This window comes from Streptosporangium sp. NPDC002524 (assembly GCF_040295985.1).
Lineage (GTDB): Bacteria > Actinomycetota > Actinomycetes > Streptosporangiales > Streptosporangiaceae > Streptosporangium.
In genome coordinates this window covers 57672-113884 of record NZ_JBEOWK010000010.1, presented here as the reverse complement: position 1 = coordinate 113884, position 56213 = coordinate 57672, and the positions used below count along the sequence as shown (strand labels likewise).

General features: G+C 72.2%; 54 protein-coding genes and 1 riboswitch (2 of these 55 cut by a window edge). Of the genes, 31 read left to right on the top strand and 23 right to left on the bottom strand.

The genetic code is table 11. The annotated features are described in order from the left end of the window. From ABT053_RS19100 to ABT053_RS19090, 3 genes are all read left to right on the top strand, one after another. Positions 1-419, top strand: the end of a protein-coding gene (locus ABT053_RS19100) for a pyridoxal phosphate-dependent aminotransferase (RefSeq protein ID WP_350970414.1). The gene continues 766 nt to the left of window position 1, outside the view; 419 of the gene's 1185 nt are visible here — the last part of the coding sequence; the start codon falls outside the window, past its left edge; it ends in the stop codon at positions 417-419. A gap of 143 nt (positions 420-562) precedes the next feature. Further along, positions 563-645: riboswitch (ZMP/ZTP riboswitch) on the top strand. Between the two features lie 14 nt (positions 646-659). Further along, complete coding sequence (locus ABT053_RS19095) at positions 660-1583, top strand: bifunctional 5,10-methylenetetrahydrofolate dehydrogenase/5,10-methenyltetrahydrofolate cyclohydrolase (RefSeq protein WP_350970577.1); 924 nt, start codon at positions 660-662, stop codon at positions 1581-1583. Positions 1584-1860: 277 nt separating this feature from the next. Next, positions 1861-2364 (top strand): ricin-type beta-trefoil lectin domain protein, encoded by a 504-nt coding sequence (locus tag ABT053_RS19090; RefSeq protein WP_344749122.1) that lies wholly within the window; start codon positions 1861-1863, stop codon positions 2362-2364. A 235-nt stretch (positions 2365-2599) separates the two neighbouring features. On the opposite strand, the gene ABT053_RS19085 is transcribed toward ABT053_RS19090, so the two are convergent. Then, positions 2600-4381 (bottom strand): MDR family MFS transporter, encoded by a 1782-nt coding sequence (locus tag ABT053_RS19085; protein WP_350970413.1) that lies wholly within the window; start codon positions 4379-4381, stop codon positions 2600-2602. A gap of 80 nt (positions 4382-4461) precedes the next feature. On the opposite strand from ABT053_RS19085, the gene ABT053_RS19080 reads away from it, so the two are divergent. From ABT053_RS19080 to ABT053_RS19060, 5 genes are all read left to right on the top strand, one after another. After that, positions 4462-5022, top strand: coding sequence for a TetR/AcrR family transcriptional regulator (locus ABT053_RS19080; protein WP_350970412.1), 561 nt, complete (start codon positions 4462-4464; stop codon positions 5020-5022). A gap of 229 nt (positions 5023-5251) precedes the next feature. Then, the gene (locus ABT053_RS19075) at positions 5252-5980 is read left to right on the top strand and encodes a thioesterase II family protein (protein WP_350970411.1); all 729 of its coding nucleotides are present in this window, start codon (positions 5252-5254) and stop codon (positions 5978-5980) included. A 206-nt stretch (positions 5981-6186) separates the two neighbouring features. Then, positions 6187-7095: a carbamate kinase gene (locus ABT053_RS19070; protein WP_350970410.1), complete on the top strand. Its 909-nt coding sequence runs from the start codon at positions 6187-6189 to the stop codon at positions 7093-7095. Between the two features lie 27 nt (positions 7096-7122). After that, positions 7123-8214 carry a barbiturase gene (gene bar / locus ABT053_RS19065; protein WP_350970409.1) on the top strand — a complete coding sequence of 364 codons (1092 nt, stop codon included), beginning with the start codon at positions 7123-7125 and terminating at the stop codon, positions 8212-8214. Positions 8215-8547: 333 nt separating this feature from the next. After that, positions 8548-9111: an SseB family protein gene (locus tag ABT053_RS19060; protein WP_350970408.1), complete on the top strand. Its 564-nt coding sequence runs from the start codon at positions 8548-8550 to the stop codon at positions 9109-9111. On the opposite strand, the gene ABT053_RS19055 is transcribed toward ABT053_RS19060, so the two are convergent. Continuing rightward, on the bottom strand, positions 9032-10051 hold the full coding sequence (locus ABT053_RS19055) for a cation:proton antiporter (RefSeq protein ID WP_350970407.1): 1020 nt from the start codon (positions 10049-10051) through the stop codon (positions 9032-9034). The genes ABT053_RS19060 and ABT053_RS19055 overlap by 80 nt on opposite strands. Then, on the bottom strand, positions 10030-11022 hold the full coding sequence (locus ABT053_RS19050; protein ID WP_350970406.1) for a hypothetical protein: 993 nt from the start codon (positions 11020-11022) through the stop codon (positions 10030-10032). The genes ABT053_RS19055 and ABT053_RS19050 overlap by 22 nt, the downstream gene beginning before the upstream one ends. Before the next feature lie 159 nt (positions 11023-11181). Between ABT053_RS19050 and ABT053_RS19045 the strand changes: the two genes are divergently transcribed. The 5 genes from ABT053_RS19045 (at position 11182) to aroQ (ending at position 15872) form a co-directional block, all read left to right on the top strand. Continuing rightward, positions 11182-12054, top strand: coding sequence for a prepilin peptidase (locus ABT053_RS19045; protein ID WP_350970405.1), 873 nt, complete (start codon positions 11182-11184; stop codon positions 12052-12054). A gap of 379 nt (positions 12055-12433) precedes the next feature. Continuing rightward, positions 12434-13612 (top strand): chorismate synthase, encoded by a 1179-nt coding sequence (aroC, locus tag ABT053_RS19040; protein WP_350970404.1) that lies wholly within the window; start codon positions 12434-12436, stop codon positions 13610-13612. 64 nt (positions 13613-13676) lie between these two features. After that, a complete protein-coding gene (locus ABT053_RS19035; RefSeq protein ID WP_350970403.1) occupies positions 13677-14180 on the top strand; it encodes a shikimate kinase in 504 nt (167 codons plus the stop codon). After that, positions 14177-15271, top strand: coding sequence for a 3-dehydroquinate synthase (gene aroB, locus ABT053_RS19030; protein WP_350970402.1), 1095 nt, complete (start codon positions 14177-14179; stop codon positions 15269-15271). The genes ABT053_RS19035 and aroB overlap by 4 nt, the downstream gene beginning before the upstream one ends. 166 nt (positions 15272-15437) lie before the next feature. Continuing rightward, positions 15438-15872: a type II 3-dehydroquinate dehydratase gene (gene aroQ / locus ABT053_RS19025; protein ID WP_350970576.1), complete on the top strand. Its 435-nt coding sequence runs from the start codon at positions 15438-15440 to the stop codon at positions 15870-15872. Between the two features lie 52 nt (positions 15873-15924). On the opposite strand, the gene ABT053_RS19020 is transcribed toward aroQ, so the two are convergent. After that, positions 15925-18027: an ATP-dependent DNA helicase gene (locus tag ABT053_RS19020; protein ID WP_350970401.1), complete on the bottom strand. Its 2103-nt coding sequence runs from the start codon at positions 18025-18027 to the stop codon at positions 15925-15927. A gap of 266 nt (positions 18028-18293) precedes the next feature. Here ABT053_RS19020 and ABT053_RS19015 point away from each other — a divergent pair, with 266 nt between their 5' ends. Then, positions 18294-19811 (top strand): hypothetical protein, encoded by a 1518-nt coding sequence (locus ABT053_RS19015; RefSeq protein WP_350970400.1) that lies wholly within the window; start codon positions 18294-18296, stop codon positions 19809-19811. 259 nt (positions 19812-20070) lie between these two features. Beyond that, a complete protein-coding gene (locus ABT053_RS19010) occupies positions 20071-21654 on the top strand; it encodes a Na+/H+ antiporter (RefSeq protein WP_350970399.1) in 1584 nt (527 codons plus the stop codon). Here the strand turns inward: ABT053_RS19010 and ABT053_RS19005 are convergent. Further along, positions 21651-21908, bottom strand: coding sequence for a ubiquitin carboxyl-terminal hydrolase 14 (locus ABT053_RS19005; RefSeq protein WP_350970398.1), 258 nt, complete (start codon positions 21906-21908; stop codon positions 21651-21653). The two genes, ABT053_RS19010 and ABT053_RS19005, sit on opposite strands and share 4 nt — an antisense overlap. 477 nt (positions 21909-22385) lie before the next feature. Here ABT053_RS19005 and ABT053_RS19000 point away from each other — a divergent pair, with 477 nt between their 5' ends. The 4 genes from ABT053_RS19000 (at position 22386) to ABT053_RS18985 (ending at position 24365) form a co-directional block, all read left to right on the top strand. Next, entirely contained in the window at positions 22386-22787 is a 402-nt protein-coding gene (locus tag ABT053_RS19000; protein WP_350970397.1) for a DUF8711 family protein, read from the top strand. Between the two features lie 146 nt (positions 22788-22933). Next, positions 22934-23275 carry a YidH family protein gene (locus ABT053_RS18995; protein ID WP_350970396.1) on the top strand — a complete coding sequence of 114 codons (342 nt, stop codon included), beginning with the start codon at positions 22934-22936 and terminating at the stop codon, positions 23273-23275. A 7-nt stretch (positions 23276-23282) separates the two neighbouring features. Next, positions 23283-23615: a DUF202 domain-containing protein gene (locus ABT053_RS18990; RefSeq protein WP_350970395.1), complete on the top strand. Its 333-nt coding sequence runs from the start codon at positions 23283-23285 to the stop codon at positions 23613-23615. A 24-nt stretch (positions 23616-23639) separates the two neighbouring features. Next, positions 23640-24365, top strand: a complete 726-nt coding sequence (locus tag ABT053_RS18985; protein WP_350970394.1) for a hypothetical protein — start codon at positions 23640-23642, stop codon at positions 24363-24365. 276 nt (positions 24366-24641) lie between these two features. Here the strand turns inward: ABT053_RS18985 and ABT053_RS18980 are convergent, their stop codons facing one another. Beyond that, positions 24642-25136: an aggregation-promoting factor C-terminal-like domain-containing protein gene (locus ABT053_RS18980; RefSeq protein WP_350970393.1), complete on the bottom strand. Its 495-nt coding sequence runs from the start codon at positions 25134-25136 to the stop codon at positions 24642-24644. A gap of 339 nt (positions 25137-25475) precedes the next feature. Further along, positions 25476-25865 carry an aggregation-promoting factor C-terminal-like domain-containing protein gene (locus ABT053_RS18975; protein WP_350970392.1) on the bottom strand — a complete coding sequence of 130 codons (390 nt, stop codon included), beginning with the start codon at positions 25863-25865 and terminating at the stop codon, positions 25476-25478. 220 nt (positions 25866-26085) lie between these two features. Here ABT053_RS18975 and ABT053_RS18970 point away from each other — a divergent pair, with 220 nt between their 5' ends. Next, a complete protein-coding gene (locus ABT053_RS18970; protein WP_350970391.1) occupies positions 26086-26571 on the top strand; it encodes a glutathione peroxidase in 486 nt (161 codons plus the stop codon). On the opposite strand, the gene ABT053_RS18965 is transcribed toward ABT053_RS18970, so the two are convergent. Beyond that, the gene (locus tag ABT053_RS18965) at positions 26543-27541 is read right to left on the bottom strand and encodes a LacI family DNA-binding transcriptional regulator (protein ID WP_350970390.1); all 999 of its coding nucleotides are present in this window, start codon (positions 27539-27541) and stop codon (positions 26543-26545) included. The genes ABT053_RS18970 and ABT053_RS18965 overlap by 29 nt on opposite strands. Positions 27542-27718: 177 nt before the next feature. Here ABT053_RS18965 and ABT053_RS18960 point away from each other — a divergent pair, with 177 nt between their 5' ends. After that, positions 27719-28939 (top strand): ABC transporter ATP-binding protein, encoded by a 1221-nt coding sequence (locus ABT053_RS18960; protein ID WP_350970389.1) that lies wholly within the window; start codon positions 27719-27721, stop codon positions 28937-28939. Between the two features lie 284 nt (positions 28940-29223). Here the strand turns inward: ABT053_RS18960 and ABT053_RS18955 are convergent, their stop codons facing one another. From ABT053_RS18955 to ABT053_RS18935, 5 genes are all read right to left on the bottom strand, one after another. Next, positions 29224-29976 carry an SDR family NAD(P)-dependent oxidoreductase gene (locus ABT053_RS18955; RefSeq protein WP_350970388.1) on the bottom strand — a complete coding sequence of 251 codons (753 nt, stop codon included), beginning with the start codon at positions 29974-29976 and terminating at the stop codon, positions 29224-29226. Between the two features lie 200 nt (positions 29977-30176). Then, on the bottom strand, positions 30177-30371 hold the full coding sequence (locus tag ABT053_RS18950) for a helix-turn-helix transcriptional regulator (protein ID WP_350970387.1): 195 nt from the start codon (positions 30369-30371) through the stop codon (positions 30177-30179). After that, a complete protein-coding gene (locus tag ABT053_RS18945; RefSeq protein ID WP_350970386.1) occupies positions 30368-30787 on the bottom strand; it encodes a hypothetical protein in 420 nt (139 codons plus the stop codon). The genes ABT053_RS18950 and ABT053_RS18945 overlap by 4 nt, the downstream gene beginning before the upstream one ends. Before the next feature lie 122 nt (positions 30788-30909). Then, positions 30910-31548: a hypothetical protein gene (locus ABT053_RS18940; protein WP_350970385.1), complete on the bottom strand. Its 639-nt coding sequence runs from the start codon at positions 31546-31548 to the stop codon at positions 30910-30912. Next, positions 31545-31886, bottom strand: coding sequence for a hypothetical protein (locus ABT053_RS18935; protein WP_350970384.1), 342 nt, complete (start codon positions 31884-31886; stop codon positions 31545-31547). Before ABT053_RS18935 ends, ABT053_RS18940 begins: the two co-directional genes overlap by 4 nt. A gap of 362 nt (positions 31887-32248) precedes the next feature. On the opposite strand from ABT053_RS18935, the gene ABT053_RS18930 reads away from it, so the two are divergent. The 3 genes from ABT053_RS18930 to tgmC all read left to right on the top strand — a co-directional run bounded on the left by ABT053_RS18930 (position 32249) and on the right by tgmC (position 34643). After that, positions 32249-33079: a helix-turn-helix domain-containing protein gene (locus ABT053_RS18930; RefSeq protein ID WP_350970383.1), complete on the top strand. Its 831-nt coding sequence runs from the start codon at positions 32249-32251 to the stop codon at positions 33077-33079. After that, a complete protein-coding gene (locus tag ABT053_RS18925) occupies positions 33058-33270 on the top strand; it encodes a DUF397 domain-containing protein (protein ID WP_350970382.1) in 213 nt (70 codons plus the stop codon). The genes ABT053_RS18930 and ABT053_RS18925 overlap by 22 nt, the downstream gene beginning before the upstream one ends. A 239-nt stretch (positions 33271-33509) precedes the next feature. Further along, entirely contained in the window at positions 33510-34643 is a 1134-nt protein-coding gene (gene tgmC / locus ABT053_RS18920) for an ATP-grasp peptide maturase system methyltransferase (protein ID WP_350970381.1), read from the top strand. Between the two features lie 229 nt (positions 34644-34872). Here the strand turns inward: tgmC and ABT053_RS18915 are convergent, their stop codons facing one another. After that, positions 34873-35397, bottom strand: coding sequence for a CGNR zinc finger domain-containing protein (locus tag ABT053_RS18915; protein ID WP_350970380.1), 525 nt, complete (start codon positions 35395-35397; stop codon positions 34873-34875). Between the two features lie 26 nt (positions 35398-35423). Between ABT053_RS18915 and ABT053_RS18910 the strand changes: the two genes are divergently transcribed. The 6 genes from ABT053_RS18910 to ABT053_RS18875 all read left to right on the top strand — a co-directional run bounded on the left by ABT053_RS18910 (position 35424) and on the right by ABT053_RS18875 (position 42862). Next, positions 35424-35903 carry a GNAT family N-acetyltransferase gene (locus tag ABT053_RS18910; RefSeq protein ID WP_350970379.1) on the top strand — a complete coding sequence of 160 codons (480 nt, stop codon included), beginning with the start codon at positions 35424-35426 and terminating at the stop codon, positions 35901-35903. Between the two features lie 115 nt (positions 35904-36018). Then, positions 36019-37332, top strand: coding sequence for an MFS transporter (locus tag ABT053_RS18905; RefSeq protein ID WP_350970378.1), 1314 nt, complete (start codon positions 36019-36021; stop codon positions 37330-37332). Positions 37333-37392: 60 nt separating this feature from the next. Then, positions 37393-38640, top strand: coding sequence for a PQQ-dependent sugar dehydrogenase (locus tag ABT053_RS18900; protein WP_350970377.1), 1248 nt, complete (start codon positions 37393-37395; stop codon positions 38638-38640). 194 nt (positions 38641-38834) lie between these two features. After that, entirely contained in the window at positions 38835-39971 is a 1137-nt protein-coding gene (locus tag ABT053_RS18895; protein ID WP_350970376.1) for a hypothetical protein, read from the top strand. Positions 39972-39978: 7 nt separating this feature from the next. Further along, positions 39979-41925 (top strand): DUF4012 domain-containing protein, encoded by a 1947-nt coding sequence (locus ABT053_RS43475; protein WP_502991798.1) that lies wholly within the window; start codon positions 39979-39981, stop codon positions 41923-41925. Between the two features lie 211 nt (positions 41926-42136). Beyond that, positions 42137-42862: an arsenate reductase/protein-tyrosine-phosphatase family protein gene (locus ABT053_RS18875; protein WP_350970375.1), complete on the top strand. Its 726-nt coding sequence runs from the start codon at positions 42137-42139 to the stop codon at positions 42860-42862. Positions 42863-42944: 82 nt separating this feature from the next. On the opposite strand, the gene ABT053_RS18870 is transcribed toward ABT053_RS18875, so the two are convergent. The 8 genes from ABT053_RS18870 to ABT053_RS18835 all read right to left on the bottom strand — a co-directional run bounded on the left by ABT053_RS18870 (position 42945) and on the right by ABT053_RS18835 (position 52481). Then, positions 42945-44315, bottom strand: coding sequence for a tyrosine-protein kinase domain-containing protein (locus ABT053_RS18870; protein WP_350970573.1), 1371 nt, complete (start codon positions 44313-44315; stop codon positions 42945-42947). Positions 44316-44325: 10 nt separating this feature from the next. Further along, positions 44326-45372, bottom strand: a complete 1047-nt coding sequence (locus ABT053_RS18865; protein ID WP_350970374.1) for a glycosyltransferase family 4 protein — start codon at positions 45370-45372, stop codon at positions 44326-44328. After that, positions 45369-46355, bottom strand: a complete 987-nt coding sequence (locus ABT053_RS18860) for an NAD-dependent epimerase/dehydratase family protein (protein WP_350970373.1) — start codon at positions 46353-46355, stop codon at positions 45369-45371. Before ABT053_RS18860 ends, ABT053_RS18865 begins: the two co-directional genes overlap by 4 nt. 54 nt (positions 46356-46409) lie before the next feature. Further along, a complete protein-coding gene (locus ABT053_RS18855) occupies positions 46410-47375 on the bottom strand; it encodes an NAD-dependent epimerase/dehydratase family protein (protein WP_350970372.1) in 966 nt (321 codons plus the stop codon). Continuing rightward, positions 47372-48529, bottom strand: a complete 1158-nt coding sequence (locus tag ABT053_RS18850) for a glycosyltransferase (protein ID WP_350970371.1) — start codon at positions 48527-48529, stop codon at positions 47372-47374. Before ABT053_RS18850 ends, ABT053_RS18855 begins: the two co-directional genes overlap by 4 nt. A gap of 146 nt (positions 48530-48675) precedes the next feature. Further along, on the bottom strand, positions 48676-50109 hold the full coding sequence (locus ABT053_RS18845; RefSeq protein ID WP_350970370.1) for a lipopolysaccharide biosynthesis protein: 1434 nt from the start codon (positions 50107-50109) through the stop codon (positions 48676-48678). Positions 50110-50112: 3 nt separating this feature from the next. Further along, entirely contained in the window at positions 50113-51177 is a 1065-nt protein-coding gene (locus ABT053_RS18840) for a glycosyltransferase (protein ID WP_350970369.1), read from the bottom strand. Between the two features lie 185 nt (positions 51178-51362). After that, a complete protein-coding gene (locus ABT053_RS18835) occupies positions 51363-52481 on the bottom strand; it encodes a glycosyltransferase family 4 protein (RefSeq protein WP_350970368.1) in 1119 nt (372 codons plus the stop codon). A 722-nt stretch (positions 52482-53203) separates the two neighbouring features. Here ABT053_RS18835 and ABT053_RS18830 point away from each other — a divergent pair. Continuing rightward, on the top strand, positions 53204-54568 hold the full coding sequence (locus tag ABT053_RS18830; RefSeq protein WP_350970367.1) for a hypothetical protein: 1365 nt from the start codon (positions 53204-53206) through the stop codon (positions 54566-54568). On the opposite strand, the gene ABT053_RS18825 is transcribed toward ABT053_RS18830, so the two are convergent. Next, positions 54512-56213 carry the 3' portion of a hypothetical protein gene (locus ABT053_RS18825; RefSeq protein WP_350970366.1) on the bottom strand. It continues 611 nt past the right edge of the window, so the window shows 1702 of its 2313 coding nt (coding positions 612-2313); its start codon lies beyond the right edge, outside the window; its stop codon occupies positions 54512-54514. The genes ABT053_RS18830 and ABT053_RS18825 overlap by 57 nt on opposite strands.

Sequence of the window (56213 nt, the reverse complement as noted above, 5' to 3'; positions counted from 1 at the left end):
CCGCGCAGACCGTCAAGCAGTTCCTCACCTTCACCGCCGCCGCGCCCTGGCAGCTCGCCGTCGCCCACGGCCTGCGCCACGAGCTCGACTGGGTCTCCTCGCTGCGGGCGGACCTGGAGTCCAAGCGCGACCGCCTGACGGCGGGGCTGTCCGCGGCGGGCTTCGAGGTCTACCGCCCCGCGGGCACGTACTTCGTGCAGACCGACATCCGTCCCCTGGGCTTCACCGACGGCCTCGCCCTGACCCGCGAGCTGCCGTCGCTGGCGGGCGTGGTCGCCATCCCGACCCAGGTCTTCTACGCCCGCCCCGAGCGCGGGAGCCACTTCGTCCGTTTCGCCTTCTGCAAGCGGGACGAGGTCATCGACGAGGCCGTGAGCCGCCTGGCCGGTCTCGGCGCGGCCGGAGGCCCCGCCTCCTGACGAGGCTTGCCCTTCCCCGGCTCGCGGTCCTCTCCCTCCACCGGACACACGACGGGAATCAGGGGCGTACGAGACGGGGCGCGGAGGTCGTATGGGCGCGCCGACCGGGGCGGTTCGACCGGGCGGGGGGTGATCGGGCATCCTGGGAGGGACGCGACTGGCGGCTAGGGGATGGCATCAACCATCGGGGAGCTCGTCGTGGGAGTCGACCGCCTGGGCGCCCACGCCGAGAGGACGCGCATGTCCCAGCCCGTACCGAACGGTTCCGAGTCCGAGAGCGCGCCGTCCGCCAGGCTTCTCCCCGGCGGCCCGGTGGCCGAGCGGATCCTCGCCGACGTGGCCGAGCGAGTGGCCGCCCTGACCCGCCGGGGCGTCACCCCGAGCCTGGCGACGGTCCTGGTCGGCGACGACGACGCCAGCGCCGGATACATCCGCATCAAGCAGCGGCAGGCCGCCGAGCTCGGCTTCGCCTCGCCGCACGAGCACCTGCCCGCGAGCGCCACCCAGGCGGACCTGCACGCGGTCATCACCGCCTTCAACGACGACCCGGCGGTGCACGGGCTGCTCGTGCAGCACCCCGTACCCAAGCACCTCGACTACGACCGGGCCCTGCAGGTCATGGATCCGGACAAGGACGTCGACGGCATGCACCCGCTCAACATCGGGCGGCTGGCGCTGGAGCTGCCCGGCCCGCTGCCGTGCACGCCCGCCGGGATCGAGGCGCTGCTCGCGTTCCACGACATCCCGGTGTCGGGCCGGGAGGTGGTCGTCCTCGGGCGCGGGGCCACCCTGGGCCGTCCCCTGTCGATCCTCCTCGCGCAGAAGCGCCCGACGGCGAACGCCGCCGTCACCGTCGTGCACACCGGCGTGGCCGACTGGCCCCGCTACACGCTGCGCGCCGACGTCCTGGTCGCCGCCGCGGGGGTGCCGGGGATCGTCCAGCCCGAGCACGTCAAGCCCGGCGCCGTCGTCATCGGCGGCGGGGTGCGCTACGAGGGCAGGCGCCTGCTGCCCGACGTCGACGAGTCCTGCGCCCGGGTGGCCGGGGCCATCACCCCCAGGGTCGGCGGGGTCGGGCCCACCACGGTCGCGATGCTGTTCCGCAACGCGATCACGGCGGCCGAGCGCGCCACGGGCCCCCTCGCGGGGGAGGGGCCCCGGTAGCCGCCGGGCCGGACGCCCGGAAGCCACCCGGAGGAAGCCCGGAGGAAGCCCGGAGGACACCCCGCCCCGCGAAACGCCGCTGGCCGTGTCGTCGTGTCGTCGTGTCGCCGACCCGGAATCGATCTCGCTGCGTGTACCTTCTGCTGCGGAGAGTGATGGCCGGGCGTGCTCGCGGGAGCGGTACGCGCGGTGCGGGGTGGATCGGGCCGGGCGGATTCCTCCCGGTGGCGTGCGCCGCTCTCCACTGCCGTGATCCGCAGGAAGGAGAGCATCGACGATGCGACGGAGATTCAGGGTGCTGGCGTCGGCGGCGGCGGTCGCGCTCGGTTGCGCGGGGTTCGTCCCCGGCGCGGCGACCGCCTCGGGGTCGGAGTCCGCGGCCTGGGGCCCCATTCGCAGCCACCAGAACTGGCGCTGTCTGGACGCCGACCTCGGCACCATCGGCCCGAACGGGACGAAGGTACAACTGTGGGGCTGCAACGGCTGGGACAACCAGTCGTGGAGCTACGACGTGTCCAGTCACACGATCCACAGCAAGGAGAACGGCCGCTGTCTGGACGCCGATCTCGGGACCATCAACGCGAACGGGACCAAGGTGCAGCTCTGGGACTGCAACGGCTGGGCCAACCAGAAATGGATCTACGACGCGACGAGCCGCACGATCTACAGCATGTACAACGGGCGCTGCCTGGACGCGGACCTGGGGACCATCAACGCGAACGGGACCAAGGTACAGCTGTGGAACTGCAACGGCTGGGCCAACCAGAAGTGGACCCTCTGACGGCCGCCGCCCGCGGGAGACGGTACGGGCCGTGCCCGCCGCTTCCCCGCGCCGTGGCCTGACCCCGGATGGGGAAGGGGGGCGATCCTCGCGGCACCGCCGGAGGGATCCGGAGGGATCCGGAGGGATCCGCCGGGAGGATCGCCCCCGCCGGGGCGGGCGGCTCGCGCGGGGCGGGCGTGAGAGGGCCCGGGGCCGGCCGGAGAGCGGGCCGGCCCCGGGCGGCGCGGGGGTGTTACGGCCTTCCCGCGCCGACCGGCGGAGTGGCCGGATCGGCCGTGACGGCCGACGGGGTGACCGTGCCGGTCGTGACGGCCGATGGGGCGGACGTCGGGGTGACCGTGCCGGTCGTGACGGCCGATGGGGCGGACGCCGGGGTGGCCGCGCCGGTCGGAGCGACGGGCGAGGTGGCCGTACCGGACGGGACGACGGGGTCGGCCGCGGCGACCGGCGGGAGGGCCGGGTCGGCGGTGGCCACCGGGGTGGCGGACCGCGCCGAGCGCAGGGGGATCTCCTTGATCATCAGGACGGCCACCGAGGCCAGGACGGCGATCGGGACGCCGACCACGAAGACCGCGCTCATCGCCCGGGTGAAGGCCTCCAGGATGATCCCCAGGATCGGCGCGGGGAGGTCGTGGATGGCCTCGGGGGAGCCGAGGCTGGGGACCGCGCCACCGCTCAGCGGCAGGTGCGCCGCCCTGGCCAGGGAGACCAGTTCCGCGGTGAGCCGGTTGGTCAGGATCGCGCCGAAGGCCGCGACGCCCACCGCGCCGCCGAGGGAGCGGAAGAACGACACCCCGGAGGTCGCCGAGGCGAGGTTCGCGCGGGTCACCGCGTTCTGGGCGGCCAGGATCAGGATCTGCATGGAGGCGCCGAGCCCGATGCCGAGCACCGCGTTGTCGAAGCCGACCATCACCAGCGAGCTGTCGACGTGCAGGCGGGAGAGCAGGAACAGGCCGACCGCGACCAGCAGCATCCCCACGACCGGGAAGATCTTCCACCGTCCCGTACGGCTGACGAACCGGCCGGTCAGGATCGAGGCGGTGAGCAGGCCGAGCACCAGGGGCAGGGTCATCAGGCCGGAACCGGTGGGGCTCATGCCCTTGACGATCTGCAGATACTGCGGCAGGAACATCAGCGCGCCGAACATCGCCGCGCCGACCAGCAGGGAGGCGACGGAGGTGAGCACGAAGGTGCGGTTGCGGAACAGGTGCGGCGGCAGGATCGGGTCGGCGGCCCCGCGCTCGGCGACCACGGTGAGGCCGAACAGCGCCAGGCTGAGCGCGCCCAGGCCGTAGGTCCACGCGGAGTTCCACTCGAACTCCTTGCCCCCCAGGGAGAGCAGCAGCATCAGCGCGGTGGTGCCGCCGGTGATGAAGGTCGCCCCCCACCAGTCGACCTTCGTGTCGCGGCGGACGAGCGGCAGCTTCAGCACCTTCTGGATGACGACGAACGCGACCACGGCCAGCGGCACGCAGAACCAGAAGGTCCAGCGCCAGGACATGTTGTCCACGATGAACCCGCCGAGCAGCGGGCCGGCCACCGTGGAGACGCCGAAGACCGCGCCGATGTAACCGGAGTAGCGCCCGCGCTCGCGGGGCTCGACCACGTCGCCGAGGATGATCTGCGGCAGCGCGGCGAGGCCGCCGGCGCCGATGCCCTGCAGCGCCCTGGCCGCGATGAGCTGCCCCATGTCCTGGGAGAACCCGGCGGCGATGGAGGACAGCACGAAGACGACCAGCGCGACCTGGAACATGAGCTTGCGGCCGTAGAGGTCGGAGAGCTTGCCCCAGATCGGGGTGGAGGCGGTCATGGTGAGCAGGGTCGCGCTCGCCACCCAGGCGAGCTGCTCCTGGCCGCCGAGCGTGCCGACGATGGTCGGCAGCGCGGTCCCCACCACGGACGTCGAGATCATCGACGTCAGCATGGCGAGCATCAGCCCGGCCAGGATCTCCAGCACCTGTCTGTGTGTGAACCCCGGTGCGGCCTCGGCCTGGATCTGTTGTTCGGTCGGCATGACCTTCCCCCAATGCATGTACAGTACATACGAAGTTAGTAGACGCTTGTTTACTCGTCAAATCTGGAAGGATCCCGTAGGTGGATGAGATACGGCAGCGCGACAGGGAGGGCACCAGGCGGCGCATCCTCGACGCCGCCCGCCGGCTGTTCGCCGACCTCGGGTACGACCAAGTGACGATGCGGACGATCGCCGCGGAGGCGGACGCCAACATCGCGCTGATCAACCGTTACTTCGGCAGCAAGCGGGAGCTGTTCGCCGAGGTGCTCGCGATGCAGGGGCGCTTCCCCGGCGTCCTGGAGGGCCCCGAGGAGGAGCTGCCCCGCCGCCTGGCCGAGTACGTCGCCGACCGGCTCCGCTCCGACCAGGGGAGCGTGGTGCTGGCCGCGCTCATCCGGTCGTCCAGCGCCCCGGAGATCCACGAGATCATCCGCGACCGGGTCAGCTCGGCGATCCTGGAGCCGCTGTCGGCGCGGCTCTCCGGCCCCGACGCGGCCTTCCGCGCGACGGTCGCCGCCGCGCTCGTCACCGGCACCGGCACGATGCGCCAGCTCTACGGCCCCGACGCCGCCGACGTCCCCGACCACGAGGCCGTGGTTGCCCGCCTCACCGCCGTCTTCGAGGCCTGCCTCGGCGCGTGAGGCACGACCTCGTCCCGGTTTTTATAAGGCGCGTCCCGGCTTCCATGGAGCGCGTCCCGGTGTTCGTGGGGCGCGTCTCGGCGTTCGTGAGGCGCCGGCTCTGTCTAGGCGTTCGTAAAGTGTCGGTTCCGTCCCGGCGTCCGTGAGGCGCCGGCCCCCGTCCCGAGGGCGGGCGGCTCCCGTGGCATCCGCGATCACCCGGTCGCCCGCAGCGTGGGAACATGGTCGCATGACCTGGCTGCGCTGCGCCTTCCCTCGTCCAGGGGCGACCACGAGGCTGTTCTGCTTCACGCACGCGGGAGGGTCGGCCACCGCCTACCGCACGTGGCCCGAGCTGCTGCCCGCGTCCGTCGAGCTGCACGCGACGCAGCTGCCCGGCAGGGCCGACCGGTTCAACGAGCCGCTGCCTGCCGACATGGACACGCTGGCCGACGAGGTGACCGGGTCGATGCTGCCGCTGCTGGACAGGCGGTTCGCGCTGTTCGGGCACAGCATGGGGGCGACGCTCGCCTACGAGGTCACGCGCCGCCTGGAGGCCAGGGGGATCGCCCCGGCGCGGCTGTTCGTGTCCGGCGCGAGAGCACCGCACGATCCGCGCGACACTCCTTCGATCTCGGAGTACGACGACGACGGCTTCGTGGCCGAGCTGGCGAAGCTCGGCGGCACCGAGGTGGAGATCCTGTCCCACCGGGCGATGCGCGAGATCGTCCTGCCCTACGTCCGCGCGGACTTCCGCCTGCTGGAGGCCTACCACCACCGTCCCGGACCCCGGCTGCACACCCCGATCTCCGCCTTCGTCAGCGACGCCGACCCGGTGGTCACCCCGGTCCAGGCCAAGTCGTGGGAGGCCCGCACGAGCTCCGACTTCTCCCTGACGGTCTTCCCCGGCGACCACTTCTACCTGCAGCCGCAGCGCGCGGCGGTGGTCGGGGGAATGGCTCAGACGCTTGCCGAGTGAACGGGTGAACAGGGGGACGGGGTGAACGGGGGCAGGGGAACGTCCCGGTACGCCCTTCGGATGGCAGGAGCCGCACCGCCCCCGGTCATGTCCGCCCCCGCGAGGCTCGCCGAAGCCGCCCGGTTGGCTGGATATGTCGAAGGGCGGGTGCTCCTTGGGCAATGAGTGCCCATGAGGTGGGGCGGGGAGGCCGTTAGCGTCGGCCTGTGGGTGAACGAGTACTGATCGCGCTCGGCGGCAACGCGATGACCGGGCCCGACGGCGGCGCCTCGCCGGGCGACCAGCACCGCGCGGTCGAGCAGGCCATGCGCCACGTCGTCGCGCTCATCGAGGACGGCCACCAGGTCACCCTCACCCACGGCAACGGCCCCCAGGTCGGCAACCTGATCCTGAAGAACCAGCTCGCCGCCCACGTCGTGCCCCCGGTGCCGCTCGACTGGTGCGGGGCGCAGACGCAGGCCACCATCGGCACCCTCATCCTCAACGCGCTCGACGGCCGCGTCGCGGTCGTGGTCACCCGTACGCTCGTCGACCCCGGCGACCCGGCCTTCCGCGACCCGGTCAAGCCGATCGGCCGCTACTTCAGCGAGGCGGAGGCGCGCCGTTTCGAGGAGCTCGGGCAGAGCTGGCGCCGCTTCGAACGGGGGTGGCGCCGCGTGGTGGCCTCCCCCGAGCCGCTGGAGATCCTCGACGCGCCCGCGGTGGCCGCGCTGGTGGCCGCGGGGTTCACCGTCGTGGCCGCGGGCGGCGGCGGCGTGCCCGTGACCCGCGACGACGAGGGACGGCTGGCCGGGGTCGAGGCCGTGATCGACAAGGACCTCGCCGCCGCCGTGCTCGCCCGCGCCGTACGGGCCACGGTCCTGGTCATCGCGACCGACGTCCCCCGGGCCGTGGTCGGGTTCGGCACGCCCAGGGCCCGGCCCCTGGGCCACGTCACCGCGGCGGAACTACGCTTGCTGCACGCCGCCGGGCACTTCGCCGGGGGCAGCATGGGCCCGAAGGTCGAGGCCGCGCTGCGCTTCGTCGAGCAGGGCGGCGACCGGTCGGTGATCACCTCTCTCGAGGACATGGGAGCGGCGCTCACGGGGGAGACCGGCACCGTGGTGCGAAAGTGAACACGACGCGATCGAAAGGCGGCAGTGATGCCCGAACCCATTGAAGTGCGCAAGGTACCCATCGAGAGCGTGACCGACGCCTCCGGGCTGGCCCGGCTCATCGACGACGGGGTGATCGAGGCGCACCGGGTGCTCGCGGTGATCGGCAAGACCGAGGGCAACGGCGGGGTGAACGACTACACCCGCATCCTGGCCGACACGGCCTTCCGCCAGGTGCTCGCGGCCAAGGGACACCCGTCCCCCGAGAGCGTGCCGCTGGTGTGGTCGGGCGGGACCGACGGCGTGCTCAGCCCGCACGCCACGATCTTCGCCACCACCGCGAACGCCGAGCCCGGCGACGAGCCGAGGGTGAGCGTCGGCATCGCGATGAGCGACGTGATCCTGCCCGAGGACATCGGCCGCCCCGCGATGGTGGAGAAGGTCGCCGCCGGGGTCCGCGAGGCCATGAAACTCGCCGGGATCGACGACCCCGCCGACGTCCACTACGTCCAGACCAAGACCCCGCTGCTCACCCTGTCCACGATCAACGACGCCAAGTCGCGCGGCAAGGACGTGGTGATCGAGGACACCGGCCCGTCGATGGACATCTCCAACTCCACCACCGCGCTCGGCATCGCCGTCGCCCTCGGCGAGATCGAGATGCCGTCCGCCGACCAGATCCACCGCGACCTGTCGCTCTACTCCTCCGTCGCGTCGTGCTCCTCGGGCGTCGAGCTGGACCGGGCCCAGATCGTGGTCGTCGGCAACGTACGGGGCATCGGCGGCCGGTACCGGATCGGCCACTCGGTCATGAAGGACGCGCTGGACGCCGACGGCATCTGGGAGGCGATCCGCTCCAGCGGCATCGAGCTGCCCGAGCGTCCCCACCCGTCCGACCTGGGCGACCGGCTCGTCAACGTCTTCATGAAGTGCGAGGCCGACCCGTCGGGCAGCGTGCGGGGCCGCCGCAACATCATGCTCGACGACTCCGACGTGCACTGGCACCGCCAGATCAAGGCCACCGTGGGCGGCGTAGCGGCCAGCGTCACCGGAGACCCGGCCGTGTTCGTCTCGGTCGCGGCGGTCCACCAGGGACCGAGCGGCGGCGGCCCGGTGGCCGCCATCGCCGACCTCGGCTGACGGACGGCACCCGCTCCCGGCACGGCGTACCGGGCAGGCCCCCGGCCCACCCGGCACGCCGCGCCACGGACGTGACGCGGACGCGTGCGCCCGGACGTGACGCGGACGCGTGCGCCCGGACGTGACGCGGGCGCGTAAGCCTGGACGTGTATATGCACGCCTGAACGTGTACGTGCACGCCTGGACGCGTACGTGCACGCCCCGGACATGGCACGCCGGGCATACAGGTCATAAAGGGCGTACGCGTCCAGGTCGCGTCTGCCGCGGCCCCGTCCGGGCGTGCCGGGCGGGGCGGTCGTCCTCCCGTCCCGGCCGCGGGTAGGCTCCCGGTTCGTGCCGAGCATTCCGCAGCCCCTGGTCCCCGGCGACGACGGCGCCGCCGACGTCGCCGTGACATCCGCGCTCGCGGCCTTCGCCGAGGGAAGGGCGCAGGCCGGGGAGGTCGTCGCCGCGCTGAGCGGGGCCCGGCTGCTCGTGCCGGTCGTCGCCCTGCTCAAGGAGTCGGAGATCGGCGAGCACGGGCTGCGGCAGGAGAAGGAGAGCGAGATGGCCCTCCCGAAGCTCGTCGGCGCGGACGGCCGCGAGGCGGTGCTCGCCTTCACCGGGGCGGAGCCGCTGCGGCGCTGGCGCCCCGACGCCAGGCCCATCCAGGCCACGATCCTTCAGGTCTGCCAGGCCGCGGTGCACGAGGGCACCGCCGCCGTGGTGATGGACGTCGCGGGCCCGGTGCCCTTCGTGATCGAGGGCGGTCTCCTGAAGGCGCTCGCCGCGGTCGAGTCCGGCACCCTCGACCGGCTGGGGGCCGAGGCCCCCGGCGTCACCGTGGCGCGGATGGAAGAGACCGCCGAGCCTCCCAGGCGTCGGCGGTTCGGTTGGCCGCCGCGTGGACGAGGTTGACCGTCAGGATCGCCGGGGCGATCACGGCGACGAACCCGCCGAAGTCGCGCTCGAAGACCAGGGCGAGGATCACCGCCGTCACCCCGTTCTGCTGGGCCAGCCCCAGGTGCACCCGGTCGATCAGCGGCAGGCCGTGGGTGAGCACCAGCGCGGCGACCATCTGCGCGGCGTACGCGGCCAGGCCGAGCAGCACGCCCATGCCCATGTTCGTCCCGCCGACGAGCAGCAGGCCCATCAGGAACGCCGACAGCGCGAACGCCGCGCTCACCGCCCGGCCCAGCCAGCGCGCGTCGGGCAGGCGCAGATAGAGCCCGGCGGTCGCCAGGCCGAGCATGAGCGAGGTCCACGCGGCCGACACGACCGCCCCGGCCGCCGTCACGTAGGTCAGCACCGGCGGGGCGTTCCTGACCAGCCGCCACAGCAGGTAGACCGCGGCCGCGAACAGCACGTTCAACCCCAGGTCGGCGAAGTACGAGGCCGACATCCCGCCGCCCCCCGAGCCGCTCACCAGCGCCGCCGCGTAGACGGCGAGGATGATCGTCACCGGGTCGTCGAAGGAGGACCACGCCCCGAGGATCGTCTTCGCCCGGTTCGAGAGACGGCTGTCCCGCATCACCCCGGCGACCGAGAGCGGGTCGATCTGGGCGACCACCACCGCCATGATCAACGCCCGGGGGTCGCCGGAGACGAGGTAGACGACCCCGGCGATGAACGCGGTCTTGAGCAGCACCCCGACGGTGACCGCGAGCACGATCAGCCGGGAGTGCTCCCTCGCCTCGGCGCGGTCGATCCCGTGCGTGCTGCCGTACAGGCCGATCGCGAGCAGCAGGCTGCTGAACAGCACGTACGCGCCCGAGTGTTCCAGATTGTTCAGACCGCCCAGGTCGGCGGAGAGCCAGCCGAGACCGACGACGACGATCAAGAGCCCGATTCGGGCCACCGTTCACTCCTTGGAATGGATCGCAGGTGTCCCTGGGGTCTGGTGGTGCGTTCTCGCTGGTTGATCGGAGGAAGGGTGAAGTGCCCGCGGATCGTGTCCACGAGATCGGCCATCTTGTCGTCGGAGACGTCGACCTTGCGCTGGTCCAGGGTCACCCCGATGAGATAGCGGGTCTCGTCGATCCAGTAGAAGAACATGGCCCCGCGCTCCACGTCGAGGACCGTGCGGATGAGGACGCCGCCCTCCAGCCTGCGCAGCTGCCGGTTGAGCCGCTGGGTGAGCCAGTTGAGCTGGTTGCCCGCCTTGAGGTAGATCTTCCGGCGTTCCTCCTGGTCGGTCTCGTGGAAGAAGTGGGCCAGGTCGCCGTCGTCCAGCACGTCGGTGTAGAAGCGGCACTTCTGGTCGCCGAAGAAGGCCACGAAGTGCAGGTCGTCCTGGTCGACCATGGCGACGCAGCTGGCCAGCGCCTTCTCCACCGAGGGGCCGATGTCCGGCATGGTGCGGATCAGGATCTCCGACTCGCCGAGCACCCTGCGCTTGGTGGCGGTGGGCAGCGGGCCCATCCCGGCCTCCAGGTACGGGAGGTAGAGGCCACGGTGATACTGGACGAGCAGGTAGACGCCGGTGGCGACGGCGAACGCGCTCACCCCCGCGGTGACCAGCCCGTGCAGCTCGCCGGGCACCTCGCCCCGCCAGAGCACCGGGCCGAACGCCGCCACGAACCCCAGCACCGCCTCGCCCGCCGCGGTGACCGTCAGCGCGACCACCAGCAGTACCGGCAGCCGCGCCCTGATCCGGCCGAGCACGGTGGCGATGAGGGCGAGCCCCACGATCACCAGGACCACGGTGACCGCGCGGGCCACGTCGTACTCCTCGCCCTCGATGTACCACGCGAGGAGTTCGAGCAGCACCGGCAGGAGGACGAGTGACGCGATGACCGCGGGAAGCTTGCTGAAGCGATCCGTGTCCACGCGGTCCGGCCCTCCGGGGGTAGGAATGCCTCCAGCCTCCGTGATCATCGTGGCTCCCGTCAATGACCTCCGGGGTCACTTCGGCCCACCGGCCCGGTCCGTCGGCCGGAGTGGCCGGATCCTCGGCGCGACAGGGGTTCGCGGATTATGGTCGGCTCCATGAGCCCCCCGGTGACCCTTCTGGTCCTCCCCGCGCTGGCGGCCCTGGCGGGGCTGGCGATCGGTTCCTGGACGCGGCGCGTGGTCGCCCGCCACTCGTGGGTCGAAGAGGCCGAAGAGGCAGAAGAGACCGGGAGGGCCGGAGCCGAAACGGTCGGGAGGGCCGAGAAGGCAGAGAGGACCGAGGGGGTCGAAGGGGGCGGGGCTGAGGGAGGCGAGGAGGGCGAGAGGGCTGAGAGGGCCGAAGGGGCTGGGCGGGAGCGGCGCGGCACCTGGCCCCCGGCCGGGGCGGTGGAGGGGGTCACCGCGGTGGTGCTCGCCGCTCTCACGCTGCGGGCGCTGTGGCCGGACGCGACGCCGGGAGTAGCGGAAGTGCCGGGAGTTCCGGGGGCGGGGATCGCATCGATCGCCGGGGTGGGGGAGCTGCTCGCCTTCGGCTGGCTGGCGGTGGTCGCCGTCGCACTGTCCTTCGTCGACGCCGCCGTCCACCGGCTGCCCGACAGGCTCACCCTCGCCGCCTACCTGGGAACCGCCGCCCCGCTGGCCGTACCGGCCCTCGCCGACGGTCGTCTCGGAGACCTGCTCGGCGCGGGACTGGGCGGCCTCGCCCTGGCGGGCTTCTACCTGGCGCTGTTCCTGGTCAACCCGGCGGGGATGGGGCTGGGCGACGTCAAGTTCGCGGCGAGCCTGGGCACCGCCCTCGGCTGGCTGGGCTGGGACACCCTGGTCACCGGGGCCTTCCTCGGCCTCCTGGCCGGAGGGCTCTACGGGGCCGTCCTGATGGCCGCGCGCCGCGCGGGCCGCAAGAGCGAGATCCCCTTCGGCCCCTTCATGGCCTTCGGCACCCTGGCCGCCGTCCTCACGGCCCTCTGAGCGAACCGCCCTCTGCGTGAACCGCCCTCCGAGAACCACCCTCTGAGAATCGCCTCCTGAGTAAATCGCCCTCGGAGAGCCGCTCCCTGAGTGAGCCGCCCTCCGAGAACCGCCTCCTGAGTAAATCGCCCCCTGAGAGCCGCTCCCTGAGTGAGCCGCTCTCCCGGCCGTCCACCCCCTGAGCCACTCGCCTCCCGCCCCCGCCCGGATCCGGAGCTCCGGCGTGACGTTCACCGGGCACGTACGACCGAGACCGCCCGCACGGTGGGCCCCGGTCTCGTCCCCCGGTCCCCGGTCCCCGGGGTGACGTTCACCGGTGGATGTCTCAACCCGTGAACGAAGGCCATTCCAGTGGGCGACACGTGGAAGACTTGTCACCATGTTGCGCTGGTTGACCGCCGGAGAGTCCCACGGCCCCGAGCTCGTCGCGATCCTGGAAGGCCTGCCCGCCGGGGTGGAGGTGACCACGGCACAGCTGGACGAGGCGCTGCGCCGCCGCCGCCTCGGCTACGGCCGCGGAGCGCGGATGAAGTTCGAGCAGGACGTCGTGACCATCTCGGGCGGCGTCCGCCACGGCCGGACGCTCGGCAGCCCCGTGGCCATCCGGGTGGGCAACACCGAGTGGCCCAAGTGGGAGACGGTCATGGCCGCCGACCCCGTCGACCCGGCCGTGCTGGAGGGCCAGGCGCGCAACGCGCCGCGCTCGCGCCCCCGCCCCGGCCACGCCGACCTCGCCGGGATGCAGAAGTACGGCTTCGACGACGCCCGCCCGGTGCTCGACCGGGCCAGCGCCCGCGAGACCGCCGCCCGCGTCGCGCTCGGCCAGGTGGCGCGGAGCTTCCTCAAGCAGGCCCTCGGCGTCGACATCGTCAGCCACGTCGTCTCGATCGGCGGGGCCGCCAGCACCCGGGGCGTCGTCCCCGGCCCCGGCGACCTGGAGGCCGTCGACGCCGACCCGGTGCGCTGCGCCGACCCCGAGGGCAGCGCGGCCATGGTCGCCGAGATCGACAAGGCCCACAAGGACGGCGACACCCTGGGCGGCGTCGTCGAGGTGATCGCCTACGGCCTGCCGCCCGGCCTGGGCAGCTACACCCACTGGGACCGCCGCCTCGACGCCCGCCTCGCGGCCGGGCTGATGGGCATCCAGGCGATCAAGGGCGTCGGCGTCGGCGACGGGTTCGAGACGGCCCGCCGCCCCGGTTCCCAGGCCCACGACGAGATCGAGAACACCGCCGACGGCGTACGCCGGATGACCAACCGGGCCGGCGGCGTCGAGGGGGGCATGACCAACGGCGAGCCGCTGCGCGTCAGCGCGGCGATGAAGCCGATCTCCACCGTCCCCCGGGCGCTGGCCACCATCGACGTGCTGACCGGCGAGGCCGCCAAGGCCCACCACGAGCGTTCCGACGTGTGCGCGGTCCCGGCCGCCGCGATCGTCGCCGAGGCGATGGTCGCGCTGATCCTGGCCGACGCGGCGATCGAGAAGTTCGGCGGCGACTCCGTCGAGGAGGTCGCCCGCAACCTGTCCGGCTACCTCTCCTCGTTGGTGATCAAGTGAGCGGGCGTCCGGGCGAGGGCGTTCCCGGTTCCCCGGTGAGCGGGCCGGCGTCGAAGGAGATCGGATGAGTCCCCGAGCAGTGCTGATCGGTCCTCCCGGATCGGGCAAGTCGACCATAGGGCAGCTCCTGGCCGAGCGGCTCGGGGTCGCCTTCCGCGACACCGACGCCGACGTGGAGCGCACGGCGGGCAAGCCGGTGAGCGACGTCTTCATCGAGGACGGCGAGGAGCGCTTCCGCGAGCTGGAGGCCGACGCCGTACGACAGGCGCTGGCCGAGCACGACGGCGTCCTGTCCCTGGGCGGCGGCGCGATCCTCGCCGAGGCCACCCGCGAGCTGCTGGCCGGTCAGCCGGTGGTCTACCTGGAGGTCGGCCTCTCCAACGCCGTCCAGCGCGTGGGCCTCGCCTCGGCGCGGCCCCTGCTGGTGCTGAACCCGCGCAGCCAGCTGAAGAAGCTGATGGACGCCCGCCGCCCCGTCTACGAGGGGCTGGCCACGATCGTCGTGGCGACCGACGACCGCGACCCCGGCCAGATCGTCGACGAGATCGTGGAGGGCCTGAAGCCGTGACGATCTCCAGGATCGAGGTCCCCGGCGAGAGCCCGTACGACGTGGTGATCGGCACCGGGGTGCTCGGCGAGCTGCCCGGCCTGCTCGGCGCGGGGGTGAGCACCGTCGCGGGGGTGAGCACCGTCGCGGTGATCCACCCGGAGAGCCTGCCGGAGATCGCCCGCCCGGTCTGCGGCGCGATCGAGGCCGCCGGGTACGAGGTCGTCGCGCTGCCGGTGCCCGACGCCGAGCGCGCCAAGACGGTCGAGGTGGCCGCGGAGCTGTGGTCCGCCTTCGGCCGCGCGGGCCTCACCCGCTCCGACGCCGTGGTCGGCGTCGGCGGGGGAGCCACCACCGACCTGGCGGGGTTCGCCGCCGCCACCTGGCTGCGCGGGGTCAAGGTCGTGCAGGTGCCGACGACCCTGCTGGGCATGGTCGACGCGGCGGTGGGCGGCAAGACCGGCATCAACACCCCCGAGGGCAAGAACCTGGTCGGCTCCTTCCACCCCCCGGCCGGGGTGCTGTGCGACCTGGCGACGCTGGTCTCGGTGCCCCGCGACGACTACGTGGGCGGCCTCGCGGAGATCATCAAGGGCGGTTTCATCGCCGACCCGCGGATCCTCACGCTCATCGAGGACGACCCGGAGGGCGCCAGGCTCCCCGAGGGGCGGCACACCCGGGAGCTGATCGAGCGGAAGATCCAGATCAAGGCCACCGTCGTCGGCGCCGACCTGCGCGAGGGCGGCCTGCGGGAGATCCTCAACTACGGCCACACGCTCGCGCACGCCATCGAGCGCGTCGAGGAGTACCGCATGCGCCACGGCGAGGCCGTCGCGATCGGCATGGTCTACGCGGCCGAGCTGTCCCGCCTCGACGGCAGGATCGGCGCCGACGTCGTGGAGCGGACCAGGTCCATCCTCACCTCGGTCGGGCTGCCGACCGCCTACCGCCGCGAGGCCTGGCCCGAGCTGCGCGACCACATGCGCCTCGACAAGAAGAGCCGCGGCGCCAAGCTGCGCTTCGTCCTGCTGGACGACCTGGCGAAGGTGTCCCCGCTGGTCGACCCGCCGGAGGAGCTCCTGGAGGCCGCCTACTACGAGGTCGCCCGGTGAGTCTCGCCTCCCCGGGCCCGTACGCCCCGGGAAGTGAGGGCGTGCCCGCGGGCCGGGGTCCGCGAACGGGGCCGGGGCCTCGGCGGGGCACGGCGCGCCGGACGAGTGACGAGTGACGTGGGCCGCGCGGCAGGCGCGCGGTCATCAAGGAGCGGTGAGTGACCCGATGAGACCCGTCTACGTGCTCAACGGCCCCAACCTGGGGCGGCTCGGCACCCGCGAGCCGGACGTCTACGGCGCGGAGACCTTCGCGGACCTGGCCGCGCTCTGCCGGGACACCGGCAGGGAGCTCGGGCTGTCGGTCGACGTCCGGCAGACCGACGACGAGGCCGAGATGCTGGGCTGGCTGCACGAGGCGGCCGACGGCCGGATCCCCGTGGTGCTGAACCCGGCGGCGTTCACCCACTACTCCTACGCGCTGCGCGACGCCATCGCCCAGCGCACCGCGCCCCTGGTCGAGGTGCACATCAGCAACCCGGCCGCCCGCGAGGAGTTCCGGCACACCTCGGTGGTCGCCGCCGTGGCGACCGGCACCATCGCGGGCTTCGGCCTGAGGTCGTACGTGCTGGCCCTGCGGGCCATCGCCGAGACCGCCTCCTGACCCGCGAGGGCCAGGAGGGGGGCGGCCTCGGAAACCCAGGAGGCCGCCGGTCTCAGGAGTCGCTGAGGCGCTTGAGGGCGCTGCGGACCTTCGCCGGGTCGTTGGTGGGCCAGAAAGGCGGCAGGGAGTCGCGCAGGAACCCGGCGTAGCGGGCCGTCGCCAGCCGGGGGTCGAGCACCGCGACCACGCCCTTGTCGTGCTGGCTGCGCAGCAGGCGGCCCGCGCCCTGGGCGAGGAGCAGCGCGGCGTGGGTCGCGGCGACCGACATGAACCCGTTGCCGCCCTTGGCCGCGACGTGGCGCTGCCGGGCGGAGCTGAGCGGGTCGTCGGGGCGCGGGAAGGGGATGCGGTCGATGATGACCAGCCGCAGCGACGGGCCGGGCACGTCGACCCCCTGCCAGAGCGACAGCGTGCCGAACAGGCAGGTCGGCTCGTCCTCGGCGAACTGCTTGACCAGCAGCATCGTGGAGTCGTCGCCCTGGCAGAGCAGCGGCACGCTCAGCCGGTCGCGCAACGCCTCGGTGGCCGCCTTGGCGGCGCGCATCGAGGAGAACAGGCCGAGGGTGCGGCCTCCCGCGGCCTCGATCAGCTCGGTGATCTCCTCCAGGTAGGCCTCGGGCAGGCCGTCGCGGCCCGGCTGGGGCAGGTGCTTGGCGACGTAGAGGATGCCGCTGCGCGGGTGGTCGAAGGGGGAGCCGACGTCGATCCCGGCCCAGCCGGCCCCGGCCTTGCCGCCCTTGCGCCGTTTCTTCCCGTCCTTCTCTTCCTCGCCGCCCTCTCCGCTCTCCTTCTCCCGCGTCTCGTCTCCCGCCGTGTTCTTCCCGTTGCCCAGGCCCCACTGCCGGGCCAGGCCGTCGAAGGCGCCGCCCAGGGCGAGCGTGGCCGAGGTGAGGATGACCGTACGGTCGCCGAAGAGCTTGTCGCGGAGCATGCCCGCCACCGTCAGCGGCGCCACCCGCAGCAGGGGCGGGCGCCGGTCGGTGCCCGCCTCCAGCCAGACCACCTCGGCGCGGTCGACCTCCTCGGCGTGGCCGAAGGCGTCGAGCATGCGCTGCGCGGTGTCGTGGACCTCGTCGAGCGAGGTGAAGGCCGCCCTGCGCAGCCCCGCGCCCTCCGGGTCGTCCTTGTCGCCGTTGCGCGGGCCGAGGGCGGTGACGCACGCCCACGCCGCGTCGCGGACCAGGGCGAGCGTCATCCCGAGCACCTGGGGGAGCTCGTCGAGGCGCCCGGCGGGGGCGGCGGCGAGCAGGGCCTTGAGGTCCTCGCCGCTCTCCATCAGCCGGTCGGCGAGGTGCTGCTCGATGAGCTTGCCGACCCGCCGCGCGGCCACCGTGACCATGGTCTCCGACAGCTCGCCGCTGACCACGGAGGTGACCCGGTCGACCAGCTCGTGGGCCTCGTCGACGACGACCACCTCGTGCTCGGGCAGGAGCGGGAAGTCCTCCATCGCGTCGATCGCGAGCAGCGCGTGGTTGGTCACGACCACGTCGGACTCACCGGCGCGGGCGCGGGCCAGCTCGGCGAAGCACTCCGTGCCGCTCGGGCAGCGCGTGGCGCCCAGGCACTCCCTGGCGCTGACCGAGAACTGCCGCCAGGCCTGCTCGTTGACGCCGGGGACGAGCTCGTCGCGGTCGCCGGTCTCCGTCTCGTTCGCCCACTCCTGGATGCGCTGGACCATCCGGCCCGTCGCGTTGACCTCCCGGGGGTCGAAGAGCTGGTCCTGCTCCTCGTCGGGCCACCCCGCGCTCGCCTTGTAGCGGCACAGGTAGTTGCGGCGGCCCTTGAGGATCGCGAACGCCGGCTCGTGCGGCAGCTGCGGGGCGAGCGCCTTGGCGAGGCGGGGCAGGTCGCGGTCGACGAGCTGGCGCTGGAGCGCGATGGTGGCGGTGGAGACGACCACGGCGCCCTTGGAGGTCATCGCGTGCCTGATCGAGGGGATCAGGTAGGCGAGCGACTTGCCGGTGCCCGTGCCCGCCTGCACGGCGAGGTGGTCGCCCGACTCGATCGCGTGCTGCACCGCCCTCACCATGGTGATCTGGCCGGGGCGCTCGACCCCGCCCACCGCCTCGACGGCGGTGCTCAGCAAATCCTCAACCGGGGGAATATCCACCTTTGAGGAGACGTCTTCGGATGGGGCGATGGAGTCGGTCGGCACGACAGCCAACCGTACCCGTTCGGCCCGACAGTCGCGGCTGCTCCGGCGAGTCGTGGCGTGGACGCATACCCGTATTCCGGAAGCCGGGGTTCACGTCACATGGCAAACTGGCGGGATCACCCGGCTCACCAATCCTCGTAAGGTCAAGGGAAGGGCTACCGCTCTGGTACCGCTGAGGCGGAAGATGGGGACGGAAAGAACTGGTTCGGTAGGGTTTCCCGAGGTCGAGTGGACGAATAAAGGCTGGTTAAAGCAACATGTCTTCCATGTCGGAAGTTGTCCCGTTGCCGTCGTTCGGCGAGGTGTTCTTTGACGAGCGTGGCCAGGAGCGGGTGCTCCGGGTCACCTGGCACGAAGGCACGCTGGTGCTGAGCCTGTGGCGCGGCGAGATGTGCACCGCGAGTTTCCGCATGCCCATGAGCGACGTGGGGCGCCTGGTCGACACCCTTGACGAGGGCTTCGTCGAGGCCGGTGGGCAGTATCCCGACGAGGTGGGCGAGCCCGCGCGCGCCGAGCAGCCACCGCAGGACGAGCCGCAGGCCTACGGCGAGTTCCCGGGCACCGGCCAGTACGCCCGGCCCCGGCCCGAGGACTACGCCCAGGCCCAGCAGTACCCCGACCCGGCGGGCCACGTCCCCTCGCCGCTGGACGAGCCCCGCCAGGTCGCCGCCCTCGGCCCGAACGACGTGCTCGTCGCGCGGGGCGTGGTCCCCCCGCCCATGGACCGCTCCGACCGGCCCCAGGACCGGATGCCCCAGGGGTACGGCTCCTCCGACGCCGTGCCGCGCGAGAACATGATCGTGAACGACTCCCTGCCCTACGGGCAGCCGCAGCCCGTCGAGCCGCTCGGCACCGGTCCCGTCTCCGGCGAGCCCGCCTACCAGCTGCCCGGCGACCGCTACCCGCCCGCGCAGCCCCCGTACGGCACCCAGCAGCCCGACCCGTACGCCGCGCCCGTCCAGCCGGACTCCTACCCGGACTCCTACGCGGCGCCCGTCCAGCAGCCCGACCCCTACGCCGCGCCCGTCCAGCAGGCCGATCCGTACGCCGTCACGCCCGCCCCGCAGCGGCCCGAGCCCTACGCCGGGCCCGCCGACCGGTTCGGCGGCCGGCGGGCCGACCAGTACGGCGTGCCGCCCCAGGCCCAGCCCCAGGTCCAGCCCCAGGTCCAGCCGCAGTCCCGGCCCGTCGACCCGTTCGCGCCCCCGGAGAGCAGGCAGAAGCCGGCAGCCCCGTTCACGCCGCGTCCCGACCAGTTCTTCGGCCAGCTCGCCGAGTCCGCCCCGCCCGCCCCGCGGCCGGAGCCCGACCCCTACGGGCAGGGACAGCAGAACTCGACCGACCCCTTCGGCTTCGCCGCCCAGCAGCAGGCCGCCTACGGCAACGCGCAGGCCGACCAGTACGGCGGCGGCTACCCGCCCCCCGCCCAGCCCGATCCCTACGCGTTCGGCGGCCGGCAGCCCCACCAGGCCGGTCACCCGGCCGACCTGCGCGACCTGTACGGCTCGCCGCCCACCTACCCGCAGCAGGACGTCGACCCGTCCGACCCGCTGGGCCTGCTCGGCCAGGCAGCTCCCGTGGCGCCCGACCAGAGGCTGCCCCGCCCCTACGTCCAGGACCCGCCCCCGCACTCCACCGGCGAGAGGCTCCGCCCCGAGCAGCACTACGACGAGCGGTACGACGACCGCCGCCGCGACGAGCGCCAGTACGACGAGGGGCGTCAGTACGAGGGCGGCCGCCGCGAGGGCCGCCGCCGCGACGACAGGGGCGACCGCGACTGGTGATCCCCCTCCGGGATCCCAGGGGTCTTGAGGGCCTCCGGGATCTCGGGGGTCTCCGGGATCCTCAGGGCCTCCGGGACCGCCGGGACCTCTGAGAACCGGCGCCGCCGTACCCCGGTCGCGAGCTCGGCGCCGGAGGGGATAGCGTGTGGCGTCCGCCGGATATGTGGTCCGGCGCCGTGTGGTGGTCTCGGCCGCCCCGGGCGGTTCGCGAGGCGCGCCGGGGCACGTAGGCTGATCGATCCCTATCGGGCGGGGTGGCGTGGACGAGTCGACGGTGCTGCAGATGCTGGCCGTTTCGGTCGTCGGGATCGCGGTGGCCGCGGTGGCCCGGCGCAGGGGATGGCCGGCGCCGCTGCTGCTGGTGCTCGCCGGGGCGGCGCTGTCGCCGTTCGTTCCCGTGTACGAGCTCGACCCCCAGCTGGTCCTGCTGGTCTTCCTGCCCCCGCTCCTCTACTCGGCGGCGATCGACAGCTCCTACCTGAGGCTCAAGGACTTCCGCAGGCCGGTCGCGCTGCTCTCGGTCGGCCTGGTGCTGTTCACCACGCTGGTCATCGGGTGGGTCACCCACCTGCTCCTGCCCGAGCTGCCGCTCGCCGCCGCGTTCGCGCTGGGCGCGATCGTGGCCCCGCCCGACGCGGTCGCCGCCGTCGCCGTGGCCCGCAGGCTCGGGCTGCCCCGCAAGGTGGTCACCATCCTGGTGGGGGAGAGCCTGTTCAACGACGCCACCGCGCTCACCGCCTACCGGGTGGCCATCGCGGCCGCGGTCGGGCAGGGCATCACCTGGCAGGACGCCACCCTCGACTTCGCCCGCTCCGCGGCGGGCGGCGTGGTGATGGGCCTCGCGCTCGCCTGGGTGCTGGCCTGGGTGCTGGTCCGGCTGCGCGACGCGCTCGTCGAGAACACCGTCATGCTGCTCATCCCGTTCGCCGTCTACCTGGCGGCCGAGAGCGTGCACGTCTCCGGCGTGATCGTCGTGGTGATCGTCGGCCTCTACATCGGCCACCGCATGCCCAGGGCGGGCTTCGGCACCCGGCTGCTGTCCGACGCGGTCTGGAAGGTCCTCGACTTCTTCCTGGAGACGATCGTCTTCGCGCTGATCGGCCTGCAGATGTGGCCGATCATGCGGGGGCTGGAGTGGGGCGACGGGTGGAAGCTCGCCGGGATGGCGCTCGCCGTCTTCGCCGCCGCGGTGGTCGCCAGGGTGGTCTGGGTCGTGCCCAGCATCTATCTCCCCCGGATGCTGTCGAAGAAGATCCGCAGGACCGAGACCCACGCGCCGACCTGGCAGAACGTGACCATCGTGAGCTGGGCGGGCATGCGCGGCGTGGTCTCCCTGGCCGCCGCCTTCGCCATCCCGGAGACCTTCCCCGGCCGCGACCTGCTCCTCTTCCTCACCTTCTCCGTGGTGATCGGCACCCTCCTGGTCCAGGGGCTGACGTTCCCGGCGCTGATCCGCAGGCTGAGGGTCTCCAACACGCAGGAGATCTACACCGACAACCTGGCGGAGGCGGCCGCGCAGCAGGCGGCGGCCTCGGCCTCGCTGGCCCGGCTGGACGAGCTGGTGGCGGAGGGCGTCGACGAGGTCCACCGGGAGGTCGTCGACCAGCTGAGATCCCGCGCCGAGCGCCGTACCCTCACCGCCTGGGAGCGCCTGGGCGGCGGCACGGGGCAGGAGGGGACGGAGACGCCGAGCAACGTCTACCGGCGGCTCCGCCGGGAGATGCTGACGGTGGAGCGCGACGTGTTCGTCCGCCTCCGCGACGAGCGGCGCATCGACGACGAGGTGCTCCGCAGGGTCCTCCACGAGATCGACTTCGAAGAGGCCACCCTGGAGCGCGACTAGCCGATGACGTTGTCCACGTAGCACCAGCGCCAGTCCTCGCCCGGCTCGAACGAGGCGACGACCGGGTCGGAGGTCTGGTGGAAGTGGGCGGTGGCGTGCTTGCCGGGCGACGAGTCGCAGCAGCCGATGTGCCCGCAGGACAGGCACCGGCGCAGGTGGACCCAGCGGCCGCCGTCGGCCAGGCACTCCTCGCACCCCTCGGGCGTGCGCGGCGACGGGTCCTGGGCCTCCAGGATGTGCTCACAGGTCGTCATGTCTCCCCCTCGTGTGACTACAGATGATCGTACGACTACCGGGGTGTGCCGGATCCCGCCGCCTCCCCACGTCCCGGTTCCTGGACCTCCCCGCGCCCTCTCCGTGCCCTTCCGCGCCCCGGTTCCTGGACCTTCCCGTGCTCTCTCCGTGTCCTTCCACGTCCCGGTTCCTGGACCTTCCCGTGCCTTCTCCGTGTCCTTCCACGTCCCGGTTCCTGGACCTTCCCGCGCCTTCTCCGTGTCCTTCCGCGCCCCGGTTCCACGGCCTTCCCGCGTCCCGGTTCGCGTCACCCCGCCGTGCCCCGGTCCCGCTGCCTGGCCGCCTCCCGGTGACGCCATCCCTCCGCGTGCTGATCGAGGCACCCCCTCGCGTCCCGGTTCCCGCACCTCGCCGCGTTCCGGACCGCGATCAAGTCGGTCGGTAACGAGCCGGTACGGCGGCGCCTGCCGTGGCGGCCCGTTGGGTAGGGTCGGGACATGCGACCCCTTCCGCGACGAATCCCCGTCCTCGCCGCCTCTGTGCTGGCCGCCGCCCTCTTCACCACCGGTTGCTCCGAGATCCAGGAGGTGAGCCAGGGCATCGACAAGGCGCAGCAGTGCGTGCAGGCCGCGGGCATCGTCACCGAGACCGCCGCCAAGGTCTCCGGGCTGCTCAACGACCCGGCCGCGATGGAGCAGGCGCTGAACGACGGTGGCGCCAAGCTGGGCGATCTGGCCGACAAGGCCGCCAACACCTCGCTGAAGGAGGCCGCCGAGGGCGTCTCCGGCACCCTGGAGGGCTTCAACGTCACCGACGCCAACAGCGCCGTCGACGCCGCCCAGAAGGTGGCCACCGACTCGGTGCAGTGGGTCCAGCAGCTGACCAACGCCTGCGGCTAGTCCCTGGGGCAGTCCCTGCCGCCTCGGTGCGGGTGCGGTCACCGCGCCGGCCCCGGAGGTGCCTGCGGGCACCTCCGGAAATCCCGGGTTCTCTAGGGGAAAAGTGGTTGAAATACCGTTATTCCTATGAAGACCCAGGACAGTTCATGAGCTCTCCGGACCACGAGCCCGACCCCCGGTTCACCCTCGCCAACGAACGCACGTACCTGACCTGGTTGAGCACGTCGCTCGCGCTGAGCGCGGGCGGCGTGGCCATGGCCGCCGTCTCCGCCGACGTCTTCGTCCCCTGGATGCGCACCGTGCTCGCGGTGGTCCTGGTGTCGCTGTCCGCCTTGGCGGCCGCGATGGCCTATCCCCGCTGGCGCCGCGTCCAGCGCGCCCTGCGCAGCTCCGCCCCCCTCCCGCCCCCCGCCCTCGCGCCCCTGTTCGGGTACGGCGTGGCGGCGGTCGCCGTGCTCGCCCTGATCCTCATCCTGCTGTCCCGGTGAGCTCCCGGTGAACGAGCCGTGGGACGCGGGCCTGCAGAGCGAGCGGACCCGCCTCGCCTGGGTCCGCACCACCGCCGCGCTGGCCGTCACCAGCCTGGCCGGAGCGGGGGTCGCCCTGCGCGCCGGTGCGCCCGCGCCGGCCGTCGTCCCCTTCATCCCGGCCGTGTTCTGCGCCGTCCTGCTGCTCACCCAGACGGGCGTCCGCTACCGGCGCGCCCAGGAGGCCCTGCACGGGAGCCGTCCCCTCGACAACCGGGCCGACGCCCTCATCGCCTGGTTCGGTACGCTCGCCGCCGTGGGCGGAGCCGTCGCCTTCGTTCTGGGACGGTTCGGAGAGTAAGAAAATGCGGCAAGATATCGCAGCATGTCACGCTTCGATGATGTGCCCGGCTACGCGGCGTCGATCGCCCCGCTGATCGACGCGGTCAATCTCGGCGTTCACATCGCGAGCAGGCCCCTCGGCCGGGAGCTCACCGAGCGGTCCGGCCTCCAGACGGACCTGCTGGTCGACCTCCGATTCGTGCTTCCCGCCAGGCCGCTCACCGCCGGAGGACTGGCCGCCCTCTACCGCTACAACCCCTTCGACCGGTCGGAGATCGACGTACAGATCGCCCAGGGCACCCTCGTCGAGGACGGCGGCACGCTGCGCGCCACCGCGACCGCGCTCTCCTTCATCTCCGCCCTGTACGAGGCGCACGCGGCGGTGACCGGCGAGCTGTGGGCCGCCCAGGCCGACCGGCTGCCCGAGCTGGCGGATCTCGCCGGCAGGCTCGTGGAGGCCGGTGCCGCCGCCGGGGGCGGAGCGGCCTTCGCCCAGGCGTCGCCGCCCCACGAGCCTGAGGGGACCCCGCCGGGCGTGCTGCTGTTCAACCGGCTGGCCGTGCTGCGCTACCACCGCGCCGACGCGCACGCCGACGCCTGGGCGCGGGAGGGCCTCACCGCGGCCCAGATCATCGCCCTGCCCCCGGGGCCGGCCCGCGACCGGATCGAGGCGGAGACGAACCGCCGCGCCGCGCGGCCGTACGAGAGCCTGACCACCCGTGACCGGCAGGCCCTCCTGCTGGGCCTGAGCGCCCTCGACCTGCCCTGAGGCCCCGAAGCCCTCTGGAGGCCCTGAGGCCCTGAGGCCTTGAGGTTCTGAAAGCCCCGCCAGAGATGGCCGGACGGCTCCGGGCGTCTGGATGCGGCAGCTCGGCAGGCGGGTGGTGCCCAAGTGTGGCGGCCGGGTGTCCCGGGAGGTGGCGCGGCGGCCGGGCGGGCAGTGCCGGAGTGTGGGGGCCGGGCGGCCCGGGAGGGTGACGCCCGGGGCCCTGGAGCCCCGAGCGTCAGGAGAGTGTTCCCTTCCCCTGGACACTCTCCGTGCGGGTCAGTACCAGTTGCTCGACCGGAAGTGACCCCACGCGCCGCACGGTGACCCGTAACGGCTCTTGATGTAGCTCAGACCCCAGTGGATCTGTGTGATCGGGTTGTAGCGCCAGTCCCGGCCGCTGCCGCCCATCTTCGAGCCGGGCAGCGCCTGCGGGATGCCGTACGCACCCGATGAGCGGTTGTACGCACGGTGGTTCCAGTTGCTCTCCCTGGTCCAGAGACTGTCCAGGCAGCGGAACTGGCTGTGCGGCCACGCTCGGCGGGACACGAGACGATAGGCGATCGTCTTGTTCCTGCCCTTGGCGGTCCTCGCGACCGCTTTCACCCTCGGCTTCACCTGGGTGGCCCAGGTGAGGCGGTACACCGTCCTCGACGACCCTTTCCTGGCCGTCTCGGAGGTGCTTTCAGCCTGTCCCACCGTCGGTGGACCGACCATCGCCGAGGCGGTGAGCACGGTCATGACGGTGTTGCGCAGAACGCGGTAGCTGTTCACATGGATCCTTGTCCTCGGGCCGCGTGCGGAAGGCGCGGGAGGGCACGTGGTGCCCTCCGGCGTCCGACGATCCGGCGTCCGTGGCTCGGACGGGGAACGTCCGCGTGGTCTCTCCGGCCTGTTTCCGGCATGAGACGCCGCGGCGATCTCTCTAGGCGGCTTTCTAGTACGCGAGAGCGCGCCGGACACCGGATGGGACACGCGAAGGAAAGGTGTTTGCCCGATCTTCGGGATCTACGGGTGATTCGGCGAAGGGGCGGTTACGACCGGCGAATCACCCATGCCGGGAGACGGTGTGAAAATCACCCTGCCATGGGGTTTCAGCTCACCGCTCGCTGATCAGTACCAGCCCCGCGCGGTGAAGTGCGTCCACGCCCGGCACGGCGAGCCGTAGCGCTGCTTGATGTAGCCGAGTCCCCACCTGATCTGCGTCCTGGGGTTGGTGCGCCAGTCGCGCCCGGCGCTGGCCATCTTGCCGCCGGGCAGCGCCTGGGGGATGCCGTACGCGCCCGACGAGCGGTTGCGGGCGCGGTGGTTCCAGTTGCTCTCCTTGGTCCAGAGCCTGCTGAGGCAGGTGAACTGGCTCTTGTTCCAGCCGTGCGCGGACACCATGGGCCTGGCTACGGCCTGGTTGCCCGGTCTTGCCGAGGACGCCTGGGCGACCGTGGTGGTGCCGAGGGCGAGCACCGAGGTGATCACCAGCACACCGGTACGGCGGAGCGTCGACATGGGACTCCCTGTGCTTCGGGGACGGGGGACGGCCGACACGATGCCCGGCGATTCGGCGGCGGGCCAGTCGACAGCGCCTGTCAGGAGTCCTGTCAAAGATCGGTAAGGGAATGATCAAAGCATTGGTGAGGCGGGCCCCGTCTCACCTGTGGCGTCAGTCACATTTCACTTTCTGGACGGCATAACTCTCAAATGTGACAACGGGATTAGGCTGCGGCTCATGGGAATCCGTGATATCTCGCTCCTCACCCTTTCCGACGCGCCCACCACCCTGGCCGAGCTCGCCGGGGACAGGGCCGTCCTCGTCGTGAACGTCGCCTCCAAGTGCGGCCTCACCCCCCAGTACGCGGGTCTCGTCGACCTCCAGCGGACCTACGGCGACCGGGGCTTCACCGTCGTCGGCGTGCCGTGCAACCAGTTCTACGGCCAGGAGCCGGGCACCGCCGAGGAGATCCAGGAGTTCTGCTCCACCACCTACGGCGTCGACTTCCCGCTGCTGGCCAAGACCGAGGTCAACGGCGACGGCAGGCACCCCCTCTACGACGCGCTGACCGCCACCCCCGACGCCGAGGGTGAGGCCGGTGACGTGAAGTGGAACTTCGAGAAGTTCCTCGTCTCGCGGGACGGGGAGGTGCTGGGCAGGTTCCGGCCGGCCGTCGAGCCCGGCGACCCCGCCCTCATCGCGGCGATCGAGAAGTCCCTCTAGCCGCGCAGCTGCCCCTGACGATCAGCTCGGTGGGCAGCAGCACGCCCCGAGGCCTCCTGGCGCCGCCGCGCAGCACCAGCTCGGCGGCGCGGTAGCCGATGTCCCTGGCCGGCTGGGCGATCACCGTCAGCGGCGGTGAGCACAGCTCGGCCCAGGGCACGTCGTCGAACATGATCAGGGACAGGTCCCTGGGGATGCGCAGGTCCAGCTCCCGCGCCGCCAGCACCGCCGCCTCGCCCAGCAGGTTGCCCCCGGCCAGCACGGCGGTCAGGTCCGGCCGGTGCTGGAAGAGCCCGGCGGCGGCGGCGTACGCGGAGTCGCGGCTGCCCCGGGCGACGACGATCAGCTCCTCGTCGACGAGGGGGCCCAGCGCCTGCCTGAAGACCGACAGGCGCTGCGCCTGTCCCGGCCCGCCCAGATAGGCGATGCGCCGGTGTCCCAGCCCCGTCAGGTAGTCGACGGCCGTCCCGACCCCCGCGCGGTCGTCGGCCACCACCGCGGGGATGTCGTCGCGCCCGGCCGAGAGCCGGTGCGCGAACACCGTGATCACCCCGGCCCGCAGGGTGGGCGCCCAGCTGTCGCCGTCGCCCGAGGGGATCGCGATCACCCGGTCCACGCCCTGCTCCAGCAGCATGCCGATCAGCTCGGCCTCGCGCTCGGGGTCGTCGCCGGTCGCGCCCACGATCACCGGCTCGCCCGCCGAGCGCGCGCAGGCGAGCACGCCGTCGGCCACCCGGCCGTAGAAGGTGTCGGTGATGTCGGGCAGCAGCAGCCCGATCCCGCCCGAGCGCCGCTGGCGCAGGTTGCGCCCGAGCGCGCTGGGCCGGTAGTCGAGCTGGGCGGCGACGGTCAGCACCCGCTCCCTGGTCTCCGGGCTGGCCGAGCCGCCCGACAGGACCCGGGACACCGTGGCGACCCCCACCCCGGCCGCCCCGGCGACATCCTTGATCGTCGTACGACGCATGTTCATGGAAACGATTCCATCATGATTTCCGGGCCGGATCCAGTGCGAAGCGGTGATAACCGCCCTGCTGACAGGCCAGAACCGGGCAGACTCTTGACACGGATGTCCGTTTCCGATGAGATGCATGAAAACGTATCCAATATCGGGTGAACGCGGGGTTGGCCCGAGGCGACAAGGACTTCCATGGCATCCATTGTTCTCAGCAAAGTCGACAAGATCTACGCGGGCGGCGTCAAAGCCGTGAACGGCCTCGACCTTGAGATCAGGGACGGGGAGTTCATGGTGCTGGTCGGGCCGTCCGGATGTGGCAAGTCCACCGCCCTGCGGATGATCGCCGGGCTTGAGGACATCAGCGGCGGCGAGATCTCCATCGGCGACCGGGTGGTCAACCACCTGCCCCCGAAGGACCGCGACATCGCCATGGTCTTCCAGAACTACGCGCTCTACCCGCACATGACCGTCGAGGAGAACCTCGCCTTCGGTCTGAAGCTCCGCAAGATGCCCAAGGCGGAGATCGCCAAGCGCGTCGGCGAGGCCGCCAAGATGCTCGGCCTGGACCAGTACCTCAAGCGCAAGCCCGCCGCCCTCTCCGGTGGCCAGCGCCAGCGTGTCGCCATGGGCCGCGCGATCGTGCGTGAGCCGCAGGCCTTCCTCATGGACGAGCCGCTGTCCAACCTGGACGCCAAGCTCCGCGTCTCCATGCGCGCCTCCCTCAACACCCTGCACGAGCGCCTGGGCGTGACGACCGTCTACGTCACCCACGACCAGGTCGAGGCCATGACCCTCGGCGACCGCGTCTGCGTGCTGCGCGACGGCCTGCTCCAGCAGGTCGACACCCCGCAGAACCTCTTCGACAAGCCGGTCAACCTGTTCGTCGCGGGCTTCATGGGCTCCCCGTCGATGAACTTCGTCAATGCCGAGCTGGTGCGCGGCGAGGGCGGCGCGGCCGTCGCGTTCGCGGGCTTCAAGCTGCCGGTGCCGGCCGAGACCCTCGCCGAGAAGCGCGGCCTCGACCAGTACTTCGGCAAGAAGATCATCCTGGGCATCCGCCCCTCCGACTTCGACGACTCGATCGCCGCCAACGGCTCCTCCTCCGGCTGGGTCCGCCTGCCGGTCCGCGCCGAGGTCACCGAGGAGCTGGGCTCCGAGATCAACGTGCTGTTCCTGATCGACGCCCCGCCGGTCCAGCACCAGGACACCGTGGCCGCCGCCGCCGACGACGGCGAGGAGGACGCGACGCTGCCGCTGGTGGGCGACAAGTCCCTGTGGACCGCCCGCGTCAACTCCCGCAGCCACGTCCGTCCCGGCCAGAACATCGAGCTGATCGTCGACACCCACAACCTGCACTTCTTCGACCCGGTCTCGGGTCTGGCGATCGGTCACGAGGCCAACGCCCGCGTCTGATCCGCCGCGCCGGTCGGTCGTGAGGCTCGCCCCGACCATCGCCGCAGGCCGAAAGGGCCCGCGAACCACCGCAGGCCGAAAGGGCCCGCGCCACGACCCCCTCCCGTGGCGCGGGCCCTTCCGTCTTCCTTGTCGGCCTTCCTTGTCAGCGGCTTCCCGCCGGTGGTCCTGCGCCGCGGGTCTCTTCCCGGGCGTTCCCCCGGCGGCCTCTCTCCCGTGGCGTCTCTCCCGTGGCCTTTCTCGCGCGGTGTCTCTCGCGTGGCGTCTCTCCGGCGGCGTTTCCTTCAGCGGCGGGCGAGGCGGCGCGAGAACTGGCCGATCAGGCCGAGGGGGAGCAGCCTGCCGACCCTGACGATGACCTTGTAGCGCAGGTCGGGGATGCTCACCCGCACGCCCCGGGCCAGGTCGCGCATCGCCTCGCGGACGACGTTGTCGGCCGACAGCCAGAAGAACTCGGGGATGCCCGACTTGTCCATCGAGGCGCGCTCGTGGAACTCGGTGTGCACGAACCCCGGGCACAGGGCCATGACGCGCACGCGGGTCCCGGCCATCTCGATGGCCGTGGCCTGGCTGAAGCTCACCACCCACGCCTTGGACGCGCTGTAGGAGCCCCGGGTGAAGAACGCCGCCACCGACGCGACATTGATCACCGCGCCCCGGTCGCGGTCCCGCATCCCCGGCAGCGCGGCCAGGGTGAGCCGCAGCACCGCCTCGCAGTGCAGCTTGAGCATCCGCAGCTCCTCCTCCGCGGGCACGTCCAGGAAGTGACCCCGGTGGCCGAAGCCCGCGTTGTTGATCAGCAGGTCGACCCCCTCGCCGAGCCGCCGCTCCACCGCTTCCAGGCCCTCGTCGGTCACCAGGTCGGCGGCGAGCACCTCGCTGCTCACCCCGTACCGCAGGCGCAGCTCCTCGGCGACGGAGACGAGACGCTTCTCGTCGCGGGCGACCAGGACGAGTGAGAATCCGTCGGCGGCGAGGCGGCGGGCGAAGGCGGCACCGATGCCGGCCGTCGCCCCCGTGATCAGTGCGGTTGGCATACCTGCAGTCTAGGGACGACGCGGCCGGGCGGGGGCGGCCGGGGGCGGGCGGGGGCCGGGCCCGCGGCCGGCGACGGACGCTCCGACGACGACGGTGACGCCGTGGCCGGCATCGGTGCCCCCGATCCCGGAGCCGTCGAGCGCGGCACGATTCGCGGCCACGTCTCCGGCCGACTCATACGAACCGCATCCGGGGCACTTCACTGATCGTCGAAAAAGAGCTCTTCGATCCGCTGGTCGAACAGCCTGGCGAGACGGAAGGCGACCGGAAGGCTCGGGTCGAACTTCCCCGTCTCGATCGCGTTGATCGCCTGCCTCGACACGCCGACCCGCTGGGCCAGGTCGGCCTGCGTCCAGGCGCGTTCGGCCCGGAGGTCCTTGACGCGGTTCCTCATCGGTACCTGAGCCTGCCGACGAGGATGGTGATCATGTAGACGACCCCCAGGAGCGCGGGGAAGACCGCGACGTCGACGTCGTAGGCGACGAGGTCGGCCGCGTCCGCGACGACGTAGGCGAATCCGCCGACCCACCCCACTCCGAGGGCGACCGTCAGCGCATCCTGAATGATCTTCCGTTGGAACTCGTCCTGTGCCCGGAGGAAGCGCGCGAAGGCGACGATCCATCCGATGCCGACGGCGAGATTGACGGCGACCGCGACCCAGCTCGCCACCGGTTGCCGCGAATCCCACAGGAGCCCGGGACCGAACTTGGCCAGGGCGAGGGTCGCCGCCCAGGCGAATGTCCAGAGTACGAGCCGGACGGCCGTCTTGATCGAGACCCGATAGGCCCCGGTCTCGTCGCGTGCTTGCACGAGTCACCCTTTCCGTGGCGAGAAGTCAAGTACACCTGACACGGTAGGAGGCGCCCATCGTGGTGTCAAGTACACCTGACACCGACCGGACCGCCCCGGGGTCGGGCGACATGGGACCCCTCTCACCATGCGCGGCTCTCCTGCGGCGCGGGCTGGAGGTCGCTTATCTGGACGATGAGCTGGGTGGCCAGCGCCCGGGGAAGCAGGTGGAACTCGTCCAGACCGATCGCGATCTGATGACGGGTCTCCACCACCCGGCCGCCGTCGTCCTCGCCGTACAGGTTGGCCAGCACCCCGACCGGGAAGTAGTCGCCGACCGTGCAGACGACCGGTGCTTCTCTCCGCAGGTACGGGCAGGCGGTCAGTGCCTCGCCCACGTGCGCCTTGCATGTGGGCGGATGAGCTGTGGGCCAGGACGACCGGAAGTCGTCCGCCAACGCGGAAGGCAAGATCCAGCAGACGCGCCCGGTGTCGGGGTCGGTGGCCGGCTTGCCGCACACCCGGCACAGCCGTTTCAGCATGCACCGCCGTTGCCGCAGCGTATGAACCATGTGCCACAGGATCTTCCCCTCCTGTGCGGTGCCGCAGCGAGCCCACAGCACCCCGAACATCCACTCCTGCGGGAGCGCGTCACGGTAGGTCAGCCGGGGGCCTTCTGCCGCCCACTCGAAGGCCAGTGGCAGATCCAGGCTCTCCTCGGCGTACGGCGTGACGTAGGGCTTCCCGTGAAGAGTGGTCCCTGTCGCCGCGGGGCCGATCACGTCGCCCCCTTCGGCAACATCGCGAGGATCATGTCCACCACCGCGTGAGGCTGATCGGCGTTCACCGGCTGGGCCATCACCCCCACCGAGGGCAGGGAGACCAGATAGCAGCCGGAGCGCGAACCCACGGTCACGTCCGCCACCTTTCCGCCGTCGAGGTTGTGCGCGACCAGGTGGGGGGTGCGACGCGTGCACTGCCCCAGAGCCCACGGCCTGCCGTCCTCGCTCAGTTTCAGGGTGACCGTGTGGACGGCGTAAGAGCGAACCCCCTCCGCTTTCAGTAGTTGCTGCACGACGGCCAACACCCTGTCGTGGTGCTCCGCTGCCGCGTCGGTCATGGGTGCGTCCCGCGCTTCGGTTCCTTCTGCGGCGAATACTGCCTTTTTCTGCCTGGCCGCCATTTGCCCTGCCCTTCCTGGCCTTCATGTTGAGTCGGCGAATCGCGAGTTTGATTGGAAATGCGAAGATCGCCGCGCATGCCGCAATACGCCAGATAAGCGACCTACACGTTCTACGTCAGAACTAGATGTCATGTCGGACGAGACCTTTGGCGCTTACCGGCTTCCTGCTTCCGCTTCATAGATTGCTGTCTGAGATGTATTTTGTGGGCAGCGTTGGAAGGACAATCACCCGGCAAGATGTCGGTTCAGTGTTTGACGGATGCGTGGGATGTTGTCGAATACAACACCGGGAGGTAGTCATGCCTGCGGCACGCGACCTGGACCCAATGGCGGGAAGAAACCAGGCATTCGGCGCTGAAGTACGGCGATTGCGTTTGGAGGCAGTTCTAACCCAAGCGGAGCTGGGTGCCCGAATCGGATACTCGTCGAGCCAGGTGGGTGCGGTCGAAATCGGGAAGCGCCCTCCCACAACGCAGTTCATAACGAGAAGCGAAGAGGTCTTCGGGCCGGGCCTGCGAAAGCTGTGGGCCGAGCTGTCGAGGCACAAGGACATGGCACCCAAGTGGTTCCGGCCCTGGCTGGACGAGGAGGCGGAGGCGGTGTCACTCAAGACGTGGCAGCCACTGGTCGTACCGGGACTGCTCCAGACCGAGGCGTACGCGCGGGTACTTCTGCGGTGTGAACCCGGTTTCGGCCATGAACAGGTCGAAACCCTGGTCGCGGCGCGTCTGGATCGGCAGGAGATTCTCAACCGCACCAGCCCGCCGATGTATCTGGTGATCCTCGACGAAGGTGTGCTCAGCCGCCCCGTCGGTAGTCCGAAAATTATGCGAGAGCAACTGAGTCACCTCGTCAAAGCCGCCGAGGCACCCCACATCACAATTCAGATCACACCGCTTGGCGCCAACCCCGGTCTGAACGGAGCGATTGTCATCGCACAGGCATCCGACAGGCAGCGGCACACGGTCTACCTGGAAACGGTTGGCCAGCCGGTCGTATCAAGCAACCCGGATCTCATCGCTACGGTTACCATGAAGCTGGACGCCCTCAGGGCGGAATCCCTCCCCCGGAGCGCGTCGCTGGAACTCATCCGGAAGATGGTGGAGAAGTGGACCTCACGGCTGAACTGAACACCGCGGCCTGGCGTAAGGCGAGTCGTTCCGGTACGAACGGCGGCGACTGTATCGAGGTGGCTCCGCTCTCCCAGGGTCGTGTGGCCATTCGTGACACCGAAGCTCCTGGCCAGGCCCCCTATGTGGTGCGGGGTGAGGTCTGGGCGGCCTTCGTCGACGGCGCCAAGAAGGGCGAGTTCGACTTCTAACCCTCCTCGGACTGCGATGACCCCCGGCCCCACCGCCGGGGGTCTTCTTGTCGGATCACACAAGGTGTCTGTCGCATGGCGGACACGGCAGACATCCGGCTTGTCCTTCCGCCCACAGCTGACGTCGGTGAGGAGCCGTCTCCCATATCGCCGGCCTGGTGATCTCAGCGTCGAACAAGCACCGGGTGCATGTCGTTCGCGTCGACCCCGCCGATATCGGCATCGGAAGGATGGTGGCCATGAGTGACGCGGCCGCGAAGCTTCGCCTCGCCATGGCGGGCCAGATAGGTTCCCATGGCTGGCGCCGGGCGCTGGAAACCGTACCGCGCGAGCTGTTTCTGGGCGATGCCGTTTACCTCGCCGAAGAGGGCCGTGCCGATCGGTGGAATCCCCTGCGCCGCGCCGACATGGAGGAAGACGACTGGCTCGCCCTGGCCTACACCGACGCGACGTGGGTCACCCAGGTCGATGGGGTTCTCGCCGAGGACGCGACCGGCGTCATCGTCGGGCAGCCGAGCTCGTCCTCCACGTTCCCGAGCCTGGTCGTGCGGATGTTGGAGGCCGCCCAGATCGGCGAGGGTGACACGGTGCTGGAAATCGGCACGGGCACCGGTTACTCCACATCGCTGATGTGCGAGCGGCTCGGCCAGGGGGCCGTCACCTCGATCGAGTACGACCCGGAGGTCGCCGCTCGGGCCAGGAAGGCGATCACCGAAGCCGGGTACGCGCCCACCCTCGCAGTGCAAGATGGACTGTTCGGGTACGGCTCGGACGACGAATACGACCGGCTGATCGCCACCTGCTCGGTGCGTACCATCCCGGCGGCCTGGACGCGGCAGGTCCGCGGCGGAGGGACCATCACCGCTCCCATGTGGGGCTGGATGGGGGGAGTCGCCTTCGCTCACCTGGCCCTGGCCGATGACGGCAGTGCCAGCGGTCGTTTCCTCAAGGACGATCTGTACTTCATGACCGCCCGCTCCCACCTGCCGCCACCACGGCCCCCGGTGACGACCGGCCTTGGAGAGGCCCGCAGGAGCAGAATCGACCCCTCGATTCTCAGAAGTGACGATACGGCCGTGTGGATCGCCCAGCTCGCCGCCCCACAGGCCCAGCTCTCCTGGAGCGAGGACTCGATACTCCTGCTGGATGTCGGTACCGGCTCACGGGCCGACACCGCGCCGGATCCCGCGGGCGGATGGACGGTGCACCAGCACGGGCCGGTCAAGTTGTGGGACGAGGTCGAGGAGGCGGTCCTGACCTGGCAGGGGGCTGGATCTCCACATCAGTCCGGGTTCGGGCTCACCGTCACGAGGGAGCGTCAGCACGTCTGGCTCGGTGACCCCGCCGGGCCGAGCTGGGACCTCCCGGCGTAAACGGCCGTGCGACGTGAAAGCCTCCGGCTCCGACCGGGGGCTTTCGCCGTCTTGAGGGGGTGGCCTCGAAGCCGCTCCGTCAGGTCAGGCCGGTGCCGTTGGGGACACCGGGACCGGCCGCTCGACTTCCTGGACGGCGACATCGGTGACTTCGGCGACGTCGGTGACTTCGGACGGCGGAACCCGCGCGGTGTCCCGGCCGGAGCCGGAGATCGCTCGGCTCGGTGAGTCAGCCGGTCGCGCGGCTCGCGCGGTGCCGGCGGACCGCGTCGCGGTTGGCGCATCGCTGGGAGCAGTAGCGCTGCCGCCCGGTGCGGGAGGTGTCGGCGAAGATCGTGACGCATTCGGTCACGGCACAGCGCCGGAGCCGGTGCATGCCTCGTCCCGCCAGGTGCAGCGCGGTGCCCACGGAGAAAAGCGCGAACAGCACGGAGCCGAGCGGCTGCCGGTCGTCGCGGTAGTGCAGGTGCCAGCCGCCGCCCGTGTGGTCGGTCAGCCGCGGGTAGGCGGCGGACTCCGCCAGCATGCGGTTGACCAGCTCGGCGCGCTCGCGCTCGTCGGCGGCGTCGACGACCTTCTCCCACGCCTCCAGTACGGCGTGGACACGGTCCAGGTCCCGCGGCGTGACCGGGTGCTCCAGCACGAGCCCGGCGGCGCGGCAGCGGTCCGCGAGCTTCCCGGCGGTCGCCGGGCGCCGGTTGGCCAGGTCCGCGGCCAGGTTCACCGCGTCCTCACCGTAAGGGTTGAGGTGCATAAGACCATTACATCAGCCTTGTCCGTATGACACACCACACCGATGTACGGCAGGCGTCTGAGGACGACGTCGCGGAACTCGTACGCCTGCGGGCGTTGCTGTTCGAGGACCTCGGCGGCGACTTCTTCAACCCCTCGTCGGCGGGCGACGGCTGGCGGGAGGCCCTCGCCGCGGTCCTGAAGGCGAAACTGGCGGAGAAGGACGCGCGGATCCTGGTCGTGGACGGCGACGACGGCCTCGCCGCCTGCGGCATCGGCACCGTCGAGCAGTGGTTCCCCGGCCCGCACTCACCGAACGGCCGCATCGGGCACGTGATCGGCGTGGTCACCGATCCCGCGTACCGGCGGCGTGGCCACAGCCGCGCGATCATGCGGGGCCTGCTCGGCTGGTTCCGGGAACGTGAGGCCGTCCGGGTGGACCTGTACGCCTCCCGCGAGGGCGAGCCGCTCTACCGGGAGCTCGGCTTCTTCGACCACCCCGACCCCGCGCTGTGCTGGCGCCCGTGACGAGTGCCCGGCCGTACCGAGTGAACCGAGTAGTCGGCCGTGCGTTCGTGACCGGCCCGGTGGTGCGTCGTACCGGCTGTGCGATCGCGACGTGTCACCCGGAGCGGGGAGGCGGATGAGCGGTGGCGAGCCTGTGCGCAGCACGGGGCGGTACCGGTGGGTCGTCCTCGGTGTCGCCACCTTCACCCAGGCCGCCTCCGGATTCTTCGTGCAGGGCATCGGGGCAATGGGCGTCCACCTGCAACGTGATCTGAGCCTGAGCACGGCTCAGCTGGGGCTGTTGCTCTCGGCGGCCTACGTGGTCCCCCTGGCCGGGTTGCTGGTGGCGGGGGAGCTGCTGGACCGCTACGACGAGCGCTGGGTCGTCGGGATAGGCGCCTGTGTCGTCGCCGTGAGCCTGGGTGCGGGGAGCCTGGCTCCGGGATACGTGTCCCTGCTCCTTGTCCTGCTGGTCGTGGGCGCGGGATACAGCACCGTCCAGCCCGGTGGCAGCAAGTCGGTGGCGTCGTGGTTCGACGCGTCCCAGCGGGGGTTGGCGATGGGAATCCGCCAGGCAGGCCTGCCGCTGGGCGGCGTACTCGCCGCGGCCGTGCTTCCCGTCCTCGCCGCCGCTCTCGGCTGGCGGGTGACGCTCCTGGCCGGTGCGCTCGTCGCGCTGCTGGGGGCCGTCGCCTTCATGTGCCTCTACCGTCGCCCGCCCGCTCAAAGCCCTCCTCGTGACAGTCCTTCTCGGGACGGCACCCCTCGTGACAGTCCTTCTCGGGACGGCGCGCCTCGGGACCCGGAGCCGCGCGTCTCGCTCGCGTCGTGGTTCGGTGTCCGGCTGCGGATGCTCCGTGAACCGGCCATGGTGAAGATCATCTGGTCCGGGATGTGCCTGGTCTCGGTACACAGCGGCGTGGGCGTGCTGACCGTGCTGTATCTCCACGAGGTGACGGCCGTCGAGGCGGGTTCGGCGGCCCTCGTCCTGGTGGCCACCCAGGGGGCGGGGGCTGCCGGCCGCGTCTGCCTGGCGGCCTGGAGCGACCGCAGCGGGGCTGGGCGCTATGTATGTGTCCTGACCTGCATGGTCGCCGTGACGGCGGGGATGTCGGCGCTGATCACCCCGATAGGGCGTTCGCCCGTGGCGGCCTGCCTGTTGTTCGTCTGGCTCGGGTTCTTCGGGATCGGCTGGTACGGCCCGTGGGTCGCCTACCTGGCCGAGTCGGCACCGCCGGACCGGACGGGATTCGCCCTCGGCCTGGCCATGGCCGTCAACCAGGTCGCCGTCGTCCTGGCGCCGCCCGTTCTCGGCCTGCTCAGGGATCTGACCGGCAGCTTCGTACCGGCCTGGGGCCTGCTCTCCGTGATGACCGCCGTCGTCCTGACGGTCACGGCTCGCGGAGGCGGGGAGAATGGGCGTACGCGACAGGGGGAGGGCAGGGCGTGAAGGAATCGCCCGGTGTGGCCGGAACCTTCGGGGTGCCCGGGGCGTACAGGTGATCATCTGATGCAGGCGACGAACAACAGGAGGCTGAGAACCGTGCCGATCTCCCGCCGGACAGGACGCCGGACAGGATGGGGCCTGGCCCTGCTGAGCGCGGCGCTGGTCGCCTGCTCCTCCACGGGGACCACAGAGACCGCCGGGTCCGCCGACTCCGGATCCGCCCCTCCCGCCGCCTCACCCGCTGCCACGGCCTCGCCGGGGGAGGCGGGGACGGAGGCCGCCCCGAAGGTCCGCTTCACCGAGTTCGCCCGGCTCGACATGCCGGTGGCGATGGCCGTGCGCAAGGACGACCGGACGCTCTACATCGCCGAGCAGACGGGACGGCTGCGCGCCGTGGCGGACGGGAAGGTCGCCGAGGCGCCCGTCGTCGACCTCTCCGAGGAGATCAGCACGGGCAACGAGCAGGGACTGCTCGGGGTGGCCTTCCACCCGGACGGGAACTTCCTCTATCTCAACTGGACCGACCGCGAGGGGCACACCCACCTCACCGAATGGGCCTTCTCCGGCGGGAAGGCGACCGGCCGCAGGGACGTGCTCACCCAGCGGCAGCCGTACGCCAACCACAACGGCGGGCAGCTCGCCTTCGGGCCCGACGGGCACCTCTACATCGCCCTCGGCGACGGCGGCAGCGGGGGAGACCCGGAGGGCAACGGCCAGAAGCTGGACACCTGGCTCGGCAAGATCCTCAGGATCGACCCGCGCGGCACCCCGTACGAGGTCCCCCGCGACAACCCGTTCGTCGGCAGGCAGGGCGCCAAGCCGGAGATCTGGTCGTACGGCCTGCGCAACCCCTGGCGGTTCACCTTCGACGCGAAGACCGGCGACATGTGGATCGGCGACGTCGGCCAGAACGCCTGGGAGGAGGTCGACTTCGAGCCGAAGGGCGAGGGCGGCCGCAACTACGGCTGGAACCTGAAGGAGGGCACCCACCCCTTCGAGGGCGGCGGCGACGGGGACGGCGGCGGTGACCTGGTCGATCCGGTCATCGAGTATCCGCTGGGCGAGGGCGGCAACTGCTCGGTCATCGCCGGATACGTCTACCGGGGCGAGAAGATCCCCGGCCTGGAGGGACGGTTCGTCTACGGCGACTTCTGCGCGGGCTGGGTGAAGGCCGCGCCCCCAGGAGGGAAGGGGCAGGGTGACGACCTCGGCACGGTGGAGCAACTGTCGTCCTTCGGCCAGGACCACGACGGCGAGCTGTACGCGCTCAGCCTGTCGGGTCCCGTTTACCGGGTCGAGGCGGCCCCGTGACCACGTCCGTCTCCGGCCGGGGCAGATCCTCCCGGCACCATAAATGATCGGAAACAGCGGGTGATCCTTCGGTAAGGGCGGTGCGCCGGTCGGGCGATCTTTTCGGCGGGAAAATATAACGGGTTCCGGAGGCATGTCGTTTGTGTGCCAAGCGTCTGTTCCTGGTCTGACGTATTCGCCGTGAGGAGCCCGAAATGGCCGGAAAGCTCATCGTGTCCATTCTTCTCGCGGTGATGGCCGGGAGCGGTGCGGGGACGGGGATCGGCGGGGCGGCAGCCGCCGAGACCGATCTCCGGACGTCGGCGGCCGCCCCCTATCCGCCGTCCATCGACTTCGCCTTCACCGCCGCGCGCCTCGCCGCCGATGCCGAGGACGTCCTCGACGACGCGGAGGCCATCGCGGCCGAGGCCGAGGCCGTCGCCTCCGCGGCGGAGGCCGTCGCCACCGCCGTGGAGAACATCGCCGGTGTCGTCGGGGGAGCGAACTTCGGCCCCCAGCGGGCCGCCATCGCCTCGGCGAGGGCCGAGCTCCGCGCCGCGCTGGACGGCGAGGGCGGCGAGGCCGTCGCGGCGCGGGTCGCGCCCGCCGCCATGGGTCTCGTCTCCGCGTCCCGGCGGCTCGCCTCCGGCGCCGGGATCCGCGCCGGCAGCGAGAGCAACGGCAGCGAGAGCAACGGCAGGGCGCGGGGCGGCAGCGCGAGCAACGGGACCGAAAGGGGCGGCAGCGCGAGGAACGGGGCCAAGGGGAGTGCCGCCGAGAGGAGCGGCTCCTACGCCGCGTCGCTCGCCGCCAGGGCCGAGAAGATCGCCGCCAGGGCCAGGGACATCGCGCGAAGGGCCAGGGAGATCGCCGGCAGGGCCGGGGACATCGCCACCGAGGCCGGTGGCATCGCGGTCCTCGCGGCGCCGTTCGACTCCGCCGCCGTGGTGGTGGCCACCAGCGCCGCGCGGGTGGCCACCGAGGCCGAGGAGATCGCCAAGGCCGCCGCGCGTCTCGCCTCCGCCGCGGAGTCCCTCGCCCTCGCCGCCAGGAACCTCGCGCGCCTCATCGACGACGCCGAGGACGACGGGGGTGACGGCGACGGCTTCGGTGACGGCGACGGCGTCGGCTTCGGAGGATGCGGCGACGGCGGCGACTGCGGTGGCGGCTGCGAGGAGGGCGCCGAGGGGTGCGTCCGCGAAGCGGCGCTGGACACCGGAGACGGTGCCGGGCTGCCCTTCACCGGTACGCCCCTGGCGGCCGTGGTCGCGGTGGGCGCAGGCCTGCTGGTCGCCGGGGCCACCGGCATCCTGATCTCCGTGCGGCGCCGCCGATCCTCCAGTGCCGCCTAGGACTCCGGTGCCGCCCAGGTCCGGGGGGCGCCGCCGCGCCGTCACGGCCTGCCTGCTCGTCCTCGCGGTCGCCGTACCGGCCGGGGGCTGGTCCGCCCATCTCGGCCTGAGCGTACGGGACCACCTGGAGGCGACCGCGAGCGCGTTGCTCCGGCTGCGCGCGGCGGTGAGCGCGGGCGAACCGGGTCTCGTGGCGGGACCGCTCGCCGAGGCGCGGCGGCACGCGGCCGAGGCGCGGCGGCTCACCGCTGGCGCGGACTGGTCGGTGCTCGCCCACGCGCCGGTGCTGGGGGACGCCGCGACGACCGTCCGGGCACTGGCCGAGGGGGTCGCGGAGCTGACCGACGTGCTGGACGGCGTCCAGCGGGCGGGCGCGGCGTTCATCGCGGCGGGCACGAACTCGTCAAACACACCTTCGTCAAACACACCTTCGTCAGGCACGCCTTCGTCAGGTACGCCTTCGTCAGGTACGCCTTCGTCAGGCACAGACTCATCAGGCACACCTTCGTCAGGTGCGCCATCGTCAGGCACGCACTCGCCGAGCACGCACTCGCCGGGCACGTCCTCGCCGGGCACGTCCTCATCGGGCGGTCCGAGGCGGCTGCTCGCCGTCGCGGAGACGGCGGTGCCGGTCCTCGACGACGGCGTCACCCGGCTCGCCCGGGTGAGCGCCCGGCTGGCGGCCGTCCCCGCGCACACCGGCGTGGACCGGCTGGACCAGGCGCGCGGTACGGCGCTGCGCGAGGTCGACCGGCTGCGCGCCGGGCTGGGCGACGCGGCGGACGCCGCCGCGCTGCTCCCCGCGATGCTGGGCGGCGACGGCCCGCGCCGCTACTTCCTCGCCTTCCAGACCAACGCCGAGGCGCGGGGCACCGGGGGCCTGGTGGGAGCCTTCGGCATCCTGAGGGCGAACCGCGGCCGGATCGCCGTCGAGCGGCTCACGCCCAACAACGGGCTCGCCGCCAGCCCCGTCCCCGTCGCCGACCACGGCCGGGACTTCCGCGGGCGCTACGGGCCGGGCGCGGCCAGGATGCTGTCCGTCTCCAACCTCTCCCCGCACTTCCCGTACGCCGCGGCCACCTGGACCGGGCTCTGGGAGCGGCAGGCCCGCACCCGGCTCGACGGCGCCGTCGCCACCGACCCGGTCGGGCTGTCGCACCTGATGCGGCTCACCGGCCCGATCACCCTGCCCGGCGGGGAGCGGGTGACCTCGGGGAACGTCGTCGACCTCACCGAACGGGTGGCCTACGCCCGCTACCCCGACCCCGTGGCGCGCAAGCGGTTCCTCATCGAGATCGCCCGCGCCGTCGGCGAGGCGCTGCCCGGACTCCTCACCGACCCCGCCCGGTCGCTGCCCGTGCTGTCGGCCATGGTGGGCGACCGGCGGCTGCAGGTCTGGAGCCGTCACGAGGCCGAGCAGCGGTTCCTGGCGCGTACCCCGGCCGGCGGCGTGCTGCCGTCGGGGCCGGGACCTTTCGCGGGACTGGTGGTCAACAACTCCGCGGGCGGCAAGCTCGACTACTACCTGGACCGCTCCCTCGACTACGAGCTGGGCCCCTGCAGGGACGGCCTGCGCTCCTCGACCGTCAGAGTCAGGCTCACCAACGACGTCCCGCCCGGGACACTGCCCTCCTACGTCACCGGCCGGCTCGACTCCCCCCGCGGCCAGCACACTCCCGGCTCCAACCTGCTTTGGGTGTCGCTGTACGGCGGGCTCGGCGCGAAGGTGACCGAGGCCAGGCTCGACGGCGACCGGGTGCCGGTCGTACGGGAGACCGAGCGGTCCCACCCCGTCTACTCGACCATGCTGGAACTCGCCCCCGGGCAGTCGAGGACCCTGCGGTTCGACCTCACCGAGCTCGCCTCGGACGAACCGCCGCTCGTTCCCGTGCAGCCGCTCGCCCGGCCGCAGCTGACCCACGTCACCCAGGACTCCCGGGGTTGCGCCCCCTGACGGTGGGACCTGTTTAAGTCTCTTCACGCCTCTTCATGGCTGTCCCGGTACGCGCGCCGGGACAGCGGTCCGGTTCGCATGCGTCGCTACCGCCGTCCGTTTTGCGTGCGCGCCGGGACAACCGGCCGGTTCGCCGTGCGCCTCGGTATAAAACAGCAAAGAGGGGTGCGCCGCGGACGGCGGCGGACCGAAGGTGACCTAGTCTCCGGTCATGAAGGCTTCGCCGTGGACCGCCGGGAGCGCGCACAGCCTCGTGACCGGGGAGGACGACGCGGACCTCGGGGGCGAGGAGAGCGCCTGGCCCGGACACGAGGGCTGCGGCCCGCGCTGCTGGCGGGAGGTCCACCGGGCGTGGACGCCGCAGGACGGCGTCCGCTTCCGCGTCCTGTTCGTGTGCACCGCCAACATCTGCCGTTCCCCGCTGGCCGAGCGGCTGACCCGCGCGGCCCTCGGGCCGTGCCCGGCCGTCCAGGTGACCAGCGCGGGCACGCACGCGCGGCCGGGCACGGAGATGGACGGGCACACCGGACGGACGCTGGCGCGCCTCGGCGGGGATCCCACGGGCTTCCGCGCCAGCCTCCTCACCCCCGAGATGGTGGCCGGCGCGGACCTGGTGCTGACGGCCACCCGCGCGCACCGGGCGGAATCGGTGGCCCTGCATCTCGCGGCGGCCACGCGGGCCTTCACCATCGCCGAGTTCGGCGCGCTGGCGCGGGCCGTGCCTCCGGAGGAGGTCGTCCGGCACCGCGACCCCGTGCGGCGGGCCTGCGCCCTGGTCGACGAGGCGCGGGCGCTGCGCGGGCTGGTGCGGGTCGGCGGGCCCGACATCGCCGACCCTTACCGGCGTTCCCGGCTGGCCCACCGGATGGCGGGCCGGCGCGTCGCCCGCGCGCTCGCCGTCCCGCTCCGGCTGTTCACGCATCTGCCGGAGTCCTGACCTTGGGCCTCGCGCCTGCCCTCGTGCCGCTCCGGCTGTTCACGCACCTACCGGAGTCCTGACCTCGTGCCGCTCTGGCCGTTCACACACCCACCGGAGTCTTGACCTCGGGCCTCGCCTCGTACCCGCCCTCGTACTCGTAGCCGAAGTACGTGCTGTTCTTGATCGGGACGAAGTTCAGCACGGTGCCCACCACGCGGGCGTTGATCGACGCCAGGAGTTCCGCGGCGCGGACCATGTGCTCCCGGCGGGTCTTGCCGTGACGGGTGACGAGGAGGGTGCCGTCGCAGAGCGCGCTGAGCGTCGCGGCGTCGGTCACCGGCAGCACCGGCGGCGCGTCGATGATCACCATGTCGTACGTCTCGGACAGCTGGGCCAGCACCTCGCGCATCCCGCTCGAACCGAGCAGCTCGCTGGGGTTCGGCGGGATCTGCCCGCTCGGCAGGACGGACATGCCCGGCTTCCCCCAGACCTGGACGGCCTCCTTCAGGCTCGCCTTGTTGATCAGCACGTCCGTCAGGCCCACCGTCCCCTCGATGCCGAGGTAGCCGGGGATGGTCGGGCGGCGCAGGTCGCCGTCCACCAGGATGATCCGCCACCCGGCCTGGGCCAGCGTGATCGCGAGGTTCGTGGAGGTCGAGGACTTCCCCTCGCCCGGCAGGCAGCTGGTGACCACGAGCGACTTCGGCTGCCGTTCGACGCCGATGAACTGCAGGTTGGTGCGCAGCGTCCGGAACGCCTCGGACCGGGTCGAGCGCCCGCGGTTGCGCAGGATCAGCGGGTAGCGCCTGGCGTCCCGCTCGTAGCCGATGATCCCCAGGGTCGAGCTGCCCGACGCCTTCTGCAGCACCTCGGAGGTCTTGATGGTGGTGTCCAGGTGGTCGTGCACGATGATGACGGCCGCCGCCGACAGCAGCGCGATCAGCATGGCCGTCACCAGGTTGACCACGGGCCGGGGACTGACCGGCTCCCTGGGCACGTCCGCCCAGTCCACCAGCGTGACCTTGACGGTCGGACGGCTGGCGGGGGTGGGCCGCTCGATCTGGTCGATGAGCTCGGTGAACCGCGCGCCCAGGGCGTTGGCCAGCCCGGCGGCCCGCTCGGGGTCGGGGTCGCCGACCGTGGCGCGCAGCAGCACGGTGCCGGGGACGGCCTCCGCGGTGATGTTCGCCTGCACGCGTTCGACGTCGTCCGCGGAGGTGATCTGGCCGACCACCCGCCGGCTGGAGAGCAGGGTGGCGTACGAGTGCACCCGCTGGGCCGACAGCATCCCCGCCTGGTACGCGGTGGAGAGGCTGCCCTCCCTGTCGTGACCGGACACCAGCATGGATATCGTCGCGACGTACTTCGGCGGCGTGCCGGACGTGACGGCGAGGGCCGCGCCCGCGCCCAGGAGCAGCGCGAGGAGGATGAACATCCAGTTCCTGCGCCCGAGCCGGGCGTAGTGGAGCATCTTCACTGGATCAAAGCCGCCTTTCGTGGACTTTCCGCGAGATTCCAGCGGGCTGGGCCGCCGGCGGGACGTGCGCGCCCCGCAGCAGGCCGGCGAGGGCGGCGGCGATCACGACCGCCACGGCCAGCGCGGCGGGCGGCGGCACCTCGCCCAGGACCGTCGCCAGGTGGAGGGCGCCGGTGACCGCCGTGATCGCGCCCAGCGTGGCCGCCGTCGCGCGCGTTCCCAGGCCGATCCGGCGCAGCCGGTGGGACAGGTGGTCGGTGCCGCCCCGCAGCGGCGAACGGCCCGCCAGCGTACGGGAGACGAGGACGACGCAGGTGTCGACCGTCGCGACGAAGACCGGGAGGAACAGCCCGGCGGCGGTGGCGGCCAGGGGCTGCCCCATGACCAGCAGGACCGCCGAGCAGGCGAGCGTGAATCCGACGAACAGCGATCCGGAGTCGCCCATGAACACCCTCGCGGGCGCCCAGTTGTGCGGCAGGAACCCCAGGCCCGCGCAGGCGAGCGCGCACAGCGGCACCCCGAGCGCCGCGTACCCCTGGAGCAGGGCCGTCGCCGCGAGGAGGCCGGCGGTGACGGCGGTCACGGTCCCCAGGGCGCCGTCCATGTTGTCCAGCAGGTTGAAGGAGTTCGTCATCACGACGATCCACGCCACCGTGAGGAGGTCGTCCAGCCAGGTCCCGGTCACGGTCACCCGGACGCCGGAGACCACCACCCCCGTCGCGGCCACGGTCTCCACGGCGAGCCTGGTGGCCGCGGGCAGGGCGCCGATGTCGTCGATCAGGCCGAGGACGGACACCGCGGTGGCCGCCATGAGGATCGCGGTGATCTGGAGGTCGCCGAACCCCAGCACGAGCATGGTGGGCGCGACCGTGCCCAGCATGATCGCGATGCCGCCGAGGTAGGGCGTCGGGCGGGCGTGGGCCTTGTACCCGCAGGACCCGCCGGGACGGTCGACCAGGTCCCAGCGCAGCGCGAGGCGCCTGAGCGGCACGACGGCCACGGCGGTGAGAACGCAGGCCGCCCCCGAGGCGAAGGCGATCGCCCCGCTCACCGGGGGAGCGCCGGATCCCCCGACGCCTCTCCGATGATCTCCGTGAGGATCTCGTCGAGAGCGCGCCGCGGGACCCACCCGGTGAGCGCGCGGAGCTTCGAGGTGTCGGGAACCCTGCGGGTCATGTCCTCGAACCCCCGCTCGTAGGCCTCGGAGTAGGGGACGAGCTCGATCCCGGAGGTGGACCCGGTGAACTCGATGATGAGCTTCGCCAGCTCCATGATGCTCACCTCGTCGGCGGAGCCGATGTTGAAGGTCTCGCCGACGGCGGCCTCCTCGTCGAGCAGCCGCAGCAGCGCGTCGACGACGTCGGCGACGTGCGCGAAGCAGCGGGTCTGCGTCCCGTCGCCGAACACCGTCAGCGGTACGGCCGAGAGCGCCTGCCGGACGAGGCTCGGGACGACCATCCCGTAGCTCGGGCTCTGCCGGGGCCCCACGGTGTTGAACAGCCGGACGATGATCGTCGGCAGGTCGCGCTCCTTGTGGTACGCGTTGGCGAGGATCTCGTCGACGGCCTTCGCGGTGCTGTAGGCCCAGCGGACCACGGCGGTGCTGCCGAGGACGCGGTCGGCGTCCTCGCGCAGCGCTCCGGAGGAGTTCTTGCCGTAGATCTCGCTCGTGCTGGTGATCAGGATCTTCTTCCGGTACCGGTGCGCGGCCTCGATGACGATCTCCGACCCCCTGATGTTGGTCGTCAGGGACCGCAGCGGCTGCTCGACGATCAGCTTGACGCCGACCGCGGCCGCCAGATGCACGACGACGTCGCACCGGTGGACCAGCTCGTCGACCATGAGCTCGTCCAGGACCGAGCCGTGCACGAAACGCAGGCTCGGGTGCGGCCGGAGGTTCTCCAGCCGCCCCGTCGAGAGGTTGTCCAGGACGACGACGGAGTCGCCACGGGCGAGCAGGGCGTCGGCCAGGTGCGATCCGATGAATCCGCTGCCCCCCGTTATCAGGTAGCTGGTCTGTGCTGTCTCGCTCACGGGCTCCTCCTCATCACGTGCTTGGAGATCTGGGTCGCCGGAGGGAAGGGGCGTTCACACCGGCATGCCGACCTCCGCGTCGACGCCCGGGACCCGTCCCTTCTCGAACCAGGCCACCGTCGTGCGGAGCCCGTCCTCGAGCGAGACGGGACGCACGTCGGGGAACAGCTCGCGAAGCAGGCGGGAGGAGGCCTGGGACTCCCGGATGTCGCCCCTGCGCGGCGGCAGGGAGACCGGCTCGACCACGCGGCCGACGATCTCGGCGAGGAGGTCCATCAGGTGCCGCAGCGAGACCCGGGTCCCGAACGCCAGGTTCACCGGCTTCGCGCTCGTCACCTGGCGGGCGGCCGCGTCCGTGAGGACCTCGGTCACCGACCTCACGTAGGTGAAGTCCCGCGCCTGCCCGCCGTCGCCGTGCAGCGGCACCGGCTCACCCCGCAGCGCCGCGGAGACGAACGCGGGGATCACCGCCGCGTACGCGTGACCGGCGGTCTGCAGCGGGCCGTAGACGTTGAAGAAGCGGAACGGCAGCACCGGCAGGCCGTAGCTGTGCGCGTAGGCCAGCGCGTAGGCCTCCGCGGCGAGCTTGCCGGCCCCGTACGGGCTGAGCGGCCTGGCGGGCAGGTCCTCGTGCTTGCGGGGCTCGGGCCGGTCGCCGTACACCGAGGACGACGAGGCGAGGATCACGTGCGGCCTGCTCGCGCGGCACGCCTCCAGCAGGTGCAGGGTGCCGGTCGCGTTGACGGCGTGCGAGGCGAGCGGGTCGGCCAGCGACCGGGGCACCGACGGCCTGGCGGCGAGGTGGATCACGTGCGTGACACCGGCGATCAGGTCCGTCAGCAGGTCCCGGTCCAGGATGCTGCCCGTCACGATGTCGGCCTCGACGCCGTCGAGGTTGGCGAGGGACCCGCTGCTCAGGTCGTCCAGCACCGTGACGTTCCCGACCTCGGGCATCGCCGCCAGCGCCCGGCACGTGTGCGCGCCGATGAACCCGGCGCCGCCCGTCACCAGCACCCTCATCGGACGCTCTCCCGCGCGCTCGGGCGCCGCCGGGGCGTCTCGCACAGCGACCGGTAGAGGTTCTCGGTGTCCGAGACGAGGCGTTCCAGGCCGAACGCGTACGTCGTCCAGTCGCGGGCCGAGACGCCCATCCGGCGGGCGAGGCCGGGATCGGACAGCAGGCGGACGGTGTGCGCCGCCAGCTCGTCCGGATCGAGGCTCGACGACAGCAGGCCGGTGTGCCCGTCCCTGACGACCTCGGCGACGCTCCCCACCCGGGTGGAGACGGCCGGCGTGCCCGCCATCCCCGCCTCGGCGAGCGTGACCGGGGTGCCCTCGTTGTCCGAGGTGAGCAGGACCACGTCGGCGGCGGCGTAGACCGTCTCCACGTCCTTGCGCCAGCCGAGCAGGTGGAAGGAGTCGCGGATGGTCTCGACGTCCCGCTCGACCTGCCGCCTGAGCTCGCCGCCGCCGCACATGACGAAGTGGCAGCCGGGGATGCGGCCGAGCACCGCGCGGGCCACGGCCACGAACCGGTCGGGCCGCTTCACCCGCGTCAGGCGTCCCACGTACGCCACCACGGGCGCGTCCTGCGGGAGCCCGAGGGCCGCGCGGGCCGCGCCGCGCTCGGGGACCGGCCCCAGCCGGACGCCGGGCGGGATCACCACGTACTGGTCGGGGCGGCCGATCCCGGCCTGGAGCAGCTCGTCGCGCACCTGCGACCCGACGGTCACCAGCCGGTCGGACACGCGGGCCAGGAGCCGTTCGGTCCTGACGTAGAGGTGGCGTCTGGGCGGGGAGAAGTAGCCGCGCAGGAGGTGGCCGTGGAACACGTGCACCCGGGCCGCGCCGGTCCCCGACAGGCAGGCGGCCACGCGTCCCAGCGTGCCCGCCTTGGTGGTCCTGGTGTGGACGACGTGCGGGCGGAACCCGCGGATCGCCCTGGTCAGCTCCGACAGGGCGCGGTAGTCGTCGGCCGGCCGGATCGACCGGCCGAGCCCCGGGACCCGGTGGACGCTCACCCCCGAGTCCCGCAGGCGGAGATGGTCGCCCTCGCCGCCCTCGACCTGGCCCGTGTAGAGGCGGTGGTCGAACTCCTCGGGGTCCAGGCCCTCGCACAGTCCCATGACCTGGGTGGCCGGACCGCCGACATTCATGCGTGCGATGATCTCCATGACACGAATCCGACCGTCCGGCTTCATTACTGGCTCCTCGGTGATGGGCCTGGTCACTTCGGAGAAACTAACCCTCTTCTTGATCCGTTCACCGGTGCCGTCACGCCGGCGGCGGGATCCTTTGCCTTCTCCCCGCCTGAATATGATCAAAGTCCCTCACGGCCGCGCGCCCCACCGGGAACCGCCGGTGGTCCACCGGTGATCCGCCGCAGCACCGCGAGCCAGATCCCCGCGCCGAGCACCGCGAGCGCGAGCGACCCCCAGGCGAACCCCAGGGCGGTCCGTACGGTGTCCGGGGCGGCCAGACCGGCGGCGAGGAGCGCGCCGAGCAGGAGGGTCACCTCGGCCGAGAGGTAGCCGAGCCGCCAGCCGGGGCGGCCCACGGCGAGGGCGAGGGCGTTGGACCAGCACACCGTCGTCCGCACGCACGCCGCCGCCGTGAGCAGCACGGCCACCGTGCCGATCCCGGCGTACTCGGGCCCGTAGACCAGCCGGAGGGCCTCCCCGGTGAACGGCAGCGCGACGGCGAGGGCCGCCGCCGCGGCTCCGGCGAGGATCCGGGTCGCGCGCACGACGTCCCGCCTGATGAGCGTCCCGTGGTCCTCCAGCGCGGCGGCCCGCGCGAGGCGGGGGTAGAGCATCGAGGCGACCGGCATGGTCAGGGCCGCGTACAGGCGCCCGGGAGCCGACGCGACCTTGACGACGGTCACGAGGGCGGGACCGCCGGCGATGCCGGCGACCGTCAGGAGCCCGGAGTCGGACACCTCGGCCACCGACGTGCCGACGGACGCCTTGAGGGTGAAGGCGACCAGACCGGCCGGCAGCGGGACCCGCGCGCGTGCCGGTCGCGTCTCCGGTCGCGTCTCCGGTTCCGGTCCCATTCCCGGCCCCGTTTCTGGTCCCGTCCCAGGTCCCGTCTCCGGTCCCAGCTCCGCGAGGAGCGCCCGCGTGCCCGCCGCGGAGAGGACCACCGCGGAGACCAGCGCGCCCGCCACCTGGCCCAGCAGGTAGGCGATCGGCCCGCCCGCGAGCAGCCCGCCCGACGACAGCCCGAACGACAGGACCGCGCACCGCACCCGCAGCGTTCCGTACGCCCGGAGCCGGTCGGCCAGCGCGAAGCCCGCGCCCGCGGTGCCGTTCGACGCCGTCACCCCCCTCGCGACGACCGCGAGGGCCAGCATGGACGCGAACTCGCCCGTCGCGAACCCCTCCAGCCGCGCCGCCAGCACCCCCGCGAGCACGACGCCCGTCGACGCCAGGCCGATCGCCGCGTCCCAGCGCAGCAGCCGGACGAACAGCGCCGAACCCCGCCCGCTCCGCAGCTGCTCGACGGGGACGAACCGCTGGGCGGCGTTCTCCAGGCGGGGGTCGCACAGCAGGAACAGGACCGTCGCCAGGGACTGCGCGAAGATGACCTGCCCGGAGTTCTCCGTCCCGGCGAGCCGGACCAGGACGATCACGTTGAGCGAGGAGACGACCGCCTCGACGAGACCGGCGGCCGAGAGCGACGTGAACGTCCGCACGTGACGCCCGCCCGGCGGCCGCCAGCCGCGGACCGCGTGCCCGAGTGCGCTGACCATGGCCTACGAGCAGACCTCGTCGTACAGGCCGTCGAACCAGCGCGCCGCCCGGCCGATGTCCACCAGCGCGGCGCTGTCGCGCGCCCCCTCGCGAAGGCGGGCGTGGACCTCCGGGCGCATCGCCCGCAGGACGCCCTCCGCCAGCGCCCCGGCGTCGCCCGGCCTGGTGAGCAGGCCGTTCACGCCGGAGACGACCAGGTCGGGCACGCCGCCGACCGCGGTGGACACGACGGGGACGCCCGCGGCGAGGGCCTCCATCACGACGACCGGCAGCCCCTCGTGACGGGAGCTGAGCACGAGGAGGTCGGCGGCGGCGATGAGCCGTCCGGCGTCGGGGACGTGCCCGAGCAGGCGGACGCCGTCCAGGCCCAGAGCGCCGACGCGGCGCGCCACCCGCTCGTACGAGGGCCCCGACCCCGCCAGCAGGAACAGGGCGTGCGGGGCTCGCGCGGCGACCCTCGCTGCGGCCTCGACCAGCAGCCCGTGGTCCTTCTGCGGGTGGAAGCTGGCGACGTGCACGACGAGGAACGCCTCCCCGGGGACGTCCCACTCCCGCCTGGTCCGCGCGGCGAGCGCCGCCCAGCGGCGCTGTCGCGCCACGGGGACGCCGTGGACGCGGACGGACACGCCGCGGGCGCGCCGGGCGGTGCGGGCGCGGGCCACCTCGGGGGAGACGGCCACCGTCCGGGTGTCCAGCCACCTCGTCGCCCGGTCGAGCAGGGCCGTCGGCAGGCGGTAACGCACGTTGTGCACCGTCGAGATCAGGGCGGGACGCGGCCTCCACAGCCGCGACAGCGGCCGCAGCACCGACGCGGGAAGCGGGGAGTGGACGTTGACCACGTCCGGGCGCGCCCGCCTGACCGCGAGCACGAGCCCGGCCAGGCGCAGGGGGGCCGGGCAGGAGGTGAGGTCGACGACGTGCACGCCGGCCGACCGCAGGCGTCCCGCGAGCAGCTGGGTGGAGGCCCGCAGGCACACCACGGTGTAGCGCTTGCCCGTGGGAGGCGCGGCGAGCAGCCGCTCCACGAGCAGGACCTCCGCGCCGCCCACGTCCAGCGTCTTGATCACCTCGCACACGTGGCGCCCGCTCGCGGCACGCTCCTGGAGAGGAGCGCCCTGGTTCGTCGTGACGCGCTCCCGGAGAGGGGACGCCCCGGTCTGTCGTGACGCGCTCGCGGGAGGGAAGGCGCGTGACGTGCCCCCGGGAGGGAAGGCGCGTGACGCGCTCCTGGGAGGGAAGGCGCCCCGGCCCGTCATGACGCGCTCCTGGACAGGGGAGGCGTCCCGGCCCGCGCGAACGTCTCGTACCACTCCTCGACGCGGGCGGCCACCAGCGGCCAGTCGAGGGCCGACACGGCCCGCCTCCCGCGTTCGGCCATCCGCGGGCCGGCCGTCTCGTCGTGCAGCACCACGCGCAGGTGGCGCAGCAGGTCCGCCACCGATCCCGAGGGGAAGGTGCGGTACGCGGCGCGGTCGGCGATCACCGGGTCGAGCGAGGCGTCCGACGCGACGATGACGGGGGTGCCCAGCGCGAGGGCCTCCAGCGCGGCGGTGGGTATCCCCTCCCCGAGGGTGCGGAGCCTGCGGGAGGAGAGCACGAACGCCTGGGCCGTGCCGACCAGCGCGTACACCTCGTCGGCGGGCAGCCGCCCGGCGAACTCCACCCCCGAGCCCGGCCCGGCCAGCCGTTCGAGACGGGCGCGCTCGCTCCCCTCACCGACGATGACCAGGCGCGACCCGGGACAGGTGGCGCGCAGCTCGCGGAACGCGCGGATCGTCACCGCGTGGTCCTTCACCTTCTCCAACGCGCCGACGCTGACGACCAGGCCGGGCTCCGCCGGACCCCGCCTCCGGAACCCCGACAGGTGGGCGAGGTCCAGGCCGCTGGACATCGTACGGATCCGTCCGGCCGGTATCCCGGCCGCGACCAGGTCCTCGGCGGGCCGGTCGCCCAGCGCGATGAAACCGTCGACGTGGCGGAAGGCCCGCGGCATCACCGCCCGGTGGCGAGCCGTGAGCGCGCCGTGGACCGTGAGCACGAGGGGGACGCCCAGGCGCCGGGCCGCGGCTCCCAGCGCGAGGGCCTCGCGATGGTCGCCGTGCAGGTGGACGACGTCCACCCGGCCCACGCGGGGGAGCGCCCGCGCGCACTCGGCGCCGAAGGCGACCACGTCGGACCTCCAGGAGAGGGCGCGGCTGACCCGGGTCGGCGCCAGCGGCACCGTTCTCGCGCCCTCCGGCGTCTCCCCGAGCCGGTGGGCGACGTGCACCTCGTGGCCGCGGAGGATCTGCTCGCGGCTGAGCCGCTCGATGTGGCGTTCCTTGCCGCCGGGTTCCGGCGGCAGCCGGTAGCCGATACGGAGAATCCTCATGGCGACCTCTCTCGGAGAACGTCTCCGCCGACGGCGCGTCCCCCCTGCGACCGCGAGGCGTCGCGGCGCACGGCGCACGGGCACGGCGGGCCCGGGGACCCGCTGCGGAGGTGAGATGTCCTTCCGGTCGGGAAGGCTGGGATTCGCGAAGTGGTTCGCGCATGGGGATCGTACGAGCGGGCGACCGCCGATGCCGTCATTCGCCCCGCGTGCGGGAGTTTCACCGCCAAATTTCCCCGAAGGCGAAGAACAGCCTCATACCGGGTTGCTCTCCCTGTGGGGAAGGCCAGGGTGCGCGCCGGGCTGAAAGGAGGCCCGGAACGCGCGCCGGGCGCAGGGACGGGACGCGCGCCGGGGCGGAGGGGTGAGACGCGCGGGGGGCGGAGGGCCGGGACGCGCGTCATGTCGAAGGGAAGGTTGGGCGCGCGCAGTGCCGGAAGGAAGGCCGGGACGCGCGCCGGGCGGTTCTCCGGGGCCGTGTTTCTTTGCCCGGAATTGGCGAGCCTCGCGGTGACGGGCGCGGGTGGGCACCGGGGCCGGTCAATACAGTCTGCAAGGTGGCGGAGGCGGCCACCGTCCATGATCGTCCCGGCGGTGCCCGTAGCCGTGCCCGTGCCCGTGCCCACGGCTGTGGCCGTCGCGGAAGCCACTGCTCCGACGCCGGAAACCCCCGCCCCGGTCCCGGCGTCGAACGCCCCTGACAGATTCGCGAGTGATCTCCGGTGGAATACCTCATCGTCGTGGCCATCGCGCTGGTGCTCTTCCTGGTCGTCCACGCGAGCTTCGACGGGCACCTGCTGGGGAAGGCCCTCTGGATCCTGGGCCTGGCCTTCGCCGCCCGGCTGGCCGTGCACGCCGTGGTGATGCGCTCCGGCGTCCTGGCGTACGGCGGCGACAACTACGTCTACGAGACCAAGGCCCTGCAGATCGTCGAGTACTGGGACCGGTACGGGTTCCAGTTCGTCACCTCCGAGCAGATCCCCGATCTCTACTCCGCGGCGCTGCCGTGCAACCTCTTCGCCCTGATTGTCTACCTGTGCGGCGGCCCGGCCTCGCTGGCCTGCACGGCCCTCGTGGCGTTCGTCGCCTGCGGGCTGGTCATCGTGATGTACCGGTTCGCGCTGCTCCTGGGCGCGGGCGAGCGGTCGGCGTTCCGGCTGCTCGCCGTGATGGCGTTCTTCCCCGCGCTGCTGCTGCACACGTCCGACATGTTCAAGGACGGTTTCAGCGCGTTCCTCGCCGTCACCTGCCTCTTCCTCGCGGTCTCGAACGCGCGGAGCATCAGCGTCCCGAAGCTGCTCCTGCTCGGGCCGCTGCTGTGGACGCTCTGGAACGTACGGCCCTACATGGTGTTCATGTGCGGGCTGCCGATCCTGTTCGCCTTCACGAGGCTCCAGCGGGCGCAGCTCCTGTGCTTCCTCGCCTTCCTGATCGCGATGCTGGTGCCCGTCATGCTCTCCTCCGAGGTGATGTTCGAGGACACGCCCATCGCCGAGGTGCAGGAGCAGCTGGAGCGCGGCCAGTCGGAGACCTTCCGCCAGGCGAACGCCGAGGGAGGCTCGGGGGTGGTGTTCCAGGACGAGGGCAACGCGTGGAGCGCGCTCCCGTCGAAGCTGTTCTACACGCTCTTCTCGCCCTTCCCGTGGACCGAGGGGAGCACCGTGCTGCAACTCGCCAAGGTCGAGACGCTGTTCTGGTACTACTTCCTCTATCTCGCGGTGCGCGGGGCCGGCCTGCTGTGGCGCCGGAACCCGAGGGCCCTGCTGATCCTGCTGCTGTTCGTCGTGCCGGGCACGATCGCCTACGCCACCACCATGTCCAACATCGGGCTGATCTTCCGTCAGCGGATACCGATCGTCATGGTCGTGAGCCTGCTGTCCGCGGTCGCGTGGGGCGCCGCCTCACCCGACCGCCTCACCCGGCCGCCCGCGACCCGAGCCGAGGGGCCGCGAACTCGCTGGACACGTCCCCGCCCAGCGACCGCGCGCGGACCCGGTGTGACGCCACAGACGTCACAGACGTCACAGACGTCATGCCGGGCCGTCGGGCAGCCGGTAGACGGCGTAGTCGCCCGAACGGAACCGTAGTGTCGCGAGCTCCCCGAGCCCCGGATCGGAGATCCGCAGGTGTTCGTCGGCGAGGAGCCAGCGCACGCCGTACCGGTCGCGCAGCCGCCGGACGGCGTCGGCGGTGGGGGACGCGAAGACCGCGTCGTTCAGCCCGATGAGCTCGCCGTCCCAGAACGGGAAGCGCGTCGTCGGCAGGCCGGGACGCCAGCGGGCGTTGTTCCTCGACGTGTAGCTCCACCCCTCGACGAGGACGCGCCGCTCGGAGAACGCGGCCACCCAGAAGTGACGGCTGTCGCAAGGGTCCTCCAGCCCCCAGCGGCAGTGCGCGTTCGTCGCGACCAGGTCGCCGGGATCGGAGTGGTCGCGCAACCAGCGCCCGGCGGCGAGGAGACCCGGTGGCGGTGCCGTCGCCGTCTCCGCGCCCTGGCCGGTCCCGCCGTCGCCGCGTACGGCGAAGAGGGTCGAGAGGACGCGCGCGTGCACGTCGGCGGGCAGGCCGACGGCCGCGAGCGCGGTGACGACGAGGGACAGGGCGCGCAGGCGCCCCCTCGTGACGGCGAGGACGGCCGTCGCCGTCAGGACGGCCCCGGCCAGCACGGCGTACGGCAGGTACAGGGGGAGGTCGTCCCGTCCGGGACCCAGCGGGATCCTGACGCCGCACAGGACGGGGATCAGGTAGGCCGCGGCGAGCCCGGCACCGGCCGCGAGCAGCGTCGCGCGGCGCGACTGCCCGGACCGCCGCGCCAGGGTGACGATCCCGAGGGCCGCGACGGCCGCCAGGTAGGGGTAGGCGCCCCAGAGGAAGAAGAGCTGGCTCCGGCTCGGATGCCCGAACAGCAGGGCCGCGCCGAGCCCCGCCGCGCCGATGCCGAGCATGAGCATCACCCCCGGACGGACGAACAGCCGCGGACGGCCCAGCAGCCCGGCGACCCCGCCCCAGGTGACCGCCCAGCCCAGCAGGAACACCGCCGTGACCGCCGCGGTCGACACCGGCGACGGATCGGCCGCGTCCCCCGCGCCGGTCAGCTCCCGCCAGGCCGTCCGCATGAAGGAGAGGGGATCGACGACGATCGCCTGCTTCGCGCCGCCGAACAGCACGAGCTGCGCGAACAGCAGGCACGCCGCCGTCGCCCCCAGCGCGGCGAGGACGGTCGCGGACGGCCGCCGCCGCCGCGCCACCTCGGCCGCGGCCACCGCCAGCAGCCCCGCGCCCAGCAGCGGGACGTACGTCGCCTTCGCCCCCGTCGCCGCCATCAGGAAGATCAGCAGCAGCGGCCAGCGGCCGGAGGCCCGCCGACGGCGTTCGAGGAGGTCGAGGAGGAGGATGACGAGGGGGGCGAACATGAGGGCCCCGAACGTCTGGGTGGGACTCGCCCACATGAGGTCGGGAACCCCGCCCCAGGTGAACGCCCCGTTCCTGCCGAGGTAGAGGCTCGGGGTCGCCACGAAGATCGTGCCGGCCAGGGTGAGCGCCCCGCCCGTCCAGGAACCCGTGACCCGCCGCCCGGTCATCCCGGCCAGGACCACGAACGCGGCCACGACGGGCAGCATGCCCAGGCGGAGCAGCAGCACCAGCGGCTCCACCCCCGTCACCCAGCTCGCCGCCGCCAGGTGCGCGTAGACGAACCAGTGGTAGGAGAGCGGCTCCCCGGCGACCATGGGC

Coding starts and splice junctions, on each gene's coding strand:
- ABT053_RS19095 (WP_350970577.1), top strand. CDS start 660: ATGTCCCAGCCCGTACCGAACGGTTCCGAGTCCGAGAGCGCGCCGTCC.
- ABT053_RS19090 (WP_344749122.1), top strand. CDS start 1,861: ATGCGACGGAGATTCAGGGTGCTGGCGTCGGCGGCGGCGGTCGCGCTC.
- ABT053_RS19085 (WP_350970413.1), bottom strand. CDS start 4,381: ATGCCGACCGAACAACAGATCCAGGCCGAGGCCGCACCGGGGTTCACA.
- ABT053_RS19075 (WP_350970411.1), top strand. CDS start 5,252: ATGACCTGGCTGCGCTGCGCCTTCCCTCGTCCAGGGGCGACCACGAGG.
- bar (WP_350970409.1), top strand. CDS start 7,123: ATGCCCGAACCCATTGAAGTGCGCAAGGTACCCATCGAGAGCGTGACC.
- ABT053_RS19045 (WP_350970405.1), top strand. CDS start 11,182: ATGAGCCCCCCGGTGACCCTTCTGGTCCTCCCCGCGCTGGCGGCCCTG.
- aroC (WP_350970404.1), top strand. CDS start 12,434: ATGTTGCGCTGGTTGACCGCCGGAGAGTCCCACGGCCCCGAGCTCGTC.
- ABT053_RS19035 (WP_350970403.1), top strand. CDS start 13,677: ATGAGTCCCCGAGCAGTGCTGATCGGTCCTCCCGGATCGGGCAAGTCG.
- aroQ (WP_350970576.1), top strand. CDS start 15,438: ATGAGACCCGTCTACGTGCTCAACGGCCCCAACCTGGGGCGGCTCGGC.
- ABT053_RS19015 (WP_350970400.1), top strand. CDS start 18,294: ATGTCGGAAGTTGTCCCGTTGCCGTCGTTCGGCGAGGTGTTCTTTGAC.
- ABT053_RS19005 (WP_350970398.1), bottom strand. CDS start 21,908: ATGACGACCTGTGAGCACATCCTGGAGGCCCAGGACCCGTCGCCGCGC.
- ABT053_RS19000 (WP_350970397.1), top strand. CDS start 22,386: ATGCGACCCCTTCCGCGACGAATCCCCGTCCTCGCCGCCTCTGTGCTG.
- ABT053_RS18995 (WP_350970396.1), top strand. CDS start 22,934: ATGAGCTCTCCGGACCACGAGCCCGACCCCCGGTTCACCCTCGCCAAC.
- ABT053_RS18985 (WP_350970394.1), top strand. CDS start 23,640: ATGTCACGCTTCGATGATGTGCCCGGCTACGCGGCGTCGATCGCCCCG.
- ABT053_RS18975 (WP_350970392.1), bottom strand. CDS start 25,865: ATGTCGACGCTCCGCCGTACCGGTGTGCTGGTGATCACCTCGGTGCTC.
- ABT053_RS18970 (WP_350970391.1), top strand. CDS start 26,086: ATGGGAATCCGTGATATCTCGCTCCTCACCCTTTCCGACGCGCCCACC.
- ABT053_RS18965 (WP_350970390.1), bottom strand. CDS start 27,541: ATGAACATGCGTCGTACGACGATCAAGGATGTCGCCGGGGCGGCCGGG.
- ABT053_RS18960 (WP_350970389.1), top strand. CDS start 27,719: ATGGCATCCATTGTTCTCAGCAAAGTCGACAAGATCTACGCGGGCGGC.
- ABT053_RS18955 (WP_350970388.1), bottom strand. CDS start 29,976: ATGCCAACCGCACTGATCACGGGGGCGACGGCCGGCATCGGTGCCGCC.
- ABT053_RS18950 (WP_350970387.1), bottom strand. CDS start 30,371: ATGAGGAACCGCGTCAAGGACCTCCGGGCCGAACGCGCCTGGACGCAG.
- ABT053_RS18935 (WP_350970384.1), bottom strand. CDS start 31,886: ATGACCGACGCGGCAGCGGAGCACCACGACAGGGTGTTGGCCGTCGTG.
- ABT053_RS18930 (WP_350970383.1), top strand. CDS start 32,249: ATGCCTGCGGCACGCGACCTGGACCCAATGGCGGGAAGAAACCAGGCA.
- tgmC (WP_350970381.1), top strand. CDS start 33,510: ATGAGTGACGCGGCCGCGAAGCTTCGCCTCGCCATGGCGGGCCAGATA.
- ABT053_RS18915 (WP_350970380.1), bottom strand. CDS start 35,397: ATGCACCTCAACCCTTACGGTGAGGACGCGGTGAACCTGGCCGCGGAC.
- ABT053_RS18910 (WP_350970379.1), top strand. CDS start 35,424: ATGACACACCACACCGATGTACGGCAGGCGTCTGAGGACGACGTCGCG.
- ABT053_RS18905 (WP_350970378.1), top strand. CDS start 36,019: ATGAGCGGTGGCGAGCCTGTGCGCAGCACGGGGCGGTACCGGTGGGTC.
- ABT053_RS18900 (WP_350970377.1), top strand. CDS start 37,393: ATGCAGGCGACGAACAACAGGAGGCTGAGAACCGTGCCGATCTCCCGC.
- ABT053_RS18895 (WP_350970376.1), top strand. CDS start 38,835: ATGGCCGGAAAGCTCATCGTGTCCATTCTTCTCGCGGTGATGGCCGGG.
- ABT053_RS18875 (WP_350970375.1), top strand. CDS start 42,137: ATGAAGGCTTCGCCGTGGACCGCCGGGAGCGCGCACAGCCTCGTGACC.
- ABT053_RS18870 (WP_350970573.1), bottom strand. CDS start 44,315: ATGCTCCACTACGCCCGGCTCGGGCGCAGGAACTGGATGTTCATCCTC.
- ABT053_RS18855 (WP_350970372.1), bottom strand. CDS start 47,375: ATGAGGGTGCTGGTGACGGGCGGCGCCGGGTTCATCGGCGCGCACACG.
- ABT053_RS18850 (WP_350970371.1), bottom strand. CDS start 48,529: ATGGAGATCATCGCACGCATGAATGTCGGCGGTCCGGCCACCCAGGTC.
- ABT053_RS18845 (WP_350970370.1), bottom strand. CDS start 50,109: ATGGTCAGCGCACTCGGGCACGCGGTCCGCGGCTGGCGGCCGCCGGGC.
- ABT053_RS18835 (WP_350970368.1), bottom strand. CDS start 52,481: ATGAGGATTCTCCGTATCGGCTACCGGCTGCCGCCGGAACCCGGCGGC.